We start from the raw sequence: 40875 nt of genomic DNA, 5'->3' as shown, positions 1-40875 counted from the left end.
CTCGCAGGACAAGGCAATCTGGTTCAACCCATCCCCTCACCCTTTTGCGCAGCCAATCAAAGATTGGGCGCTCAAGCCCTCTCCCCTTCACAAGGGAGAGGGGATCATTCCGGTTCGCGGCGGGCTAAAAACAAAAAGCCCGCCGCGGCGAACCGGGCGGGCTTTTCTGTAATCGCTTGTGAGGCGCGGCCTATTTGGCGGCCGTTTCCTCGGGCGCGGCGGCCGGGGCTTCGCCCACGATGCCTTCGCTGTCGGCGCGGCCGGTCGTACGCTCGGTGATCCGGGCCTTCTTGCCGCGCAGATTGCGCAGATAATACAGCTTGGCGCGGCGAACCTTGCCCTTCCGCTTCACCTCGATGGATTCGATCATCGGGGAATAGAGCGGGAAGACGCGCTCGACGCCTTCGCCGAAGGACAGCTTGCGGACCGTGAAGCTCTCGTTCAGGCCGCCGCCGTTACGGGCGATGCACACGCCTTCGAAACGCTGCACGCGCTGGCGTTCGCCTTCGCGGATCCACACGCCGACCGTCACCGTGTCGCCGGCGGAAAAATCGGGGATGGTCTTGCCGCCCAGAACGCGCGCGGCTTCCTCTTTTTCGAGCTGCTCGATCACATTCATCGCTCGTCCTCCTTCGCGCCATGACCGCCCAAAAGGTCCGGGCGGCGCGCCTTCGTCAATTCCAACGCCTTTTCGCGGCGCCACCGGGCGATTGCCCCGTGATCCCCGCTCAAAAGCACGTCCGGTATCTCCCGATCCTCCCAAACGCGCGGACGCGTATAGTGAGGATATTCAAGGAGTCCGTCCTCGAAACTCTCTTCGCTGGCGGATCCGGCCTCTCCCAGCACCCCCGGCAGAAGCCTGACGCAGGACTCGATCATCGCCTGCGCCGCCGCTTCACCGCCGGCGAGCACGAAATCGCCGAGGCTGACCTCCAGCATGTCGCGCGCTTCGATGACCCGTTCGTCCAGACCTTCGAAGCGCCCGCAAAACAAAACCACGCCGGAACCGCCCGCCCAGTCCTTAGCCATGGACTGATCGAAGCGTTGTCCCCGCGGGCTCAGATAAACCAGCGGCCGGTCATCAGACCTCGCCGCATCTATCGCCGCCGCCGCAACCTCGGGCCGGAAGACCATTCCTGGCCCGCCTCCCGCCGGCGTGTCGTCGACAGATCGGTGCTTATGCTTGGAAAAATCCCGGATGTCCACAGACTCTAGCCGCCACAGACCCCGATTCAATGCAGTTCCTATAACACTGCCCCCCAGCACCCCCGGAAAGAGGTCCGGAAACAGCGTCAGAACGGTGGCTGTCCATGGTTTTTCCATGGTCTCCCTTATCCTTGGCGATTGACCGGGCGCAAGGGCGCAGGCTATCGCCGATACATGCAAGACGCCCCGCCCGACGCGCGCCCCGACCTGACCGTGCTGGTCCCGCTCTATAACGAGGCGGGAAACATCGCCGCACTGACGCGGGAGATCGCGCAGGTTCTGGAGGGAGGGCCGTCTTTCGAGCTGATCTATGTCGATGACGGGTCCGCCGATGACAGCGCGCAGGAGGCGCGCGCGGCGCTGGCGGAGATTGCGGACGGAAAACTCCTCCAGCATGAGCGCCGCGCAGGCAAGAGCGCGGCGCTCTGGACCGGGTTCAAGGCCGCGCGTGGGCGCTGGATCCAGTTGCTGGACGGCGACGGCCAGAACGATCCCGCCGACACCCGCCGCCTGTGGGACGAGATCATCGCCCCCGGCGCGGACCCGGAGCTGGGCCTGATCGCCGGGCGGCGGCGCACGCGCAATGATGGCGGGGTGAAATGGCTGTCTTCCCGCCTGGCGAACGGCATCCGCCGCGCCGCCCTGCGCGACGATTCCACCGACACGGGCTGCGGCTTCAAGCTGATCAAGGCGGAGGCGGCGCGGGATCTGGCCTATTTCGGCGGCATGCACCGCTTCCTGCCAGCTCTCGTCAAACGCGCCGGATACACCGTGATCGAGACGCCGGTGAATGACCGGCCGCGGGGCGCCGGGGTCTCCAAATACGGTTTCTTCGGCCGGCTGGGCGCCGGGATCGCGGACCTGCTGGGCATGATGTGGCTGGTGCGGCGCGGCCGCTACGGGCGGGTCAGGGAGTAGGCTTCATGGACCGCCGTGCGCTTGCCGGACGCCTGATCGCGCCCAAGGCGATCCTTTTGATGATCGCCGCCTATTGCCTGATCCACTATCTGATCCGGCTGGGCCTGTCGCCGGTTTACACGCTGGACGAGGCCGAGCAGGTCCTCCTCTCGGAAGTCTGGCGCATGGGCTACCGCTTCCGCCACCCGCCGCTGATGACCTGGATCTATGCCGGGGTGGAGGATGTGTTCGGCCTGCATCGCTGGTCCTTCCACGCGGTGAAATACATTCTTCTGGCGGGCGGCCTGTCGGCCTTTTATTTCGCGGCGCGGCGCATCCTCGCCTCCGGGCTGGACGCGGCGCTGGCGCTGGCGGGACTGGCGCTGGTCTTCGTGATGGCGGCCGGCTTCCATATCGACCTGACCCATTCGGTGCTGATGACCGTGCTGGTGTTCGCCAATCTGCACGCTTTCGTGCGCGCGGTGCAGCGCGGCGGCTGGAGCGACTGGGTCTATTTCGGCACCACGCTGGGGCTCGGCGCGCTTTCCAAATACGCCTTCCTGCTGGCCCCGGCGGGCCTGCTGCTGGGCCTTGCCCTGACGCCCTATTTGCGCGCCCGCATCAACCCGATCCGGCTGGGCGTGTCTTTGTTGCTGGGGCTGCTGATTGTCGCGCCCTATCTGGGATGGAGCGCGCAGTCCGGCCATTCCTTCGCGGCGCTGACCAGCGATGTCGTGGGCGCGGACCCGCAGAATTTTCTCGTCGGCTGGGCCGCCGGGACTGGCAGTCTGATCTGGGCGCTGTTCCTGGCCGCGTGCCCGCTTCTGCCCGTATTCCTGGTCCTGTTCCCGCAGACCCTGCGGCGCGGAAAGCGGGAGGGATCGCGCGCCGCGTGGCGGCGGCTCCTGCTGGTCGCTGTCGCGGCCGGGGCGGGACTGGCGCTGGCCGGGGTGTTCCTGCTTGGGGCGGGGGATTTCAAGCCGCGCTGGTTCTATTCGGTGATCGCGCCGTTGCCGCTGGTCCTGATGCTGTCCGCGCGGCTGGGCGGCGCGGCCTCGGCCAACCGGGACGCGGCGCTGGCCGTGCTCGCCGCGGTCTCGGTCGCCGGCGTCATGATCTATCGCGTCGCGCTGGATATCGGCCAGCCGATGGCGTGCCAGCCGGAATGCCGCACCGAACAACCCGTCGCCGCCTGGGCGCAGGATTTGAGGGAAGCCGGGTTCGCCGGCGGCACGATCCTGACCAATGATTATCACCTGGCCGGAAACCTGCGCGCCGCCATGCCGGAAGCGCGCCTGATCTCCAGCCAGTTCCCGCGCCGCGCCTATGCCCGGCCGGCGGGCGAGGGGCAGTGCCTGATCGTCTGGAACACGCTGAACCTGCACCTGAAGGACGCGATGTTCGATTATGCCGAGAGCCAGCTGGGCGCCGGCCCGGCCAGCCGCGAACCCGAAGGGACGTTCATTCACCCGATCGCCGGCAATGAGGCCTACCTGATGGCCCTCAACTACCGCTTCGCCGAACCGGCGGAGCAGTGCCGCTAGGCGTCAGCTGTTCCAGAGCACGTTATAGCCGTAACGCTCCCAGCTGCCCTCGCTATTCTTCCGCATGTAATAGACGCCGCCATAGGCGCACATGATGCCGCAACTGGATTCGGCGTAGACCATCGCGAATTCGCGCTTCCGATCGAGCCCAACCCGCGAAAAGCCGTAGGTTCGCGGCCGGTTTTTCAGGTCGTCTTCCGACACGGCGTGTTCGCCCAGTTCCCGCTTGAAATAATCCAGCGTCAGCTCGCCCTTCCTCCGCCGCAACTCGCGGACATAGGGTGATATACCGCCAAGATGATCGCAGGCGAGGGGGCTGGAAGCCCCGAAACCGCTCTGCAGGGCGCTGAAGTCGATAACCGCTTCAGGCCCCGAAAAACTCCGGCTGGTTCGGTACATATAGCCGCGCTGCCGGTAGCTCCGTCCTTCGATCTTCCTCAAAAAGGAATTCGGCGAGAGCGTTGCATCGACGAAGATATAGGCGTCCAGCTGTTCGGCCGGCGGTATGCCAGCCCGCTTTGCGGCGACGGCGTCCAGAAGGAAAGCCTCGATCACCGCGCATTCTGTGCGCTTGCGTTCGTTGAATTCGCCGGAAAGCGCGAACCCGTAAACAAGGCCTGCCGCCGCCAGCAGCGCGGCGAGTTTCAGCCAGTTATTCTTCCGGAACCATCCCATCAGGCGGATCAATATAGACAACGCCTTCGTCCAGATCGACGGTGGGGGCGTATTCCTTCGTGAAGGGCAGAAACCAGCTCGGCCCCGTCCCCTTGATCTCCAGCAGGTCGCCGCCGCCGAAATCGGCGACGCGCTTGATCACGCCCATCTCGCGCCCGTCGGCATGGCGCACGGCCAGGCCCTCAAGGTCGCTGAGATAGAACTCGTCCTCGTCCGTCTCGGGCATCGCGTCCCGCGGGACGTGGAGGAGCGTCCCCTTCATCGCCTCGGCGTCTTCGCGCGTGGCGACTTCCTCGGCCTTCGCCGCCCAGCCCTTCTTCATCGGCCGGTGGCTGGTGACCGTCAGAATCGTACGGCCCGCCTCATCCAGAAGCGGGCCGTACGCAAAACAGTCTTCGGAGTCCCCGGTGAAGGACTCGATGCGGATTTCCCCGCGCACGCCAAACGCGCCGCGGATCGCGGCGACGCAGACCATGCGCGTATCGGCGGGCGCGGACACGGGGAAAAGCCGCCCGCCCCCGTGCAGAGGGCGGGCATGGGGCCGTGACTAGCCGGCCTGCTTTTCTTCTTCGCCGGCCGCGCCCTCGACGGGGGCTTCACCGGTTTCAGAGGTTTCCTCGACGGGCTCGTCCGTCTTGCCGTCCGTATCGGCTTCGGCGTCGGAATCCACGTCTTTCGGCGCTTCGGCGTCTTCAGACGGGGCTTCGGCCTCTTCCGCCGGGGCGTTCTTGGCTTCTTCCTCGGCGGCCTTGCGGGCCTCTTCCTTGTCGGCGCGCTCCTGGGCGCGTTCCTGCGCCTTGGCGCCCGGCTTGCCCTTGTTCGGGTTGTCGCCGTGCTTCCACTCGATCACGCCGGCGGCCCCCAGGAAGCGGGCGACGCGGTCGGTCGGCTGCGCGCCCTTCTTCATCCACTCGCCGACCTTTTCCAGGTCCATGGTGACGCGGGTCTCGTCGTCCTTGGCGCGCAGCGGGTCATAGCGGCCCACCTGCTCGATGAAGCGGCCGTCGCGCGGCATGCGGCTGTCGGCGACAACGATCTTGTAATAGGGGCGTTTCTTGGCGCCCGCACGGGCGAGCCTGATTTTCAGAGCCATTTTTGTTTTCCTTGCTTAGCTTGGATTGCGGTTAGTTTTCAGTTGTTTGAGACGGTCTGCATGTCTTGTTGGAGGGCGGTTCGGGCAGCGGGAGCGGCTCACCGCTATCGGTCGCCATGCCATAAGTAAGCTGGGTGCCCACATCTTTCCGCGCGCCGTCCGGTGCGGAATATTTCCACCCTTTCAGCGTCCTTTTCGCGCTTCTCTCGAAGGCGGCTTTCATGGCCGGGTTCGCGGGCGCGGTGGTCGAACAGGCCGCACAGATATTTTCTGTCGAGCCGTTTGCGCGCACGTCGAACACCAGATCGCAGATCGCGGTCACGCCCTGCGGCGCGGCGGCGGCGGGATAATCGCGCGCAACGCGTTTTTCGCCTGTGTCGGACGCGCACCCCCAGGCGGCAAGCGCAAGCAGTATGATTACGGCCCGCAAACTCATGAGATTTCTCCCGCGTTGCAGACCGGCGGCGCTGGTTCGTCGATCTCCCCAGAGACGGAACCTTCCTCGTCGGCCAGCTGATAGTTGAGGGTCGTCTCGACGCTCTTCCTCGGCGAACCCTTGGCGTATTCCCATGTCCGGATCGTCGTGACGGATTCATTGACGAACAGATTGGCGATCGTCTGGGCGATCTCGCCCCGCGCGGGCGCGTCGGTATTGCAGACGCCGCAAATGTTTTCGGTCGTTCCCTCAGCGTTCACGTCAAACGTCATGGCGCAGCGCGCGCTAACCCCGAGCCGATGCGCCATCGCCGGGTAGGTGACGGTATAACTATTGATTGGCGTCGCATCCTGCGCCTGCGCGGCGGTGGGGGCTAGTAGGGCGAGTATGAGGAAGGTGCGGATCAAGACTCATCCCCTCAATCGCAAACCGGCGCCACCGGCGTCTCGACCGAGGCCAGCACGTCCGGGCTCAGATGAGCCAGATTGAAGTCGAAAGTCTGATTATGCGCCTCGAAACCGTTATCGGTCGTCTTGAACCGCCATTCGCGCGCGGCCTCGAGTGACGCACGCACAAACGAACTCTCGTAGCGCCCGGGTTTCACGTGGTCGTGCGGCGAGGCTGTGTTGCAGTCGCCGCACATATTGGTTGTCGATCCATCCGGGCGAATATCGAGCGTGATGCTGCATCGCGCGACGACATCGTTTTCTGCCGCGCCCCACGGATATTGCAGCGCAGAGCGCTCCACCCATTCCGGCTCCTCCGCCGGCACAGCATCCGCCGCCTGCAGGCCCAGCGCGGCGATCATCGGGATGAGGGTCAGGGCGATCATTTCTTGCCGTCCTTCGGCATGCCGATGGGCAGGCCGTCGGGGCCGAGCGGCATGCCGCCCAGGCCCGGCATCTGGCCGCCCTCGCCGGGCAGTCCGGGCAGGCCCTCGCCCTTGGCGGCCTTGCCGGCGCCCAGGGCTTTCAGCTTGTTCGGGTCCATGCCGCCGGGCATTCCGCCGCCCATGCCGCCCATGGCGTTCATCATGCCCTTCATGCCGCCCTTGCCGGCCTTCTTCATCATGTCGGCCATCTGGCGGTGCATCTTGATCAGCTTGTTGACCTCGGGCACCGCCACGCCGGAGCCTGCCGCGATGCGCTTCTTGCGGGAGGCCTTGATGATGATCGGTTTGGCGCGTTCTTCCCGCGTCATGGAGGATATGATGGCCTCCTGACGCTTCAGGATGGAATCGTCCATTTCCATCCCGGCCATCTGTTTCTTCATTTTGCCCATGCCGGGCAGCAGACCCATGACGCCGCCAAGTCCGCCCATCTTCTGAAGCTGGCGCAGCTGATTGGCCAGATCGTCCATGTCGAACTGGCCTTTCTTCATTTTCTTGGCGAGCTTTTCGGCCTCTTCCTGATCGACCTGCTCGGAGGCTTTCTCGACCAGCTCGACCACGTCGCCCTGGCCCAGGATCCGGCCCGCCAGACGGCGCGCGTCGAAGGCCTGCAGCGCGTCCAGCTTCTCGCCCGCGCCCAGGAACTTGATCGGCAGGCCGGTGACGGAGCGCATGGAAAGCGCCGCGCCGCCGCGGCTGTCGCCATCGATCCGGGTCAGAACCAGGCCGGTCAGCGGCAGGCTTTCATTGAAGCGCTTGGCGGTCTCCACTGCGTCCTGACCGGTCAGGGCGTCGGCGACCAGCAGGGTCTCGGCGGGATTGGCGATGCGGGCAATTTCCGCCGCTTCGCCCATCAGGTCTTCATCGACCGTGGTGCGGCCCGCCGTGTCCAGGATGACCACGTCATGGCCGCCCAGCTTGCCGGCGTTCATGGCGCGCTTGGCGATTTCCGTCGCGGACTGGCCCTGCACTATGGGCAGGAAGGCCACGCCCGCGCGCTCGGCCAGCTGCTGCAGCTGCTCCATGGCGGCGGGGCGGCGGGTGTCCAGCGAGGCGAGAAGGACTTTCTTCTTGTCCTTCTCCTTCAGGCGCAGGGCGATCTTGCCCGCCGTCGTGGTTTTGCCCGTGCCCTGCAGGCCGGCCATCATGATGGCGACCGGCGGCGTGGCGCGAAGGTTCAGCTCCGGCGCGGGATCGTCCCCGGCCAGAACTTCGGTCAGCGCGTCATGGACAATCTTGACGACCTGCTGGCCGGGCGAGACGGAGCGGATGACATCTTCGCCGACCGCTTTCTCCCGCACGCGGGCCACGAAATCCTTGACCACGGGCAGGGCGACATCGGCCTCCAGCAGGGCGACGCGCACCTCGCGCAGGGCCGCGTCCACGTCCTTTTCAGACAGGGAGCCCTTGCCGGTGAGGGAGTCGAATACGCCCTGGAGCCGATCGCTTAATGCATCAAACATGCTTGCCCGTTACGCCGCTTCATTTCGCAACGATGGCCCAAACCGGTAGCGCCCCGCTGAGCGAACCTTCGCCGAGCGGGGGGCCTCGCCGGCGTCCAGCGCCGGTCAAGACGAAGGTTTGGAGCCTTCGTGATTACGGGCGCAAATAAGCGCCTGTGGAGAAAGAGTCAATCAGACGGCGCGGCTGCCCTAGATGAAGGCGCTGGCCCCGTGCCCGGCCACGAACAGGCCGACGCCGATGACCACGGCGGAGAAAATCCGCTTCAGCGTCTCCTTGCCCTGGCCCAGCCGCCGCGCCAGCAAGGCCCCGCCAAGGCCGCCAATCATGCCGCCCAGAACGAACAGCCCCGCGATGCGCCAGTCCACCAGCCCGTCCAGCGCATAATTCGCCGCCGTTGTGGAGCCAAACGCGGTGACCGAGACCAGCGATGAGCCGACCGCGTTCAGGATCGGCATGGCGGTGGATGCGACCAGCCCCGGCACCACCAGGAATCCGCCGCCAATCCCGAAAAATCCGGACAGCGCCCCGACCAGAAGGCCCGAGGCGATCAGCCGGGGCAGGAGCCGTCCCGCCGTATCGCGGCACAGATACACGCCCGCATCCTCGCCGCCCTTGCGCTTGCGCAGCATGGCCAGCCCCACGGCGATCATGGCGACCCCGAACAGGGAAAGCAGCGCCTCCCCGTCCGTCATCTTGCCCAGAGTCGACCCGCCCATGGCCCCCGCCACGCCGGACGCGGCGAATGCCAGCGCGCACCCCCATTTCACCGTGCCCAGCCGCCAGTGATGGATCATGTTGGCGAACGCGGTCGCGCCCACCGCCGCCGCGCTGGTGCCGATGGCCACGTGCGGATCGTCCACGCCGACGACATAGACCATCAGCGGCACGGCCAGGATCGACCCGCCCCCGCCGATCAGGCCAAGGACCAGACCGACCAGCGCGCCGGATATCAGGGATAGAAAATCTGCAAGTTCAGGCACGCACGAGGTTTAACGCGCTGCGCGCCGATTCAAAATCAATTTTGCAAGTTCGGGCCAGCGCCAGGCAAACCATAACGCCGTAACCACGTTCCCAAGCAATAATATCGCCACGGCCAGCACGACGCCCGGCACATTCCGCTCGAACGCGATGACCAGCGCGCCGGACAGGATGAAGCCGATATAGAGGTCGGCCGTGGTCACCTGCCCCCACGGCGTGGCGGTGAGGAAATTGATCGCCGCGCCGCCGTCGCCGCCCGGCAAGGCGATGAGGATCAGCACGACAAGGCCGAGCGCAAGAATGGCGAAAGCGATGCGTAAGGCGGCGGACATGGACGGGTCTCCCTCTGGCCGGACTTTGGCGGGACAGGATCTAGTTCGCGTTGCGCTTCCGGCCAGATTGCGGAAGTCTCTGATTCATGACGCAGAAGAATTCCAAAATCGCCATCGCGGGGGCCGGCGCCATCGGGCTTTATATCGGCGGACGGCTGGCGGCCGCGGGACATGAGGTCAGTTTTCTGGCGCGCTCCCGCATCGTTCAGGCGCTCTGGAAAGACGGGCTGACGGTCAGCGATGCGGACGGTTTTGAACAACATGTCTCCCCGGACGATTTCGAGGCGACGTCTGATCTGGACGCCGCCTTCGCGGGGGCGGACCTGATCCTGGTGACGGTGAAGAGCAAGGACACCGCCGACATGGCCGCGCAAATCGCCCATCGCGCGCCCAATGCCCGCGCCGTGGTCAGTTTCCAGAACGGTGTGCGCAACGCCGCGCGGCTCCGTGAGGCGCTGCCCGGTCTCGATGTCCGTGCGGGCATGGTGCCCTATAATGTGGTGCTGGACGCGGATGCGCCGGTAACCGCCACCCGCACCACGCAGGGCCCGCTGATCATGCAGGCCGCGCCGGGCGATGCGCTGGCCGCGCGCCTGACCGCGCCGGGGCTTCCCGTCCAGACGCGGCCCGACATGGACAAGATCCAGTTCTCCAAGCTGCTGATCAATCTGAACAACGCCATCAATGCCTTGTCCGGCCTGCCTCTGGCCGTGCAGATGGCCGACTGGCGCTGGCGCGCCCTGTCAGCGGCGTGCATGGCGGAGGCGATAGAGGTCGCCCGCGCATCCAAGCGGCCCTTCGGAAAGGTCGGCCCGCTCAATCCGCTCTTCATGCCGGTCCTGCTCAGCCAGCCGAACTGGATTTTCATTCCGCTGATACGCCGCATGAACCGGATCGACCCGAAAGCCACGTCCTCCATGCAGGATGATCTGCGCCGCGGGCGGGAGACCGAGATCGAGGACCTTCAGGGCGAGATTGCCCGCATGGCTGAGGCCGCGGGCCGCCGCGCCCCGATCAACGCGGCCATCGCCGCCCTGGTGCATGAGGCGGAGGCCCTGAATATCGGCCCGCCCATGATGGCGCCGGAAATTGTCGCCCGCCGCTGCGGCATCCAGATCTAGCCGGTCGGCGGCGGCCTAGACGACCGTCACTTTCCGGAAGATTTCCTCGTCCATTTCGTCTTCGCTCTTGGCGACCGCGGTCGCCACGGCGGCGTCGCCGGTGACGTTGGTCAGCGTGCGCATCATGTCCAGCGGCCGGTCGAAGGGCAGCAGGAAGCCGACCATCAGGGCGGTCTGTTCCGGCGTCGCCCCGATGGCGCCAAGCACGGTCGCCAGCAGGAAGAGGGAGGCGGACGGGATGCCCGCCGTGCCGATGGAGGTCAGCGTCGCGGTCAGGGCGATGATGAAATAATCCGCCATGGACAGGTCGATGCCGAAAGCCTGCGCCGCGAACAGCGCCAGCACGCCCAGATAGAGCGAGGTGCCGTCCATGTTCACCGTCGCGCCCAGCGGCAGGACGGAGCCGGCGACCGCCGGATCAATGCCCAGATTCTTGCGGGCGTTGGAAATGGTGACCGGCAGCGTGGCGGAGGAGGAGGACGTGGAATAGGCCACGGCCTGCGCGTCGAAGATGCCGCGGAAGAAACGCACTGCCGGCAGGCCCAGCACGAAGCGCACCAGCCCCCCATAGACCAGCACGATGTGCAGGATGCAGCCCAGATAGACCGCCGCCGCCAGCAGCGCGACGGAGGTGAAGGTCGCCAGCCCCTTGTCGGCGGTGACCCAGGTGATCAGGGCGAACACGCCGATCGGCGCCAGTTCCATCACCCAGCCGGTGATCGCCATCATGATGTCGGCGCCGCCCTGGATGACGTCGCCCACGGCCTTGCCCTTGTCGCGCAGCATCAGGATGGCGACGCCAACCAGAATGGCGAAGAAGATCACCGCCAGAATGTCGCCGCTGGCCAGCGCGCTGAACGGGTTGGCCGGGACAATGGCGATCAGGCGTTCGACCATGGTCGGCGCGTCGGTCGCGATTTCATTGGGCGTGACGCCTGTGAAATCGACGCCCGCACCGGGGCGGAAGATCGCGCCCATGAAAATGCCGATGGTCACCGCGAACAGCGTGGTGATCATGTAGAGCCCGATGGCCTTCGCGCCGATGGAGCCGAGCTTGGAGGGGTGGCCGATGGCCATGACGCCGGCGGCCAGCGTGGTGAAGATCAGCGGAACGATCAGCATCCGGATCAGCTGGATGAACAGATCGCCGAACGGCTTGATCCAGGTGGTGGCGAAAGCCGAGGCCGCATCCGGCCCGAAGGCGGCGCGCAGGATCAGGCCCGCCGCGACGCCCAGCACCGGGCCGATCAGGACGCGCTTCCACAGCGTCATCTGGAAATAGCCGCGGAGAAATCCGCCTTTCTTGTCAGCCGCTTCGCCGCCATCTTGCTGGTCGCTCATGTCCCCGCGCTCCCCCGGATATGATTTGTCTTTTCGGGACGGAGACTTACCCGCAAGCGGCGCGGCGTCAATTGGCGCGGCGCGCGCAAAAAAATGGCGCGCTCTCCGGGGGGAAGAGCGCGCCGGGTTGAATGACGCCGCCGCAGCCGGCGTCCGTGCAGGTGCTGTGAGAGGGCTCTAGCGGCCTTCTTCGGCCTGCATGACCTTGGAGACGGCGTTGACCACGGAGGCGATGCGGACCGCGGCCTGGATCTGCTCGGTCGTCACGCCGGCCTTTTTCAGCTCGGCCTCGTGCGAGTCGACGCACATGCCGCAGCCATTGATGGCGCTGACGGCCAGCGACCACAGCTCGAAATCCGCCTTGTCGACGCCCGGCTTGCCGATGATGTTCATCCGCAGCTTGGCCGGCAGGTTCCGGTAGTCCTTGTTCGAGGCCAGGTGCGTGAAGCGGTAATAGACATTGTTCATGCCCATGATCGCCGCCGCGGCCCGGGCGGCCTCGGCCGCTTCCTCGGACAGCTTGTCGGCCACTTCCGCCTCGATCGCCTTGACGACCGCCGGGTTGGCGGCGCCGTGAGCGGCGGCGAGGTACGCGCCCCATTTCTTCTGGTCGTCGAGGACCGTCTCATTGGCGAGAGATCCCAGGTTCAGTTTCAGGTCTTTCGCGTAGGCGGGCAGTTCGCCACGCAGGTCTTCGAGGGACATCGCGGTCTCCTTGGGAAAATTTATTCTTTGAAATGAAAAGCTTGAAGGCGGGCCCCGTCCCGTTCCGTGGGGGGAATTCGGCGGGGGAGGGATGCCGCGGGACTGTAAGGGCCCGCCTCCAATTCAGGTCAGCCTGTGAAGGCTTAAGCCGCCAGCGTGTCGCCGCCGACTTCACGGTTGCAGGGGCACAGCTCGTCCGTCTGCAGGGCGTCCAGAACACGCAGCGTGTCCTGCGGGTTCCGGCCGACGTTCAGGTTGTTCACATAGACGTGCTGAACGACGTTGTGCGGGTCGACGACATAGGTCGCGCGCAGCGGAACGCCTTCTTCGGAACGGATGCCCAGCGCATCGATCAGCGAGCCCGTCGTATCGGCGAAGGACCAGGCCGGATGCTCGTTCAGATCCGAATGGTCGCGGCGCCAGGCCAGCTTGACGAATTCGTTGTCGGCCGAGCCGCCCATGACGACCGCGTCGCGGTCTTCAAATTCACCGGCCAGACGGCCAAATTCGGCGATCTCGGTCGGGCACACGAAGGTGAAATCCTTCGGATAGAAGAAGATGATCTTCCATTTGCCTTCGAAGCTCTTTTCGGTGATCGGTTCGAACGCCGACTCGCCGTTTTCCTCGTGCTTCATGAATTTCGGCTTCACGCCGACAACTTCAAATTCGGGGAGCTTCTCTCCAACACCCAACATAAATCGTTCCTCTCGGTCATAGATGAAAACTCGTGGCCGCAACGCTCTGCGCCGCGACGCACAACCTATATGGGTGCAACGCACAAAATTCCAAATCGATCTCCATAGTGACTGCGATAAATTTTTCTTATGGATTTCGGCAAAAAAAGAGGCCCGCTTTAACGGGCCTCTCTGAGCGTCGGGGAAGAGGCTCAGTTGATGTCGAAACGGTCGGCGTTCATCACCTTGTTCCAGGCTTTCACGAAGTCCGTCACGAACTTCTCTTTCGAGTCGTCCTGGGCATAGACCTCCGAAAGCGCGCGGAGCTGGGAGTTGGAGCCGAACACCAGATCGGCGCGGCTGGCGGTCCATTTCTTCTGCTCGCTCGCGCGGTCCGTGCCGATGAACAGATGCTCGTTGTCCGCGTCGGCTTTCCACGCCGTGCCCATGTCGATCAGATTGACGAAGAAGTCATTGGTCAGGGTTCCGGGGCGGTCCGTGAAGACGCCGTGCTTCTCGCCGTCTGCATTGGTTCCCAGAACGCGCATTCCGCCGACCAGCACCGTCATCTCCGGCGCGGTGAGGGTGAGGAGCTGCGCCCGGTCGAGAAGAATCTGCTCGGCCGGGACCGTGATGTCGCCATGGACATAGTTGCGGAACCCGTCCGCCTTGGGCTCCAGCGGCTCGAACGCCTCGATGTCGGTCTGCTCCTGCGAGGAGTCGGTGCGGCCCAGCGTGACCGGAACCTCGACCTCATGGCCGCCATCCTTTGCGGCTTTCTCGACCGCCGCGGCGCCGCCAATGACGATCATGTCGGCCATGGAGACCTTCTTGCCGCCCGAGAGCGAACCGTTGAAGTCCGAGCGAACGGATTCGAGCTTGTCGAGGACTTTCGCGAGCTGATCGGGGCGGTTCACCTCCCAGTCCTTTTGCGGGGCGAGGCGAACGCGGGCGCCATTGGCGCCGCCGCGCTTGTCCGATCCGCGGAAGGTGGAGGCGGAGGCCCAGGCGGTGGAGACCAGTTCTGAAACCGACAGACCGGAGTCCAGGATCTTGCCTTTCAGCGCCTTGAGGTCCTGCGCGTCGATCAGTTCATAATCGCGGGCCGGGACGGGGTCCTGCCAGAGCAGTTCCTCCTGCGGCACTTCCTCGCCCAGATAGCGGACGACCGGGCCCATGTCGCGATGGGTCAGCTTGTACCAGGCGCGCGCAAAGGCGTCGGCAAGCTGGTCAGGGTTCTCATAGAAGCGGCGCGAGATTTTCTCGTAGTCCGGGTCGATCTTCAGCGCCAGATCGGTGGTGAGCATCATGGTCGGGACGGTTTTGTCCGTCTCATGCGCGTTCGGGGCGTGGTCTTCCGGCTTCTCGCCCTTGGGCGCCCATTGATACGCGCCGGCCGGGCTCTTGGTCAGCTCGTAATCATAGTCGAACAGCAGGCGGAAAAAGTCGTTGTTCCAGCGCGTGGGCGTGTTGGTCCACGGGCCTTCGATGCCGCTGGTAATGGTGTGGCCGCCCTTGCCGCTCTCATGCTTGCTGGTCCAGCCCAGCCCCTGTTCGGCGATGTCGGCGCCTTCCGGCTCCGCGCCCACCAGCGAGGCGTCGCCCGCGCCGTGGCATTTGCCGAATTCGTGGCCGCCGGCGATCAGCGCGACGGTTTCCTCGTCATTCATGGCCATGCGCTTGAAGGTCTCGCGGATATCGTGCGCGGCCTTCTGCGGGTCCGGTTCGCCGTCCGGGCCTTCCGGATTGACGTAGATCAGGCCCATCTGCACCGCGGCCAGCGGGTTTTCCAGAACACGCTCGCCGGAATAACGGCTGCCCGGCTTGTCGGACGTGGCCAGCCATTCCTCTTCCGTGCCCCAGTAGATTTCCTGTTCGGGCTCCCACACGTCCTCGCGGCCGCCGCCGAAGCCGAACGTCTTGAAGCCCATCGACTCCAGCGCGCAATTGCCGGTCAGGATCATCAGGTCGGCCCAGGAAATCTTGTTGCCGTATTTCTTCTTCACCGGCCACAGCAGGCGGCGCGCCTTGTCCAGATTGGCGTTGTCCGGCCAGGAATTGAGCGGGGCGAAACGCTGCGAGCCGGAGGACGAGCCGCCGCGGCCGTCGCCGATGCGATAGGTGCCGGCGCTGTGCCAGGCCATGCGGATCATGAAGGGGCCATAATGGCCGTAATCGGCCGGCCACCATTCCTGGGAGTCGGTCAGCACGTTGAAGATGTCCTGCTTGACCGCTTTCAGGTCCAGCGACTTGAAGGCTTCCGCATAGTTGAAGGATTCGTCCATCGGATCGCCGAGCGGCGAATTCTGATGCAGAATGCTGAGATCAAGCTGGTCCGGCCACCAGTGGCGATTGGAAGGTCCACCGCCCGAATTGGTGTGCATTACCGGGCAGCGGGCGATTTTATCGTCGACCTTCGCGTCCATGTTTAAAGCTCCCTGATCCAGTTTTATTTTTTGAACGCTCCCAAATTACCACGCGGCCGGGCATCGAGATAATTTATAATATTGATCCGCCGGGTAAGCTGGCCTTATGCGGCGGCGCAGCATCGGGTGAGCGATTGGATTGATAGAGGTCAGAATTTTGATAATCTGAGCTTATGTCTGTCATCCATCCGCCCACCCTGCGCCAGTTGAGTTTTTTCGTTGCGCTGGCCGAGACCGGCTCGTTCCGCGAGGCGGCGGAGCGTTCCGGCGTCACCCAGCCCGCGCTTTCGGCCGCGATCAAGGAGCTGGAGAACCTGACCGGCGCGGTGTTGTTCGAGCGCGGCCCCCGGGGCGCCACGCTGACCCCGGCCGGGGAGTCCGCCCTGGACCGCGCGCGCCGCATCCTGGCCGACGCCGAGGACCTGGTCCTGTCGGCGCGGGAGAGCGGGGAGCCGATGACCGGACCGCTGCGTCTGGGCGTCATCCCGTCCATTGCGCCGTACCTGCTGCCCCGCGCGCTGCCGGAACTGAAGACGCGCTTTCCGGAGCTGGAGCTGCGCCTGAAAGAAGACATCACCACGCGCCTTCTGGACGGCCTCGCCGACCGGCGGCTGGACCTGGCGATTATCGCGCTGCCCTTCGAGACGCCGGGCCTGAAGACGCTGGCGGCCTTCGATGACGAATTCCTGCTGGTCGCGCCGTGCGGCCACAAGCTGCTGGACCGCAAGACGCTGAAACCCTCCGACGTGCCCACCGGGGAGCTGCTGTTGCTGGAGGACGGGCACTGCCTGCGGGAGCACGCGCTGGCCGCCTGCAAGACCCCGGACGCGGCCAAGTCGCGGGAGTTCGGGGCGACCAGCCTGCAGACCCTGCTGGAGATGGTCGCCGCGGGATACGGCGTGACGCTGGCCCCCCGCCTGATGATGGATGCCGGCGCCATCGCCCATGACCGCGTCGCCTGCCGCGGCTTCGACGCCCCCCTGATGGGGCGACAGGTGGGCGTGGTCTGGCGCGGCGGCTCCGTCTGGGACGCCGACGCCGAGGCGCTGGCGACGACATTGCGGGACATCCTCAAGCCGGAGGCGGGGTAGTTCCTGTCTTCTCTCACCCCCGCGAGGGGGAGAGGGTTTTGAGCGCCCAAGGCGCGTTAGCGGCTTGGCTTTGCGCGAAAGGGAGAGGGGGACCTCTCCGGATTTGGTGATAATTCTGAAGCCACCCCCTCTCCCATTCCGTCAGCCAAAGCCCTTCGGCCTTTGGGACGTCATTGTCCTCTACCCCCATTAAGGGGGCGAGGGTTTTCTCTTTCATTCTCCACCTCTCTTCACCGTCATCCTCCGGCTTGACCGGAGGACCCAGGGAACGTGAGGCGCAAAGACTTCAACTGGGTCCTCCGATCTTCCCCCGGCTCAAGGCCGGGGTCCGTCGGAGGATGATGGGTTTGTTTGGTGTTTTCGGTTACGCGTTTGGCTCCACGGCGCGTTCGCCGCAGAGGTTAGGGAAGAAACACGACCCCTCTGATCAAGTCAGAGGGCAAGGGTGGCGCGGCGCGTCTTTCGGGACGCCGGTTACCGTGTGTTTGTATGTTTCGCGCCCACAAAGAGACGCGCCGCGCGGTTCTTTTGCGGAGGGCGGGAGTCGCCTCGACCGGCCTCTCCATCCGCTGCCGCCAGAGTCTTAATAGCCAGGGCATTTCAGCCTCAGACTGGCGCCTGGCGGTGCGCCGGGACGGTTGGCCCTCTGGTCAGAGAGCCCCGTATCCCGGGAACCGCGTTCACTCCGTCCCTCGGGCGACCGGATCCGAAGCCCCTCGCATGACGGCGAACAGGGACGAGCTTACGCCGTCCCGGAAGCCGGTCTGATATTTTCGGGATTGTCCCTGTTTTCAGAGCCCTTCGAGACGCCGCGCCTTGGCGCGGCTCCTCAGGGGAAGGGTGATAGAGGCGGGTTGAGAAACAGCGGCTTCCAACCCCCACCCTTAGCCTGAGGAGCTGCGGAGCAGCGTCTCGAAGGCGGACTTCAGAAACCGCGAACTTCCCCGGCAAATCCGGCTGTTTTTCCATGGAAAACGCCCCTCCCGTTTCCGGAAGGGGCGCTTTTTTACGCGTGCAGGTCTGGTTCTAGGCGTCGTCGCCGCTGAGGCGGTCCCAGAGCCAGGTGTATTCGAGGGCGACGCGGTTGGCCGTCTCGATCAGGTTGGCGGCGGCGGAGTGGCCGCCTTCGATGTTTTCGTAATAGTCGAAGGCGTGGCCTTCTTCGGCGAGGCGCGCGGCCATCTTGCGGGCGTGGCCCGGATGGACGCGGTCATCCTTGGTGGAGGTCACGAAGAAGATCGGCGGATAGTCCGCGTCCGCCGCGACATTGTGGTAGGGCGAGATGGATTGCAGGAATTCGCGCTCTTCCGGAATTTCCGGGGAGCCGTATTCGCCGACCCAGGACGCGCCGGCCAGCAGCTTGTGATAGCGCAGCATGTCCAGCAGCGGCACCTGGCAGACGACCGCGCCCCACAGATCCGGGCGCTGGGTGTACATCACGCCCATCAGCAGGCCGCCGTTCGAGCCGCCCATGATGCCCAGATGCTCCGGGGCGGTGACGCCGCGCTCGATCAGGTCCTCGCCCACCGCGATGAAGTCGTCATAGATGACCTGGCGGTTGGTCTTCAGGCCGGCCTGGTGCCAGGCGGGGCCGAATTCGCCGCCGCCGCGGATATTGGCCAGCACGAACGTGCCGCCGTTTTCCACCCACAGCTTGCCGCGCAGGGCGGAGTAGGACGGGTCCATCGTCACCTGGAAGCCGCCATAGCCGTAGAGCAGGGTCGGGTTGGTTCCGTCCAGCTCAATGCCTTTGGGCTTCATCACGAAATACGGGACTTTCGTGCCGTCCTTGCTGGCCGCCTCCATCTGCTCGACCTCCATGGTGGCGGAGTCGAACCATTCGGGAAGCTGCGCCGCGACGGAGGGCTCCAGCGTGGTCAGGTCCACGGCGTAGAGCGTGTCGGGGGTCAGCATGTTCTCGACCGAGAAGAAGGCGAGGGCGGACTCGCGGTCCGCGTCGGCCAGCGAGACGACGGAGTTTTCAGCCAGCGGAATGCGCGTGGACTGCCACTGTCCGGCGTCGTCCAGCGTGTAGAGCCAGGCCTGGCCCTGCACGTTCTCGGTGATCGAGACGATCACGCCCGCCGCGGTGGCGGAGGCGGACTGGAAGGCCGAGCGGTCGTCCGGCGTATAGACGGCCTGTACGCCGCCCAGCTCGCCGGTTTCCAGATACTGGTCGATATCGAAGGAGACGAGCTGACCCGAGGTGAACGCGCCGCCCGATTCGGGCGCCCAGTCTTCCTGCAGGGCGACCAAAAGCTGGCCTTCATGGATGTCGGTGATGGAGGACTTGGCGGGCAGGGGCAGCTGCACCTTCTCGCCTTCCGCGTCCAGCATCCACCACTTGGTCTCGTAGAAAGTGTCGGCCTCGGAGAAGGCGACATAGGTGCGGGCCTCGGTATGAATGGCGAACGGCCAGACGCCGACATCGGTCTGGTCGCCGCGGATCACTTCCTCGGCGTCCTCCAGCGGGGTTCCGCGCCGCCACGTCTTCACGACGAAGGGGTAGCCGGACTCGGTCATCGTACCCTCGCCCCAGTCGGTGGCGACCAGCAGTTCGTCCTCGCTGATCCAGCTCGTGAAGCCCTTGGCGACGGGCAGGGCGTAGCCATCCTCGACGAAGGACTTGGTCTCGACATCGAATTCCCGGCGCACTGCGGCGTCGGAGCCGCCCGGCGACAGGGTGATGATGCAGCGGCGATTGGCCGGTTCGGCGCAGGAGGAGCCCTTATAGACCCAGGACTCGCCTTCTTCCTCGGCCAGCGCGTCGACGTCCAGCAGGATGTCCCATTCGGGCGCGCCCGACATGTAGGATTCCAGCGTGGCGCGGCGCCAGATGCCCTTCACGTGGGTCTCGTCCTGCCAGAAATTATAGACGTGATCGCCGCGCTGCGACGGATAGGCGATCTTGTCTTCGGAGTTCACGATTGCGAGGGCTTCGTTATAGAGCTCCTCGTAAAGCGGATCGGCCTTGAGCGTATCCAGCGTGCCGGAATTCCATTCGCGCACCTGGGTCAGCGCACGCCCGCCCTCCACCTCTTCCAGCCAGAGGAAGGGGTCGGCGGCCGCGGCCTCGGTCGTCTCGCTCATCGTGTCCTGTGAATCCTCAGTCGTATCCGCATCCTGCGCCAGCGCGGACGTGGACATCAGCGCCGCGGTCAGCGCGGCGGCGGTCATGTGTCTCATAATGGAGTCTTGCCTCTTGCCTCTCCCGAACATCCCCGCGGGCGAACCTAGCCGAGCGGACGGGAGAGGCAAAGGCGGGAAACGGTCAGGCGGCGCGTTTTGCGGGACGGGCGGCGGCGGTGACCGCCGTCGCCAGCGCCGATTTCACCAGCGCGCCCGGCAGGAAGGGCAGCAGGCCGCCCGCAATCGCCGCCGTCGCGCCCAGCGTCACGGCCAGCCAGGCGACGCCGCCGGCCAGCACGATGGCGTGCGCCGCGGCGAACACGGCAAACGCGGCGAAGGCGTTGCGCAGCCAGCCGCGGTCAGAGGCGTAACCGGCCAGCCACGCCGCCGGCAGGAAGGCGATCAGATATCCCCCGGTCGGGCCGGCGAAATAGGCCGGGCCCGCGCCGGCGGTGAAGACGGGAAGGCCCATCAGGCCCTCCGCCAGATAGGCGGTGACGGCCAGCGCCGCGCCGCGCGCCCCGGCATAGGAGCCGATCAGGACCAGGGCCAGCGTCTGCAGCGTCATCGGCACCGGCCACATCGGCGCGTTGATGCGCGCGGCCAGCGCCAGAATCAGCGATCCGATTAGGGCGCTGGAAAGGAGGGCCAGCATAGAGTTCGGGCGGGGGACAGTGATGGACCTTGCGATCATCGGGGCCTTCCTATCTTTGGCGTGCGATTTGTTTCATCACTCCGGCTAGCGCAGCCGGGCGGAGAGTTCCAGTGTCCACGCTCATGAAAACGCCATATGCGTCTGGTCATTCACAGGATGCGGGCGCGGCGGACAGAGGCGGTTATATGCGGTTTTTGAAGATGAACGGGGCCGGCAACGCGTTTGCCATCTTCGACGCCCGGGAGAAGGGCCGCCTGACCCTGGCCGAGGACCAGGCCGCGGCCATCGCCAAGGCGACGCGCGCCGATCAGGTGATCGCCATGGAGCCGTCCGGCGAGGCCGATGTCTTCATGCGCATCTGGAACGCCGATGGCGGTGAGGTCGGGGCCTGCGGCAACGCCGCGCGCTGCGTCGCCTGGTTCCTGATGAACGAGACGGGCCATTCCCGCCTGACCATTGCGACAACGGGCGGAAACCTGCGCGCCGAGCGCGCCGGAGAGCATGCCATCACCATCGATATGGGGCCGCCGAAGCTGGACTGGACGGAGATTCCGCTGGAAGAGCGCATGGATACGCGCGGCATCGATCTGAAGATCGGCCCGATCGACAACCCGGTGCTGCAGCTGCCCGGGGCGGTGAATATGGGCAATCCGCATGTCGTCTTTTTCGTTGAGGACGCGGAGAAGGCCCCCGCCGAGACGGTGGGCCGGATGATCGAGCGCCACCCGCTCTTCCCGGAAGGGGTGAATGTCGGCTTTGCCGAAGTGCAGGCGCCGGACCGCATCCGCCTTCGGGTGTGGGAGCGCGGGGCGGGCCTGACCAAGGCCTGCGGCACGGGCGCGTGCGCCGCGCTGGTCGCCGCGCACCGCCGGCGGATGTGCGAGCGCAAGGCCAGCGTGATCGTGGATGGCGGCGAATTGCTGATCGACTGGCGCGGCAACGGCCATGTTTTCATGACCGGCCCGGTCGAGCTGGAAGGCGAAGGGTCGCTTCCGCTCTAGACCTAAAACGCCTTGTGGACCTCTGAGTGGGATTTAAGGACGGAGTCGCCGTCATCCTGTTCGATCAGGTAGGCGGGGCAGTCCTCCGACGCTTCGCGCTTGATTTCCGAGCCCTTGATGGTGCGGGTGACGTCATGGGTGAAGATTTCGGAGACGATTCCCGTGGCCTCCCCCTGGCCCCAGTACCACTCGACCTTGGTGCCTTCGTTATAGCGTCTTGTCATGGGGATAACTCATGTGTGCGTTGGCGCGGCGCGTGACAGTTAAATGACGGACGGGGCGAACAGTTCCCGCGCTTGATAAAATTCCTGTGAAAGCCCAGTTTCCCGCCGCTATGACGACAGGCGCGAAAGATAATCTGCGGGTCGAGACGCTCGGCTGCCGGCTGAACAGCTGGGAGAGCGAGGTCATGCGCGACCATGCGCGGGCCGCGGGGCTGGAAAACGCCGTCATCGTCAATAGCTGCGCGGTGACCGGCGAGGCCGTGCGCCAGACGCGCCAGCGCATCCGAAAGGCGCATCGCGCCAATCCGGACGCGCAGGTCATCGTGACGGGCTGCGCCGCGCAGGTGGAGCCGGGCGCGTTCGACGCCATGCCGGAAGTCAGCCGCGTGATCGGCAATGAGGAAAAGCTGACCCGCGGCGCCTGGGACCGCCTTGCCAAGGGCGAGGGCGGCCGGGTCCAGGTCTCCGACATCATGCGCGCCACCCGCCCGCGCGGCGCGGTGGTGGAGGGCATGGACAAGCGCGCCCGCGCGCATGTGCAGGTCCAGACCGGCTGCGACCATCGCTGCACCTTCTGCATCATTCCCTATGGCCGCGGCAATTCGCGCTCCGTCCCCGCCGACGAGGTGGTGACGCGGGTGCGGCGGCTGGTGGAGACCGGGCACCAGGAAATCGTGCTGACGGGCGTGGACATCACCTCCTGGGGCGAGGATCTGGACGGCAAGCCGGAGCTGGGCGTGCTGGCCGGGGCCATCCTGCGGGAGATTCCCGAACTGCCGCGCCTGCGGCTGTCCTCCATCGACGCGGTGGAGATTGACGATGTGCTGTTCGAGCTGATCGGAAGCGAGCCGCGCCTGATGCCGCATCTGCACCTGTCGCTGCAGCATGGCGACGACATGATGCTGAAGCGGATGAAGCGGCGGCATCTGCGCCATCACGCCATCGCGCTGACCGACAAGATCCGCGCCGCAAGGCCGGACGTAGCGTTCGGGGCGGACCTGATCGCCGGCTTCCCGACCGAGACCGAGGCGATGTTCGATAACGCCGTGAGCCTGGTGGAGGAATGCGGGCTGTCCTATCTGCACGTCTTTCCGTTCAGCCCCCGCGAGGGCACGCCCGCCGCGCGGATGCCGCAGCTGGACCGGGCCTTGGTCAAGGAGCGCGCGGCGCGCCTGCGTGAGGCCGGGGACGCGGCGCTGAACCGCCATCTGGACCGCCGCGCCGGGACGGCTGCGCGGGCGCTGGTGGAGAAGCCGGGCTTTGCGCGGGACGAGGATTTCACCCCGGTCCGCATGATCGGCGGCCAGCCGGGCGACATCGTTGAACTGACGCTGGGCGGGGTGAACCCGAAAAAAGAGATGCAGGCCGCCGCGTGAGCGATCAGGACAAGAAGCCCGGCCTGTTCTCCCGCTTTGCGAAGGGATTGAAACGCTCCTCCGACCGGCTGTCGGAGGGGGTGGCGGCGATCGCCAAAAAGCCGCTGGACCGGGAGACGCTGGACGAGCTGGAAGAGCTGCTGATCGCCTCCGACCTTGGCGGCGTGGCGGCGATGGAGATTGTCGAGGCGCTGAAAGAACAGCGCTTCGGCGAGAATGTCAGCGAGGCCGAGATCAAGGAAGCGCTGGCGGCCGAGATCGCCAAGCGCTTGAAGCCCTATGAAAAGCCGTTGGACCTTTCCGGCGCGCCGCCGCGCGTGGTGCTGTTCGTGGGCGTGAACGGCTCCGGCAAGACCACGACGCTGGGCAAGATTTCCCAGAAGCTGAACGACGAGAACTGGCGCCCCCTGATCGCGGCGGGCGATACGTTCCGCGCCGCCGCCGTGGAACAGGTCGCCGCCTGGGCCGACCGGACAAACACGCCGATCATCAAGAAGGATATCGGCGCGGACGCGGCGGGCCTGATCTTTGACGCCTACGGGCAGGCGATGATGCAGGGCCGCAACGTGGTGCTGGCCGACACCGCCGGGCGGCTGCAGAACCGCCGCGAACTGATGGAAGAGCTGGAGAAGATCGTCCGGGTCCTGAAGAAAAAGGATCCCAAGGCGCCGCACGAGGTGATCCTTGTGCTGGACGCCACGGTCGGCCAGAACGCGCTCAGCCAGGCGGAAATCTTCAAACAGGCCGCCGAGGTCTCGGGCCTTGTGATGACCAAGCTGGACGGCACGGCGAAGGGCGGCGTGCTGATGGCGGTGGCGGAAAAGCACGATTTGCCGATCTATTATATCGGGGTGGGCGAAGGGGTGGACGACCTGCAGCCGTTCGACGCGGAAGCATTCGCGCGCGGGCTGGTCGGACTGGAGAAGGAGAGCGCGTGAGCCAGACGGAAAAGATGACCGACGAACAGGCCGGCCAGCAATTGAAGAAGCTGCTGGTCGATATCGGTCCGGTTCTACTCTTCACCCTCTCCTACAACGTCTTTTTCCGGATGGAGCCGGGCGAGGACGGAACCGGCGGCCTGATCGGCGCCGATCAGGCGATTTTCTGGGCGACGGGACTGTACATGGCCGCGGCGGCCGTGGCCTTCATCTACGCCAAGCTGGTGCAAAAGCGGCTGTCCTATCTGCTGATCGCCACCACCGTGCTGGTGCTGGCCATGGGCGGCATCGCGCTGGCCTTCCATTCCAAGCTGATCATCTACATCAAGCCGACCATCATGAATCTGGTCTATGCGGTGATCATATTCGGGTCGCTGGTGGCCGGGCGGAATGTCTGGAAGCTGGCCTTCGGGTCCATGTTCACCCTGCCCGATCCGGTCTGGCGCACGCTGGCCGTGCGATGGGCGCTGTGGTTCGTGTTCCTGGCCATCCTGAACGAAGTGGTGTGGCGCACGATGAGCGAGGGGTTCTGGGTGAATTTCAAGGTGCTGGGCGTAATCCCGCTGACCTTCGTGTTCGCCATGGCCAATGTGCCGCTGACCCTGAAATGGACCGACCGGTCCAACGAGGACTACGAAGCGGGGCGCGACAACAAGTCGGCCGAGCAGGAAGAGGAAGCGTCCTGAGCCGATGAGCGCGGCGCGCGGATATCTCCTCCGCCAGTTCGATACGGCCTGGGCGCTGACTGAATATCATCTCGAAGACCTGACGACCGAAGAATGCCTGTGGCGGCCCGCGGAAAAGGGGCTGCATGTCCGCAAGGATGCGGGCGGGGCGTGGCGCGGCGAATGGCCGGAGAGCGAGGGCTATGACCTTGGCCCGCCCTCCATCGCCTGGACAACCTGGCATATCGGATTCTGGTGGTCGATGGCGCTGGATCATGCGTTCGGCGAGGGGACGCTCTCCCATGAAGACGTGGTCTGGCCGGGGGAGGCCGACGGCGTGCGCGCGTGGCTGGACGGGTTGCGGGAAGACTGGCGGGGACGGCTGGAGGGTCTCGGCGAAGCGGATCTGGCCTCGGCCGAGCGGACCCGCTGGCCGTTCCGCGACCGGCCCTTTGGCGATGTTGCGGCCTGGGTGAATATCGAACTGATGAAGAACGCGGCAGAGATCGGCTATGCGCGGTTTCTTTATGCGGTGAGGTAAACCCTCTGCGCGCGAGGGCGGGGAGCGCAAGGTTCGGGTCGCCATCGCCGGAATTCGAGGCCAAGGCTTCGTCATCAAAAGACGGAGTTTTCCCCATGATCCTGAATATCGTTCCCATCACCGCCGAAACCGCTGACGCGATCCGCGCGGGCGGGCCGGATGCGGCGGGGCGGCCCGCCGCGCGCATGGTTTCGACCGGGGCGGGGTTCCCGTGCCGGCTGTGCCTGCGGAACATTGGCGAGGGGGAGGGGGCGCTGTTGTTCTCCTATGCCCCCAATCCGCCGGGGCCGTTCTGGGAAGCCGGGCCGGTTTTCATCCATGAAGCGGCGTGCAGGCGGCGGCGCTGCAATGGCCGCCTGCCGACGGTGGCGCGGGGCGGGGCGCGGACGATCCGGGCCTATGACGCGGATCACCGGATCGTCTATGCGGAAAACCGTCTGGTGGACGACCCGGCGGCGCTGGAGATGGAATTGCGCGGCGCGCTGATCCATCCCGATGTCGCCTATGTCCATGTGCGAAACTCGCGCGCCGGCTGCTTCGCCTTCCGGGTGGAGCGGGCCTAGGATTTTCCGCCCTGAAGGATGACGCGGCTGGTGGTCAGGGCGGCGATGAACATGCCCTGGCTGAGGACAAAGCCGATGACCATCCATTTGGCGGAGGCATCGCCCCAGATTTCGTCCGCCAGGAACATGGCGAACACCCAGGCCAGCGCATGCAGGATGTGGAAGACCACGTCGCGCTTGCCGATAAGGAGGCGGTTATCGCGGACGTGCGGGTCCGCCCCTGAGGCCGCCTGCGCCGGACGCCGTATGGATTTCAGGAGATAGTTGGCGCCGGCGAGCGCCACGGCCGAAAGACCGGCGATGGAGGCGATGAGCGGGGCGTCCTGCGGCGCAAACAGCCAGGCGGCGATCTGGACCAGTCCGGCCATGACAAAGAGCAATCCGGCCAGCCGCTCGGCCGCGGCGCGCGGATTGTCGCGGCGTCCGCCCAGCGGCAGCACCAGCTTGGGCAGAAGATTGCCCGCAACGATCAGCAAGCCGCCCATCGCCATGCCGATGATGCGCTTGGCGGCCATGTTATCGATGCCGCCGAATTCCTTGATAAAGGCGACGCCGATGACCGTGATCACAAGCAGTGATCCAAGGGTGGCGGCGGTCTTGTCGGACCGGGTCAGGGATTGCGTGCTCATTGATCGGCTCCTTTGGTTTCCGGCGGCGTATTTTCCGCCGGCCCGGCGTTCTGCAACTCCCAGCCGAAGGCGCGGGCGAAGCCCAGAAGGGCTTCTTCCAGAACGGACAGTTTCAACTGATAGACCACCGATTTTCCCTGCTTCTCGGAAGTCACGAGATCGGCTTCGCGGAGGACCGCGAAATGCGCCGACATGGTCGATTGCGCCACATCGAAGTGGCTCGACAGTTCGCCCGCGCTCATCGGCCGCTTCCTGAGCAGTTCAAGGACGCGGCGTCGCGTGGGATCGGCGAGGGCTTTGAAGGCAGTGTTCATATCGACATTTAGCCAAACATCGAAATGAAAAGCAAGCCTGATGACGAGATTTTATCGATAGGTGAATTAATTCAATAGCCTAGAGGGCGGAGTCGAGCGCCGGGCGGAGCTTGTTTTGGATAATTTCCTCGGTCAGCGGGCCGGCATGGCGGGCGATAATGACGCCGTTGGAATCGATCACGAAGGTTTCAGGGACGCCGGTGACGCCCAGCTCCAGCCCCATGCGCCCTTCCGGGTCCGCGCCGACCGCGGCGAAGGGGGAGCCGTGACGCTGCAGGAAGGCCTCGCCCGCGCCCGGCTCGCGCTCCTTGTAGTCGATGCCGTAGAGCGGGACGCCCTCTTCGGCGAGGGCCATCAGGAGCGGGTGTTCGGCCAGGCATGGCGTGCACCATGACGCCCAGATATTCACCAGGGCCGGGCCTTCGGGCAGGCCCTCCGCCGGGTTGAAACGGTCATAGCCGTTCAGCGCCGCCAGCTCGACCTGCGGGAAGGGCTTGCCCGCCATCGGGTCGCGCGCCTCGGGCTCTCCCCGCACCAGCAGGGAGAGAAAGGCGAGGATAACGGCCAGCAGGATGGCCAGCGGCGTGAAGGCGATCAGGCGCGTGCTCATGGCCGTGTCTTATGAAGTCAGGCCGCCGCGGCCAAGGGCGCGCGGCGCCGCACGCATCATTCTTCGCCGCCCTGGTTCAGTTGCGGATCCGGCGCGGGACCGCCCGCGAACAAATCCCGGTACGCCGGGGCGATATATTGCGCGATGTCCGCTTGCGGCAGGACAATTTCATACGAGCCCTCGGCATAGGGGCCGACCGCGTAGGGCGGGTAGTAGAGCTTGATCCCGCCGGCCTTGCCGTCCTCCGTGGAGGGGACGAGCGTCATCAGGTCGAAGGACGAAACCTCGGGCGCGGTCGCGTCTTTGATGGCGTCCATCCACATGGGGTCGACGTCTTCCGAAGCCTCCCTGTATTCGGCAAAGCGCTCGCGTTTGGCCTGCAAGAGTTTTTCCCTGGCGATGGCGGAAAGCCCGTCCCAGGTTTCCTGGTTCGGGACGAAGAAGTCGCTGGTGACGAGCAAGCCGGATTCGGTGAAGGACCAGGTCAGCGTGTCGTAGTAATTATTGCCGTGGGCGCCGCCGGTATATTCCCAGACCTGCCCGATCAGGCTGGCGATTTCGCCATTGTCGAAGGGGGCGGCCCATTCCACTTCCCGCGTGTAGGGGCGGAAGGGATAGTCATTGGCCTCGGCGTCTGCCTTACCCTCCTCGGCGGTTTGCTTGAAGTGCTCCGCCGCGGCGTCCGCCTCCACGAAAATCTGTTCATAGAGCGCGCGGTCGCGGGAGAGGACCTCTTCCGGCGTGGATATTTCAATCGTGGCGGTGTCGGTCTCCTCCTTGAGTGAGAAGGGGGCCTCAGCGGCCCAGTCGCCAGCGCCGGCGCCGGCCTCGGCCGCGGCCTGTCCGGTTTCGGCGGTGTCCTGCGCGGCTGACGGTTGTTCCGCCGCGGGCGTTTCCGCCTCGCGGTCACAGGCGGCGAGGGCGATGATGGCGGCGGCGCCGAGCAGCAATCGGATTGGGGCGGTCATGTGTCTCTCCCGGTAATCGAAAATTCCTAGATGTCGCCGAAATCGCCGCCACGGCCCTTGCCGGAAGCGAAACGGCCCGCGCCCATGGCGCTTTCGCCGCTGCGGATCACTTCCGCGCCGCGTGCGAATTCGCGTTCGAGCGCGCCCATCATATCCCCATCCAGCCCTTCGCGCGCGCTTTTCCAGTCGGCGAGCATGCCATTGGGCGGATAGGCGGCGATCTGACGCGCCAGCTCAAGCGCGGTTTCCATCGCCGCGCCGTCATCGGTCAGGCGGTTGGCGAGGCCGATGGCGAAGGCCTCTTCCGCGTCCACCTTGCGGCCGGTCAGGATCAGGTCCATGGCGCGGGACTCGCCGATCAGGCGCGGCAGGCGCGTCGTGCCGCCATCGATCAGGGGGACGCCCCAGCGGCGGTTATAAATGCCGAGATACGCCGATTTCGCCATGACGCGGAGGTCGCACCAGAGCGCCAGCTCCATGCCGCCGGCCACGGCCGGGCCTTCTATGGCGGCGATCACGGGCTTGGAAAGCTGCAGCCGCGTCGGCCCCATCGGTCCGCCAGTGTCCAGCGCCTCGCCCGTGGGCGGGGCGATGTCGAGGCCGGTGTCCCGCGAGACGGTCTTGAGGTCCCAACCGGCGCAGAATGCGCCGTCCTCGCCGGTGAAGACGATGACGCGGATATCCCCGTCATGCTCCAGAGAGAGGAAAGCTTTTCGCAACTCGTTCGCAGTTGCAGCATCAACGGCGTTGCGCGCGGCGGGCCGGTTGATGGAGACGGCCGCGATATTTTTATCGCGTGTGAGAATAACCGGGGCGGTCATGGACCTTTCCTTATGCTCATGCGTCATATCAGCAAACACATGCGCCGCGTGGACGGCGCGCGCTGGCTTGGCTAGATAACTGCCAGCTACTCAAATGCATCCCGATGATAAGGAGCCCGCCCATGGCGTCCAAGGACAGTTTCAATTGCCGCCGCGAAATGAAGGTCGGCGACAAGACCTATGTATATTTCGACCTGAAGGAGGCCGAGAAGAACGGCCTCGACGGCATTTCGCGACTGCCCTACACGCTGAAAGTGCTGCTTGAGAATTTGCTGCGCCGCGAAGACGGCAATCTGGTCACCAAGGCGCAGATCGAAGCGGTTCGCGACTGGATGGAGAAACGCTCCAGCCATACCGAGATCGCCTATCAGCCCGCGCGCATCCTGCTGCAGGACTTCACCGGCGTTCCGGCCGTGGTGGACCTGGCCGCCATGCGCGACGCGGCGAAGGAGCTGGGCGCGGACCCGGACGCCATCAATCCGCAGGCGCAGGTCGATCTGGTGATCGACCACTCCGTCATGGTCGACTATTTCGGCAACCCGACCGCCTTCAAGAAGAATGTGGAGCGCGAGTACGAGCGCAATCTGGAGCGCTACAAGTTCCTGAAATGGGGCGCGAGCGCGTTCAAGAATTTCCGCGTCGTGCCGCCGGGCACCGGCATCTGCCACCAGGTGAACCTGGAATATCTGGGCCAGACGGTCTGGACCAAGGAAGAGGACGGCGTGGAATACGCCATGCCGGACACCCTTGTCGGCACGGACAGCCACACCACCATGATCAACGGCCTGTCGGTTCTGGGCTGGGGCGTGGGCGGCATCGAGGCCGAGGCCGCGATGCTGGGCCAGCCGATCTCCATGCTGATCCCGCAGGTCGTCGGCTTCAAGCTGACCGGCAAGCTGGCCGAGGGCGTGACCGCCACCGACCTGGTGCTGACGGTCACCGACATGCTTCGCCAGCACGGCGTGGTCGGCAAGTTCGTCGAATTCTTCGGCGAGGGGCTGGACACGATGTCCATCGAGGACGAGGCCACGATTTCCAACATGGCGCCGGAATATGGCGCAACCTGCGGCTTCTTCCCGACCGATGACGACACGCTGCGTTATCTGGAGGCCACGGGCCGCGATCCCGAGCGGATCAAGCTGGTCGAGGCCTATGCCAAGGCGCAAGGCCTGTGGCGCCCGGAACAGGAGGAGCCGCTCTACTCCTCCACGCTGGAGCTGGACCTGGGTTCGGTGGTGGCGTCCGTCGCCGGGCCGAAACGCCCGCAGGACCGCATCGAGCTGTCCAACGCCGCCGACAAGTTCGCCGAGGATCTGGCCGAGGTGTTCAAGAAGGCCGAAGACGGTCATCGCCGCGTGAAGATCGAGGGCGAGGATTATTCCATCGGTCATGGCGACGTGACGATTGCGGCCATTACCTCCTGCACCAACACGTCCAACCCGTCCGTGATGATCGGCGCGGGCCTGCTGGCGCGCAACGCGCTGGAGAAAGGGCTGGAGGTCAAGCCGTGGGTGAAGACCTCGCTGGCGCCGGGCTCCCAGGTGGTGACCGATTATCTGGAGCGCGCGAATTTGCAGGACGATCTGGACGCGCTGGGCTTCAATCTTGTGGGTTATGGCTGCACGACCTGTATCGGCAATTCCGGCCCGCTGCCCGAGCCGATCTCGGCGGCGGTGAAGGAAGGCGATCTGGTCGCCACCTCCGTTCTCTCCGGCAACCGCAATTTCGAGGGGCGGATCAGCCCGGACGTGAAGGCGAACTATCTCGCCTCCCCGCCGCTGGTCGTGGCCTATGCGCTGGCCGGCTCCATGAATATCAACCTGACCGAAGACCCGGTCGGCTATGACAAGGAAAACGAGCCGGTCTATCTGAAAGACATCTGGCCGAGCACGGACGAGATCAAGGATCTGGTTCGCGAATCCATCACGCCGGCCATGTTCGAGGAACGCTACGGACAGGTCTTCAAGGGCGACGAGGACTGGCGCGCCATCGAGGTGACGGGCGGCCAGACCTATGAGTGGGACGAGGAATCCACCTATGTCCGCAATCCCCCGTATTTCGAGGGCATGTCCAGAACGCCGGACGCCAAGACCAATGTGAAGGGCGCGCGGATCATGGCCCTGCTGGGCGATTCCATCACGACCGACCACATTTCTCCGGCCGGTTCGATCTGGAAAGAATCCCCCGCCGGCCAGTATCTGATCGAGCACGGCGTGGAGCCGCGCGAGTTCAACTCCTACGGCTCGCGCCGGGGCAATCACGAAGTGATGATGCGCGGCACCTTCGCCAATATCCGCATCCGCAACCAGATGACCCCGGAGAAAGAGGGCGGCTACACCAAGTACATCCCGTCCGGCGAGGTCATGCCGATCTATGACGCGGCGATGAAATATATCGAGGACGGCACGGACCTGGTGGTGTTCGCCGGCAAGGAATACGGCACCGGCTCCTCCCGCGACTGGGCGGCCAAGGGCACGATCCTGCTGGGCGTGAAAGCCGTTATCGCCGGATCGTATGAGCGGATTCACCGCTCCAACCTGATCGGCATGGGCGTGCTGCCCCTGCAGTTCGAGGAGACGAGCTGGGAAGAGCTGGGCCTGAAGGGCGACGAGAAGGTCGATATTCCGGGCATCGAGGGCCTGACCCCCGGCGCGGAATTCGACATCACGATCACCACGGCCGACGGCGAGACGAAAACCGCCAAGGTTCGCGCCCGGATCGATACCGAGAACGAGCTGGAATACTATAAAAACGGCGGCATCCTGCACTACGTGCTGCGCAATCTGGCCGCCTGATCCGTTCTCAATGAGTGAAAAGAAGGGCCGGCGAGGCGGCTCGCCGGCCCTTTTCTTATCGTTACAGCGTCAGAATCATTTGCGGCTGACCGTCGGAGGTCTTCTCCGCCGTGCGGCCGTCCGCGCCTATGACGCAGGAAACGCGCTTTCGAAAAGCCGAGAAGCTGTCGAATTTCACGACATCGACGGGCTCATGGAAGTCCAGCGTGATGCGGGCGCGGCCGTTGTCCGAGAGTTTCTGGACTCCGATCACCTCGCCCGTGAAAGGCTGGCCCAGATAATGGCCGCTGACCTGAGCGCCGACCGCGACCGGAGTCCGGGGCCGGTTGCCGCAGGCGGCGTGGATGGTGTTCCAGTCGCGATAGCCATACTGGCGCGCGACAAGCTCCAGCGTCTCGCTGTGGGAAAGAAAATCGCCGTCCTCTGCAAGGCGTGCGCGCAGGCGTTTCGCCTGATTCTTGAGCGCATCAAGGGCGGGAAGGGGTGTTGAGTCATTCATGGCAAGCCTGTTCCAGTTACAAGCATGCGGAAATTGGACGGGCGCTCGCATTGCCATCGGACCGCATGCTGTTTTCTGAAAACCAGCAAGGCCGTGAATAAGGCGGAAGACTTCACCGTGACGATTGCTCGCCCGCGAGCGGCGGGCGCTTCCTCAAGGCCCAGCGCGCGCTCGATACGGCGTCCCGGCGCGGCGGTCAATGCGGATTGCGCCCGTAACCGGCCATAACAGCGAAGTGATTGGGCCGTGCGCGGGGGCGGCGCTTATCCTTCGGGCATGATGTTCAAGACCCTCAGCCTATCCGCCGCCCTGCTCGCCGCCGCCTGTTCCGCCGAGGCTGCGGACAAGCCGGTGGTTCTGGAGCTGTTTGTCAGCCAGGGCTGCTCCTCCTGCCCGCCGGCCAATGCGCTGATGCGCGATCTTTCGGCGGAACGGGACGACCTGCTGATCCTGACCTATGGCGTGACCTACTGGGATTATCTGGGCTGGGAAGACACGTTTGGCGATCCGGAGTTCACCGAACGCCAGCGCGACTATGCCAAGGCGTTCAACGCCAAGCGGGTCTATACGCCGCAAATCGTGGCCGATGGGACGCTGGAAGGGGTCGGATCGCGGCGCGGCGACGTGGGCGGTTTTATAAAAAGCCGCAAATCCGGCGCCGCTACAGGACCGGAAATCACCACGGAAACCGCCGGCGACGCGGTGTCTGTGACCGTCAAAGCGGCCGCCGCGCCGGAAGGCGGGGCGGATGTGTGGCTGGTGCGGTATCAGCCGGGCGAGGTCAGCGTGGATGTCTCGCGCGGGGAAAATGCCGGGCGCACCTATACGGCGGTCAATCCGGTCACCGATATCGAGCGGCTGGGCGAATGGACGGGCGGAACGGAGACATTTTCCGTCGCCGATGACGGAAACGGCGCCGCGGTGCTGGTCCAGACGCGCGGGCTTGGGCCGGTGCTGGGCGCGGGGCGGTTGCCGTAGGCGGCTTTTCCCGTCTGCTTGACGTGGTCAGGCAGACGGTCACCCTGTCCGCATGAAAGCCAGAACCTGCCTTGCCGCCTTTATCTTCCTTGCGTTCAGCCCGGCTGAAGGCAGCGCCCAGACAGAAAATGCTTTTGAAGAGCTATACACGCCGCTTATCGATAGAAGCGCCTGCCGGCCGGGCAGCGTTGACCTGGCGGGCCTCGGCAACCGGGTTCCGGTCAGCTTCAGCCCGAGCAATTGGGAGTATGCGGAACGGCAGGCGCTCATTCCGCCCGGGGCGCGGTCTTCCGCAGCGATCACAAACGAGGCATTCAAGGAAAAGCTCGATCAGAGCGTTACGCGGCGATTTCTCCGGAATGAGTATCCTCTAACTGGCCCGGAATATCTGGACTTTTACGAGACCCATGATGGCGACAAGGCGGGAGAAGGAGAGCCAGTCCATGGCCGGTTGACGGGTCTGTACGGCTTTTATCCGGACCTTTTCCGGTCCCGGATTCATGACGCATGGCGCGGCGTGATTTCCGGCGATTATGAGCGAAGCCGCCAGCGCGTCGAAGAGATCAAGCCCGAGACTGTGAGCGTCAGCGCGGGAGATTACGGAGACCAAACGCCCACGGACGGCCCCGATATGCGCCAACTGACCGCTGGTCTGGCTTATCTCAATGCCGGCCTTCTGGAGGAGGCGCTTCTTGAGAGGGATGCGCAGGCGAGCAATCCCGAGGAGAGTTTCCGTGAAGCGGTTGAGATGATTGATCCGGATTGCGCGCCGCGCCTGAATGGATTGGCGACGCTGGCCTGGCTCGACCATCGTTCGCGTGGCGAAACTGACCCGGATCAGCTCGAACAGATCAGACTGCGGGCGAGTCTGTCGTTGGGGCAGCTGCCCTATCACGAGGTCCCGTTTCATTTTTGCAAAGGCGCGGACCGTTATCTGGCCATTCTCGGGCGAAGCGTTCCAGCCGAACGGCCCTCCGATGATGCGCGATCTCCGTACGAACTCCTCGCCGCGCCGATCCTGCGCGCCTGCCCTATACCCGCCACGGCGGATTGAGGCGGTTTTCGCCGGCGTAATAGAGGATGAGGCGGTTGCCGTCGGGATCTGTCAGCCGGGCTTCGCGCCAAAGCCAGGACTGATCTTCGGGCGCGGTCTCGAATTCGATTCCGTTGCGCTCATAAAGGGCGACGGCGAAATCCAGCGCCTCGGCGCTTTCATATTCGAAATAGACTTTCGGGCCGGATCCGGCCGCTTCCGGATTGAGGGAGATGGAGAGCGTCGCCTCGCCCTCCGGCGTTTCGAAGCGGCAATAGTGCGGCGAATCAACGATCAGCGCGAAACCCAGCTTCAGCCAGAAGGCGCGGGCGCGCGGGATATCGGCAACCGGAAACGTGACCTGGTTCAGACGCATCCCTATTGCCTAGCGGGCATGGGGGACGCGCGCCAGCGCCGGGTCATCGCAAGGGGTGTGGGGGAAGGAGGGATGTCGGCTGGGCCGCAAGACGCAGATCCCGGGGGCTGGGGGGCTGTCAAAACCAGGATGCGGACTTATCGAAGCAGCACCAGCCGACAATTCACACTCTGAAAGCAGGATTTGTCCGCAGCCTGACCGAAATAAGGCTATTGCGTGGCGCCGGTTAAATCTTGGTAATATGGTTTTCGTGATGAGAGGAGACGATTTGGGAGATCCCATATGAGTCCGCCCGCCGCAAATCAGTCCGGCGGGCGTTCCAGACGCCGCGCGCAGGTCGCCTTCGACCGGCGCGAGCTGGACGCGATCCTGTCGCTCTACGGGCGGCAGGTGGCCGGCGGCGAATGGCGTGACTATGCGATCGACCATCTCGAGGACCGCGCCGTGTTCTCTGTCTTCCGCCGCGCCAGCGAGGCGCCGCTCTACCGCATCGAAAAGCACCCGCAACTGGCCCAGCGCCAGGGCGCGTATATGATTGTCGGCATGGGCGGACAGATTCTCAAACGCGGACGGGATTTGGCGATGGCGCTGCGCATTCTCGAGCCGAAACGACTGCGGCTGATCGGTTGAGGGGCCCATCCGTTCTTGAAGCCTGGCGCGAAAAGGTCGCGGCCGGAACGCTGAAGCGCGATCCCGAACAGGAGCACGCGGCGGAGATCCTGTCCCGCGTTTCCGAGGGCGTCGGCGAATCCGGGCGCGGCTGGTTCGGGCGCAAGAAAAGCGCGCCGCCGGGGCTTTGGATCTATGGCCCCGTGGGCACCGGCAAGTCCATGCTGATGTCGCTGTTCTTTGAACACGCGCCGCTGCGCGAGAAGCGCCGCCTGCATTTCCACGACTTCATGGCCGAGGTTCACGACGATCTGGAAACGCGCCGCAAGGCCGGGGAGAGCGACCCGATCCGCCAGACCGCGAAAGTGATGGCGAAATCGGCGAGACTGTTCTGCCTGGACGAGGCGGAAATCAACGACATCGCCGACGCCATGATCGTGGGCCGGTTTTTCGATCACCTGTTCGGGGAGGGGGTGACGGTGGTCGCCACCTCCAACCGGGCGCCGACGGAGCTGTATGAGGGCGGGATCAACCGCCAGCTCTTCATGCCGTTCATTGATCTGATCTGCGAGTCGATGGAGGTGGTGCAGCTGGACGCCGGGCACGATTACCGGCGGCAGGCGCTGGCCGGGGAGGATCTGTGGCTGACCCCGCTGAACGCGGCGTCCGAACGCAAGCTGGAGACGCTGTGGGAGCGCGCGACCGGCGGGGCGTCTGAAGAGGCGGAGTCCGTGATGGTGAAGGGGCGGGTGTTGAACGTGCCGCGGGCGGCGGCGGGGTGCGCGCGTTTCCCGTTCGAGGATCTGTGCGGCCGGGCGCTGGGCGCGGGAGACTATCTGGCGCTGGCGCGGCGCTACCGCGTGCTGTTTGTCGAGGATATCCCGGCGCTGGACGAGAGCCGGCGCGACGCGGCGAAACGCCTGGTGACGCTGATCGATGCGCTCTACGAGAACGACACGGTGCTGGTGGCGCGCGCTGAGTCGGAGCCGGAACAACTCTATGGGCGCGGCGATTATTCCTTCGAGTTTCAACGCGCCGCCTCGCGTATACAGGAGATGAGACGCGCGGAGATCACGCCCCACAATCAGTAGGAGAGCCTGATCCATGTCCCGCAGAACCATCGGAGTGAGCGACAAGCTCGACGCCTATATCGTCAGCGCCAACCGCGAGGAGCATCCCGCCCTCGCCCGGTGCCGCGCCGAAACCGCGGAGCGCGACGACGCCAATATGCAGATCGGCGCCGAGCAGGGCGCCTTCATGGCGTTTCTGGCGCGGCTGACCGGGGCGCGAATCTATATCGAGGTCGGGACGTTCACGGGCTATTCGGCGCTGGCCATGGCCCTGCCGATGAAGGAAATCCACGGGACAAACGCGCGCGTCATCGCGTGCGATATCTCAGAAGAGTTTCTGGACATCGCGGAGGGCTACTGGAAGGAAGCCCGGGTCGATGACGTGATCGAGAAACGGCCCGGCGGTGCCATGAACAGCCTGAAGGCGCTGGGCGCGGAGGGGCTTTCCGACAGCGTGGACATGGTCTTCCTGGACGCCGACAAGGAAAATTACGGCGCCTATTACGAAGAGGCGGCCAGCCTGTTGCGGCCGGGCGGGCTGATGGTGCTCGACAATGTTCTGTGGAGCGGCAAGGTGGCCGAGCAGGACGCGGACGATCCCGCCACGCGGGCGTTGCGCGAAGTGGCCGTGACGGCGAAATCCGATGGCCGGTTCGACCAGGTTTTCCTGTCGCTGGGCGATGGCCTGTTGCTGCTGCGCAAACGCGATGCGGCGGCCTCTCATATTGACGGGCCGGACGCGGCCAGCGGGCGGTATCCGCCGGAGAACGCCTGATAATCGGCGCGCGCTGCACAGCCCTGCTTGCTTGCCGGGGCTTTGACCCGTATATCCCTGCCCCTCTCGTCAATGAGACGTGGCTGGGTAGCTCAGCTGGTTAGAGCGCAGGACTCATAATCCTGAGGTCGGGAGTTCGAGTCTCCCCCCCGCCACCATTTTCTCTTTTTCAATTCAATGATTTCGGCGGTGAAAGCTGTAAGCGGCCGCCGCAATGGTTGCGCACGCCGCTGCGAGATAGCCGATAAAATTGATGAACTGGACCCGGGCGGCGGCGGCCGGGTCGTCGAAGACGCGCGTCCAGCCGGGCGCGGTCTCGCTATTGATGCGCGCCAGCCCCCAGAGCGCGGCGGCGATCTCTGCGATGAGGGCGGCCGCAAGCACGAAGAGCGCGGCTTTCAGGAAAGCGCTGAACATTCGGCGCGGCGTCGGCTGGAACAGGCAGGGGATCAGCAGTACGAGGCCGAGGATCAGCCCCAGCCACCAGGTCGCCAGGAGGCCGACGAGGCTGGCGCCGGCCCGGCCATGCAGTGCGGACGGAATATCGAATTGCGAGAATTTCCAGTCATGGAACCATGACCGGCTGACCGAATAGGTAAGCAGGTTCTGCAACGCGCCGAGCAGGGCGGCCAGAAAGCAGGCGATCAGCAGACACGCGGTGACAAGAAGCGCGTTCGATCTCACTTAGGTGCGCCTCTCTTGCTGCACCGGCGGAGCCTAACCGCCTAGACGCCTCGATCATAGACAAACCAGTGACCACGCGATGGATACAGGGTGACACTGATTTCGCTTGCCGAGGCGAAAACAGTCGTTATAGCGAGAATTAGGTTCAATTTAGAGGCGGCTGCGATGGCTCTGATAAATGGCACAAGCGGAGATGACGTTCTTGTCGGTGGCAGCGAAGCGGACACGATTCAAGGTTTTTCGGGATCGGACAGGCTGTTTGGATATGGCGGGGACGACTGGATAGAAGGGGGCGAGGGCAATGATTTTCTCAACGGCGGCGAGGGCGCTGATTGGCTATATGGCCGTCAGGGCGATGATCGCCTGAAGGGCGGCGCCGGTAATGACCGTCTCAACGGTTCGGAAGGAAATGATCGTCTCCTCGGGGAAGGCGGAAACGATTTTCTGTATGGGGGAAGCGGAACAGATATCCTCATTGGAGCCGATGGCGAAGATTCGCTTCACGGGGCGGAGGGGGACGATTTTATCTATGGCGGCGCAATGCGTGACTTGCTGTCAGGGGGATCCGGTCAGGACATTATGACAGGCGGAACCGGCAATGATTCGTTATCGGGACAGACAGGCAACGACGTTCTGAAAGGCGGCGACGGCAGCGATATGCTGGCTGGCGGCCAGGGACGTGACAAGCTCTTTGGCGGTGAAGGCGCTGACCGCTTTCTGTTTACCTCGCCCTCAGATTCCACTTCAGGCGCAGATCGCGACATCATTTTCGATTTCGTGAGCGGTGAGGATGATATCTGGGTCAATCTCATTGACGCCTTGCCAGGCGTTGCCGGCGATCAGGATTTCACTTTCGTCACAGGGTCTTTCACAGCAGCCGGTCAGATCCGCGTTGTAGACCAAGGCACGCGATATCTGATTCAGGCTGACTTGGATGGTGATGCGAAAGCCGACCTACAAATCGTCGTTTATGGCGATGAGCCGCTCATGATGGATTTCAACCTGTAGGCGCTGTGGCGGCCGCCAGTAGAAACCTTGTTCTGTATAAAATCTGAAATCCGGATCGAGGGAGGTCGTCTCAATCCGGATTTCAGAATGATCGCAATCAGTTCGGTGAACAGACTCGCTTGAAAGACTGCGTGTAAGGGCGGCGTTCTAAAGAATAATGTTCTCTGCGCCGATCATGCCTCCTTCGCCAAAAATCGTCAGGTCGGCAATGCCGTCTCCATTGGTGTCGGCCAGTAAAGTCCAGTCTGAAGAGCCGGTGAGAGTCAGGACCAGTTCGCCCGCATGGCCGGTAAAGGCGGTAACCCATCTGAAAGCTTGATCGCCCGGCATTGTGCTATCGGCGTCGATCTCTGCGAGGTCGAGCGTGTCTGCCGCGGCATCGAAATCAAATATACTGTCAGCGGTGACGCTGCGGGCGCCAAAAGAATCCGATGCGGTTGAATAGACGAACGCATCGCGGCCCGCGCCGCCATAGAGAAGGTCGGCACCCGCGCCGCCATGGATCAAGTCATCGCCATGCCCGCCTTCGATGAAGTCGCCGCCTTCGCCCCCGAACAGCCTGTCCGCGCCAGCCGTATCGCCATCGTCTCCATACAGGGCGTCGCTCGCGGCGCCGCCATAGATGGAGTCGTCCCCTGACCCTCCAAACAGCCCGTCCGCGCCGCCGCCGCCGTACAGGCGGTCATTTCCCCGGCCGCCATATATGTCGTCGAAGTCCAGGCCCCCGAAAACCAGATCGCCGCCGCCCCCGCCGGTCAGCCTGTCATCGCTCTGGTCGCCATAGATGCGGTCGCGGCCGCCGCCGCCATAAACGGAGTCGTTCCCCGAGCCGCCGAAAATACGGTCTTTCCCGCCGCCGCCATAGAAAAAGTCAGACCCTGATTCGCCGTGGAGGACATCATCGGCGCCGTGGCCGAGGAAGACGTCGCTGGCCGATGTGCTGATGAAAGCCTCGACTTCGAAGAGCATGACATCGCCCCCGGACGCGCCCCGCGCCGTAACGGAGCCGTCCGCGGAAATAATGAATACGTAGCCGCCAGCGCCGGACCCGGAAAAATCCGCAGTGTCGAAGCCTTCGCCCCCATGGACGATGTCCGCGCCATCATTGCCGTAAAAGAGGAACAGATCGTTTCCGCCGCCGCCAAACAGATGATCGGCCGCCGCGCCCCCGGAGATTTCATCCGCGCCGCCGCCTCCGTAAACAATATCCGCGCCAAATCCGCCAAAAAGCCGGTCAGCGCCGCCGCCGCCGTCCATGTAATCACGGCCCGCGTCCCCATACAGGCGGTCATCGCCAGCCTCGCCCAGGAGCCGGTCGCCGGCGCGCCCGCCATTGATGGCGTCATCGCCCGCGCCGCCATAAATCAGGTCGACGCCGGATTCTCCGAAAATGAAATCGTCCCCCCTTCCGCCCTTAATCTGGTCGGGTGCGGGAGTGCCGTTGATAAGCGCCAATGCTGTCTCCAGAACATGATTAGCGATACGGCGATTAGCAGATGCCAGTTTCTAGAGATTGCGCCAGTGGAAAATGGGCGTCTCCCGAATTTTACGGCTGAAAGCCGGGAATATTCCGTTTGTTTAACGCCGCGCAGATTTGCAGGCCGAATCATCACGTGTCCGTATCGCAGGCCGGGCGGATAGGACTTCGGACGCGTCATTTCCGAAAAATGCTGATCGATTCCGCAAAAGGCTTTGCATCGGCGAAATCGCGGAGATGGCGAAGGAGATGGCGCTCAGTCTGG

44 protein-coding genes and 1 tRNA gene are annotated in these 40875 nt (G+C 64.6%); 18 read left to right on the top strand and 27 right to left on the bottom strand.

All coding sequences use genetic code 11. The annotated features are described in order from the left end of the window. Positions 1-190: 190 nt before the first annotated feature. Together rplS and trmD are read right to left on the bottom strand one after the other, a co-directional pair. Entirely contained in the window at positions 191-619 is a 429-nt protein-coding gene (rplS, locus tag L338_RS12100) for a 50S ribosomal protein L19 (protein ID WP_027068506.1), read from the bottom strand. Continuing rightward, complete coding sequence (gene trmD / locus L338_RS12095; protein ID WP_022698655.1) at positions 616-1323, bottom strand: tRNA (guanosine(37)-N1)-methyltransferase TrmD; 708 nt, start codon at positions 1321-1323, stop codon at positions 616-618. The genes rplS and trmD overlap by 4 nt, the downstream gene beginning before the upstream one ends. A gap of 57 nt (positions 1324-1380) precedes the next feature. Between trmD and L338_RS12090 the strand changes: the two genes are divergently transcribed. Both L338_RS12090 and L338_RS12085 read left to right on the top strand, forming a co-directional pair. Continuing rightward, positions 1381-2124 (top strand): glycosyltransferase family 2 protein, encoded by a 744-nt coding sequence (locus L338_RS12090; RefSeq protein WP_022698654.1) that lies wholly within the window; start codon positions 1381-1383, stop codon positions 2122-2124. Positions 2125-2129: 5 nt separating this feature from the next. Further along, positions 2130-3647, top strand: a complete 1518-nt coding sequence (locus L338_RS12085) for an ArnT family glycosyltransferase (protein WP_022698653.1) — start codon at positions 2130-2132, stop codon at positions 3645-3647. 3 nt (positions 3648-3650) lie between these two features. Here the strand turns inward: L338_RS12085 and L338_RS12080 are convergent, their stop codons facing one another. The 9 genes from L338_RS12080 to L338_RS12040 form a co-directional block, all read right to left on the bottom strand. Beyond that, positions 3651-4334 carry a hypothetical protein gene (locus L338_RS12080; RefSeq protein ID WP_152485889.1) on the bottom strand — a complete coding sequence of 228 codons (684 nt, stop codon included), beginning with the start codon at positions 4332-4334 and terminating at the stop codon, positions 3651-3653. Beyond that, positions 4300-4821, bottom strand: coding sequence for a ribosome maturation factor RimM (gene rimM, locus L338_RS12075; RefSeq protein WP_022698651.1), 522 nt, complete (start codon positions 4819-4821; stop codon positions 4300-4302). The genes L338_RS12080 and rimM overlap by 35 nt, the downstream gene beginning before the upstream one ends. Positions 4822-4869: 48 nt before the next feature. After that, entirely contained in the window at positions 4870-5415 is a 546-nt protein-coding gene (gene rpsP, locus L338_RS18120; protein WP_022698650.1) for a 30S ribosomal protein S16, read from the bottom strand. A gap of 31 nt (positions 5416-5446) precedes the next feature. Beyond that, entirely contained in the window at positions 5447-5851 is a 405-nt protein-coding gene (locus tag L338_RS12065; RefSeq protein WP_022698649.1) for an energy transducer TonB, read from the bottom strand. After that, a complete protein-coding gene (locus tag L338_RS12060; protein ID WP_152485888.1) occupies positions 5848-6258 on the bottom strand; it encodes a hypothetical protein in 411 nt (136 codons plus the stop codon). Before L338_RS12060 ends, L338_RS12065 begins: the two co-directional genes overlap by 4 nt. Before the next feature lie 11 nt (positions 6259-6269). Then, the gene (locus L338_RS12055; protein ID WP_022698647.1) at positions 6270-6683 is read right to left on the bottom strand and encodes an energy transducer TonB; all 414 of its coding nucleotides are present in this window, start codon (positions 6681-6683) and stop codon (positions 6270-6272) included. Continuing rightward, on the bottom strand, positions 6680-8203 hold the full coding sequence (ffh, locus tag L338_RS12050; RefSeq protein ID WP_022698646.1) for a signal recognition particle protein: 1524 nt from the start codon (positions 8201-8203) through the stop codon (positions 6680-6682). Before ffh ends, L338_RS12055 begins: the two co-directional genes overlap by 4 nt. A gap of 189 nt (positions 8204-8392) precedes the next feature. Continuing rightward, a complete protein-coding gene (locus tag L338_RS12045) occupies positions 8393-9184 on the bottom strand; it encodes a sulfite exporter TauE/SafE family protein (RefSeq protein ID WP_022698645.1) in 792 nt (263 codons plus the stop codon). Between the two features lie 9 nt (positions 9185-9193). After that, positions 9194-9514, bottom strand: coding sequence for a hypothetical protein (locus L338_RS12040; RefSeq protein ID WP_022698644.1), 321 nt, complete (start codon positions 9512-9514; stop codon positions 9194-9196). 86 nt (positions 9515-9600) lie between these two features. Between L338_RS12040 and L338_RS12035 the strand changes: the two genes are divergently transcribed. Beyond that, on the top strand, positions 9601-10635 hold the full coding sequence (locus L338_RS12035) for a 2-dehydropantoate 2-reductase (protein WP_022698643.1): 1035 nt from the start codon (positions 9601-9603) through the stop codon (positions 10633-10635). A 15-nt stretch (positions 10636-10650) separates the two neighbouring features. Here L338_RS12035 and L338_RS12030 read toward each other — a convergent pair whose 3' ends face one another. From L338_RS12030 to katG, 4 genes are all read right to left on the bottom strand, one after another. Then, positions 10651-11976 carry a dicarboxylate/amino acid:cation symporter gene (locus L338_RS12030; RefSeq protein WP_022698642.1) on the bottom strand — a complete coding sequence of 442 codons (1326 nt, stop codon included), beginning with the start codon at positions 11974-11976 and terminating at the stop codon, positions 10651-10653. A gap of 177 nt (positions 11977-12153) precedes the next feature. Further along, on the bottom strand, positions 12154-12681 hold the full coding sequence (gene ahpD / locus L338_RS12025; protein WP_022698641.1) for an alkylhydroperoxidase, AhpD family: 528 nt from the start codon (positions 12679-12681) through the stop codon (positions 12154-12156). 143 nt (positions 12682-12824) lie between these two features. Continuing rightward, positions 12825-13376 carry a peroxiredoxin gene (locus tag L338_RS12020; protein WP_022698640.1) on the bottom strand — a complete coding sequence of 184 codons (552 nt, stop codon included), beginning with the start codon at positions 13374-13376 and terminating at the stop codon, positions 12825-12827. Between the two features lie 191 nt (positions 13377-13567). After that, positions 13568-15781, bottom strand: coding sequence for a catalase/peroxidase HPI (gene katG / locus L338_RS12015; RefSeq protein ID WP_022698639.1), 2214 nt, complete (start codon positions 15779-15781; stop codon positions 13568-13570). A gap of 173 nt (positions 15782-15954) precedes the next feature. On the opposite strand from katG, the gene L338_RS12010 reads away from it, so the two are divergent. Further along, a complete protein-coding gene (locus L338_RS12010) occupies positions 15955-16872 on the top strand; it encodes a hydrogen peroxide-inducible genes activator (protein WP_022698638.1) in 918 nt (305 codons plus the stop codon). A gap of 1026 nt (positions 16873-17898) precedes the next feature. Here L338_RS12010 and L338_RS12005 read toward each other — a convergent pair. Together L338_RS12005 and L338_RS12000 are read right to left on the bottom strand one after the other, a co-directional pair. Further along, a complete protein-coding gene (locus L338_RS12005; RefSeq protein WP_152485887.1) occupies positions 17899-20058 on the bottom strand; it encodes a prolyl oligopeptidase family serine peptidase in 2160 nt (719 codons plus the stop codon). Positions 20059-20143: 85 nt separating this feature from the next. Next, positions 20144-20695 carry a biotin transporter BioY gene (locus L338_RS12000; protein WP_033311260.1) on the bottom strand — a complete coding sequence of 184 codons (552 nt, stop codon included), beginning with the start codon at positions 20693-20695 and terminating at the stop codon, positions 20144-20146. Between the two features lie 146 nt (positions 20696-20841). Between L338_RS12000 and dapF the strand changes: the two genes are divergently transcribed. After that, positions 20842-21657 carry a diaminopimelate epimerase gene (gene dapF / locus L338_RS11995; protein ID WP_022698635.1) on the top strand — a complete coding sequence of 272 codons (816 nt, stop codon included), beginning with the start codon at positions 20842-20844 and terminating at the stop codon, positions 21655-21657. 2 nt (positions 21658-21659) lie between these two features. Here dapF and L338_RS11990 read toward each other — a convergent pair whose 3' ends face one another. Beyond that, positions 21660-21881, bottom strand: a complete 222-nt coding sequence (locus L338_RS11990; protein ID WP_022698634.1) for a hypervirulence associated TUDOR domain-containing protein — start codon at positions 21879-21881, stop codon at positions 21660-21662. A gap of 110 nt (positions 21882-21991) precedes the next feature. Between L338_RS11990 and mtaB the strand changes: the two genes are divergently transcribed. The 5 genes from mtaB (at position 21992) to L338_RS11965 (ending at position 25964) form a co-directional block, all read left to right on the top strand. Further along, a complete protein-coding gene (mtaB, locus tag L338_RS11985; protein WP_033311258.1) occupies positions 21992-23257 on the top strand; it encodes a tRNA (N(6)-L-threonylcarbamoyladenosine(37)-C(2))-methylthiotransferase MtaB in 1266 nt (421 codons plus the stop codon). Then, the gene (ftsY, locus tag L338_RS11980; protein ID WP_022698632.1) at positions 23254-24195 is read left to right on the top strand and encodes a signal recognition particle-docking protein FtsY; all 942 of its coding nucleotides are present in this window, start codon (positions 23254-23256) and stop codon (positions 24193-24195) included. The genes mtaB and ftsY overlap by 4 nt, the downstream gene beginning before the upstream one ends. After that, on the top strand, positions 24192-24881 hold the full coding sequence (locus L338_RS11975) for an inner membrane-spanning protein YciB (RefSeq protein ID WP_022698631.1): 690 nt from the start codon (positions 24192-24194) through the stop codon (positions 24879-24881). The genes ftsY and L338_RS11975 overlap by 4 nt, the downstream gene beginning before the upstream one ends. 4 nt (positions 24882-24885) lie before the next feature. Beyond that, complete coding sequence (locus tag L338_RS11970) at positions 24886-25401, top strand: DinB family protein (RefSeq protein ID WP_022698630.1); 516 nt, start codon at positions 24886-24888, stop codon at positions 25399-25401. A 95-nt stretch (positions 25402-25496) separates the two neighbouring features. After that, entirely contained in the window at positions 25497-25964 is a 468-nt protein-coding gene (locus tag L338_RS11965; RefSeq protein ID WP_022698629.1) for a DUF1203 domain-containing protein, read from the top strand. On the opposite strand, the gene L338_RS11960 is transcribed toward L338_RS11965, so the two are convergent. From L338_RS11960 to L338_RS11940, 5 genes are all read right to left on the bottom strand, one after another. Further along, positions 25961-26593 (bottom strand): hypothetical protein, encoded by a 633-nt coding sequence (locus tag L338_RS11960; protein ID WP_022698628.1) that lies wholly within the window; start codon positions 26591-26593, stop codon positions 25961-25963. The genes L338_RS11965 and L338_RS11960 overlap by 4 nt on opposite strands. Next, on the bottom strand, positions 26590-26907 hold the full coding sequence (locus L338_RS11955; RefSeq protein ID WP_022698627.1) for an autorepressor SdpR family transcription factor: 318 nt from the start codon (positions 26905-26907) through the stop codon (positions 26590-26592). Before L338_RS11955 ends, L338_RS11960 begins: the two co-directional genes overlap by 4 nt. A gap of 79 nt (positions 26908-26986) precedes the next feature. Then, positions 26987-27517 (bottom strand): DsbE family thiol:disulfide interchange protein, encoded by a 531-nt coding sequence (locus L338_RS11950; RefSeq protein ID WP_022698626.1) that lies wholly within the window; start codon positions 27515-27517, stop codon positions 26987-26989. A gap of 56 nt (positions 27518-27573) precedes the next feature. After that, positions 27574-28485 carry a DUF3298 and DUF4163 domain-containing protein gene (locus L338_RS11945; RefSeq protein ID WP_022698625.1) on the bottom strand — a complete coding sequence of 304 codons (912 nt, stop codon included), beginning with the start codon at positions 28483-28485 and terminating at the stop codon, positions 27574-27576. 26 nt (positions 28486-28511) lie between these two features. After that, positions 28512-29306, bottom strand: a complete 795-nt coding sequence (locus tag L338_RS11940) for a crotonase/enoyl-CoA hydratase family protein (protein ID WP_081639609.1) — start codon at positions 29304-29306, stop codon at positions 28512-28514. A 122-nt stretch (positions 29307-29428) separates the two neighbouring features. Between L338_RS11940 and acnA the strand changes: the two genes are divergently transcribed. After that, the gene (acnA, locus tag L338_RS11935) at positions 29429-32101 is read left to right on the top strand and encodes an aconitate hydratase AcnA (protein WP_022698623.1); all 2673 of its coding nucleotides are present in this window, start codon (positions 29429-29431) and stop codon (positions 32099-32101) included. A gap of 61 nt (positions 32102-32162) precedes the next feature. Here the strand turns inward: acnA and L338_RS11930 are convergent, their stop codons facing one another. Beyond that, positions 32163-32600, bottom strand: a complete 438-nt coding sequence (locus tag L338_RS11930; protein ID WP_022698622.1) for a glyoxalase superfamily protein — start codon at positions 32598-32600, stop codon at positions 32163-32165. A gap of 276 nt (positions 32601-32876) precedes the next feature. On the opposite strand from L338_RS11930, the gene L338_RS11925 reads away from it, so the two are divergent. After that, positions 32877-33578: a DUF1223 domain-containing protein gene (locus tag L338_RS11925; protein WP_022698621.1), complete on the top strand. Its 702-nt coding sequence runs from the start codon at positions 32877-32879 to the stop codon at positions 33576-33578. A gap of 52 nt (positions 33579-33630) precedes the next feature. After that, positions 33631-34632, top strand: a complete 1002-nt coding sequence (locus L338_RS17620) for a hypothetical protein (protein WP_022698620.1) — start codon at positions 33631-33633, stop codon at positions 34630-34632. Here L338_RS17620 and L338_RS11915 read toward each other — a convergent pair. Further along, positions 34610-34987 (bottom strand): VOC family protein, encoded by a 378-nt coding sequence (locus tag L338_RS11915; RefSeq protein WP_022698619.1) that lies wholly within the window; start codon positions 34985-34987, stop codon positions 34610-34612. The two genes, L338_RS17620 and L338_RS11915, sit on opposite strands and share 23 nt — an antisense overlap. Positions 34988-35269: 282 nt before the next feature. Here L338_RS11915 and L338_RS11910 point away from each other — a divergent pair, with 282 nt between their 5' ends. The 4 genes from L338_RS11910 (at position 35270) to L338_RS11895 (ending at position 37599) form a co-directional block, all read left to right on the top strand. Further along, a complete protein-coding gene (locus L338_RS11910; protein WP_022698618.1) occupies positions 35270-35617 on the top strand; it encodes a DUF2794 domain-containing protein in 348 nt (115 codons plus the stop codon). Continuing rightward, on the top strand, positions 35614-36687 hold the full coding sequence (zapE, locus tag L338_RS11905) for a cell division protein ZapE (protein WP_022698617.1): 1074 nt from the start codon (positions 35614-35616) through the stop codon (positions 36685-36687). Before L338_RS11910 ends, zapE begins: the two co-directional genes overlap by 4 nt. 13 nt (positions 36688-36700) lie before the next feature. Continuing rightward, positions 36701-37441, top strand: coding sequence for an O-methyltransferase (locus tag L338_RS11900; protein ID WP_022698616.1), 741 nt, complete (start codon positions 36701-36703; stop codon positions 37439-37441). An 81-nt stretch (positions 37442-37522) separates the two neighbouring features. Continuing rightward, positions 37523-37599: transfer RNA gene (locus tag L338_RS11895), tRNA-Met, on the top strand. 16 nt (positions 37600-37615) lie between these two features. On the opposite strand, the gene L338_RS16655 is transcribed toward L338_RS11895, so the two are convergent. Further along, positions 37616-38125, bottom strand: coding sequence for a hypothetical protein (locus L338_RS16655; protein WP_022698615.1), 510 nt, complete (start codon positions 38123-38125; stop codon positions 37616-37618). 90 nt (positions 38126-38215) lie between these two features. On the opposite strand from L338_RS16655, the gene L338_RS11885 reads away from it, so the two are divergent. After that, entirely contained in the window at positions 38216-39133 is a 918-nt protein-coding gene (locus tag L338_RS11885; protein ID WP_152485885.1) for a calcium-binding protein, read from the top strand. A gap of 147 nt (positions 39134-39280) precedes the next feature. Here the strand turns inward: L338_RS11885 and L338_RS11880 are convergent, their stop codons facing one another. After that, positions 39281-40588: a calcium-binding protein gene (locus tag L338_RS11880; protein WP_022698613.1), complete on the bottom strand. Its 1308-nt coding sequence runs from the start codon at positions 40586-40588 to the stop codon at positions 39281-39283. Positions 40589-40875: the final 287 nt, after the last annotated feature.

This window comes from Euryhalocaulis caribicus (genome assembly GCF_000412185.1).
GTDB classification, from domain to species: domain Bacteria; phylum Pseudomonadota; class Alphaproteobacteria; order Caulobacterales; family Maricaulaceae; genus Euryhalocaulis; species Euryhalocaulis caribicus.
This window is presented reverse-complemented; position numbering and strand designations above follow the sequence as displayed.

Excerpts from the sequence above, each read along its gene's own strand:
- rplS (WP_027068506.1), bottom strand. The coding sequence starts at position 619 with ATGAATGTGATCGAGCAGCTCGAAAAAGAGGAAGCCGCGCGCGTTCTG.
- trmD (WP_022698655.1), bottom strand. The coding sequence starts at position 1,323 with ATGGAAAAACCATGGACAGCCACCGTTCTGACGCTGTTTCCGGACCTC.
- L338_RS12090 (WP_022698654.1), top strand. The coding sequence starts at position 1,381 with ATGCAAGACGCCCCGCCCGACGCGCGCCCCGACCTGACCGTGCTGGTC.
- L338_RS12085 (WP_022698653.1), top strand. The coding sequence starts at position 2,130 with ATGGACCGCCGTGCGCTTGCCGGACGCCTGATCGCGCCCAAGGCGATC.
- rpsP (WP_022698650.1), bottom strand. The coding sequence starts at position 5,415 with ATGGCTCTGAAAATCAGGCTCGCCCGTGCGGGCGCCAAGAAACGCCCC.
- L338_RS12065 (WP_022698649.1), bottom strand. The coding sequence starts at position 5,851 with ATGAGTTTGCGGGCCGTAATCATACTGCTTGCGCTTGCCGCCTGGGGG.
- L338_RS12055 (WP_022698647.1), bottom strand. The coding sequence starts at position 6,683 with ATGATCGCCCTGACCCTCATCCCGATGATCGCCGCGCTGGGCCTGCAG.
- ffh (WP_022698646.1), bottom strand. The coding sequence starts at position 8,203 with ATGTTTGATGCATTAAGCGATCGGCTCCAGGGCGTATTCGACTCCCTC.
- L338_RS12040 (WP_022698644.1), bottom strand. The coding sequence starts at position 9,514 with ATGTCCGCCGCCTTACGCATCGCTTTCGCCATTCTTGCGCTCGGCCTT.
- L338_RS12035 (WP_022698643.1), top strand. The coding sequence starts at position 9,601 with ATGACGCAGAAGAATTCCAAAATCGCCATCGCGGGGGCCGGCGCCATC.
- L338_RS12030 (WP_022698642.1), bottom strand. The coding sequence starts at position 11,976 with ATGAGCGACCAGCAAGATGGCGGCGAAGCGGCTGACAAGAAAGGCGGA.
- ahpD (WP_022698641.1), bottom strand. The coding sequence starts at position 12,681 with ATGTCCCTCGAAGACCTGCGTGGCGAACTGCCCGCCTACGCGAAAGAC.
- L338_RS12020 (WP_022698640.1), bottom strand. The coding sequence starts at position 13,376 with ATGTTGGGTGTTGGAGAGAAGCTCCCCGAATTTGAAGTTGTCGGCGTG.
- katG (WP_022698639.1), bottom strand. The coding sequence starts at position 15,781 with ATGGACGCGAAGGTCGACGATAAAATCGCCCGCTGCCCGGTAATGCAC.
- L338_RS12010 (WP_022698638.1), top strand. The coding sequence starts at position 15,955 with ATGTCTGTCATCCATCCGCCCACCCTGCGCCAGTTGAGTTTTTTCGTT.
- L338_RS12005 (WP_152485887.1), bottom strand. The coding sequence starts at position 20,058 with ATGAGACACATGACCGCCGCCGCGCTGACCGCGGCGCTGATGTCCACG.
- L338_RS12000 (WP_033311260.1), bottom strand. The coding sequence starts at position 20,695 with ATGATCGCAAGGTCCATCACTGTCCCCCGCCCGAACTCTATGCTGGCC.
- dapF (WP_022698635.1), top strand. The coding sequence starts at position 20,842 with ATGCGGTTTTTGAAGATGAACGGGGCCGGCAACGCGTTTGCCATCTTC.
- L338_RS11990 (WP_022698634.1), bottom strand. The coding sequence starts at position 21,881 with ATGACAAGACGCTATAACGAAGGCACCAAGGTCGAGTGGTACTGGGGC.
- mtaB (WP_033311258.1), top strand. The coding sequence starts at position 21,992 with ATGACGACAGGCGCGAAAGATAATCTGCGGGTCGAGACGCTCGGCTGC.
- L338_RS11970 (WP_022698630.1), top strand. The coding sequence starts at position 24,886 with ATGAGCGCGGCGCGCGGATATCTCCTCCGCCAGTTCGATACGGCCTGG.
- L338_RS11965 (WP_022698629.1), top strand. The coding sequence starts at position 25,497 with ATGATCCTGAATATCGTTCCCATCACCGCCGAAACCGCTGACGCGATC.
- L338_RS11960 (WP_022698628.1), bottom strand. The coding sequence starts at position 26,593 with ATGAGCACGCAATCCCTGACCCGGTCCGACAAGACCGCCGCCACCCTT.
- L338_RS11955 (WP_022698627.1), bottom strand. The coding sequence starts at position 26,907 with ATGAACACTGCCTTCAAAGCCCTCGCCGATCCCACGCGACGCCGCGTC.
- L338_RS11950 (WP_022698626.1), bottom strand. The coding sequence starts at position 27,517 with ATGAGCACGCGCCTGATCGCCTTCACGCCGCTGGCCATCCTGCTGGCC.
- L338_RS11945 (WP_022698625.1), bottom strand. The coding sequence starts at position 28,485 with ATGACCGCCCCAATCCGATTGCTGCTCGGCGCCGCCGCCATCATCGCC.
- L338_RS11940 (WP_081639609.1), bottom strand. The coding sequence starts at position 29,306 with ATGACCGCCCCGGTTATTCTCACACGCGATAAAAATATCGCGGCCGTC.
- acnA (WP_022698623.1), top strand. The coding sequence starts at position 29,429 with ATGGCGTCCAAGGACAGTTTCAATTGCCGCCGCGAAATGAAGGTCGGC.
- L338_RS11930 (WP_022698622.1), bottom strand. The coding sequence starts at position 32,600 with ATGAATGACTCAACACCCCTTCCCGCCCTTGATGCGCTCAAGAATCAG.
- L338_RS11925 (WP_022698621.1), top strand. The coding sequence starts at position 32,877 with ATGATGTTCAAGACCCTCAGCCTATCCGCCGCCCTGCTCGCCGCCGCC.
- L338_RS17620 (WP_022698620.1), top strand. The coding sequence starts at position 33,631 with ATGAAAGCCAGAACCTGCCTTGCCGCCTTTATCTTCCTTGCGTTCAGC.
- L338_RS11915 (WP_022698619.1), bottom strand. The coding sequence starts at position 34,987 with ATGCGTCTGAACCAGGTCACGTTTCCGGTTGCCGATATCCCGCGCGCC.
- L338_RS11910 (WP_022698618.1), top strand. The coding sequence starts at position 35,270 with ATGAGTCCGCCCGCCGCAAATCAGTCCGGCGGGCGTTCCAGACGCCGC.
- L338_RS11900 (WP_022698616.1), top strand. The coding sequence starts at position 36,701 with ATGTCCCGCAGAACCATCGGAGTGAGCGACAAGCTCGACGCCTATATC.